This is a genomic window from Mucilaginibacter sp. P2_D11, assembly GCF_056404435.1.
The window spans coordinates 56,299-113,237 of record NZ_JBFUEA010000005.1 but is presented as its reverse complement, the minus strand read 5'-3'; the positions used below and the strand labels follow the sequence as shown (position 1 = coordinate 113,237).

At 45.8% G+C, this 56,939-nt stretch carries 55 protein-coding genes and 3 tRNA genes (1 of these 58 running past the window's edge); 25 read left to right on the top strand and 33 right to left on the bottom strand.

Going from position 1 to position 56,939, the window contains the following annotated elements; translation table 11 throughout:
- Window positions 1-1,102 carry the 3' portion of an RIP metalloprotease RseP gene (gene rseP / locus AC1DXC_RS09085; protein ID WP_477458832.1) on the top strand. The gene continues 233 nt to the left of window position 1, outside the view, so 1,102 of the gene's 1,335 nt are visible here — the last part of the coding sequence; the start codon falls outside the window, past its left edge; the stop codon is at window positions 1,100-1,102.
- 244 nt (window positions 1,103-1,346) lie between these two features.
- On the opposite strand, the gene AC1DXC_RS09080 is transcribed toward rseP, so the two are convergent.
- From AC1DXC_RS09080 to AC1DXC_RS09055, 6 genes are all read right to left on the bottom strand, one after another.
- Complete coding sequence (locus tag AC1DXC_RS09080) at window positions 1,347-1,886, bottom strand: DUF4199 domain-containing protein (protein ID WP_477458831.1); 540 nt, start codon at window positions 1,884-1,886, stop codon at window positions 1,347-1,349.
- 117 nt (window positions 1,887-2,003) lie between these two features.
- Entirely contained in the window at window positions 2,004-2,468 is a 465-nt protein-coding gene (locus AC1DXC_RS09075; protein ID WP_477458830.1) for a helix-turn-helix transcriptional regulator, read from the bottom strand.
- Between the two features lie 340 nt (window positions 2,469-2,808).
- Entirely contained in the window at window positions 2,809-3,366 is a 558-nt protein-coding gene (locus AC1DXC_RS09070; RefSeq protein WP_477458829.1) for a hypothetical protein, read from the bottom strand.
- 1 nt (window position 3,367) lies between these two features.
- Window positions 3,368-3,709, bottom strand: coding sequence for an STAS domain-containing protein (locus tag AC1DXC_RS09065; protein ID WP_477458828.1), 342 nt, complete (start codon window positions 3,707-3,709; stop codon window positions 3,368-3,370).
- A complete protein-coding gene (locus AC1DXC_RS09060; protein WP_477458827.1) occupies window positions 3,706-4,842 on the bottom strand; it encodes a SpoIIE family protein phosphatase in 1,137 nt (378 codons plus the stop codon). The genes AC1DXC_RS09065 and AC1DXC_RS09060 overlap by 4 nt, the downstream gene beginning before the upstream one ends.
- A 9-nt stretch (window positions 4,843-4,851) precedes the next feature.
- On the bottom strand, window positions 4,852-5,334 hold the full coding sequence (locus tag AC1DXC_RS09055; protein WP_477458826.1) for a hypothetical protein: 483 nt from the start codon (window positions 5,332-5,334) through the stop codon (window positions 4,852-4,854).
- A gap of 89 nt (window positions 5,335-5,423) precedes the next feature.
- Between AC1DXC_RS09055 and AC1DXC_RS09050 the strand changes: the two genes are divergently transcribed.
- Entirely contained in the window at window positions 5,424-6,347 is a 924-nt protein-coding gene (locus AC1DXC_RS09050) for a glycosyltransferase family 2 protein (RefSeq protein WP_477458825.1), read from the top strand.
- Window positions 6,344-7,519, top strand: coding sequence for a glycosyltransferase family 2 protein (locus AC1DXC_RS09045; RefSeq protein WP_477458824.1), 1,176 nt, complete (start codon window positions 6,344-6,346; stop codon window positions 7,517-7,519). The genes AC1DXC_RS09050 and AC1DXC_RS09045 overlap by 4 nt, the downstream gene beginning before the upstream one ends.
- Before the next feature lie 73 nt (window positions 7,520-7,592).
- On the opposite strand, the gene AC1DXC_RS09040 is transcribed toward AC1DXC_RS09045, so the two are convergent.
- The 5 genes from AC1DXC_RS09040 to AC1DXC_RS09020 all read right to left on the bottom strand — a co-directional run bounded on the left by AC1DXC_RS09040 (window position 7,593) and on the right by AC1DXC_RS09020 (window position 13,278).
- The gene (locus AC1DXC_RS09040; RefSeq protein ID WP_477458823.1) at window positions 7,593-8,636 is read right to left on the bottom strand and encodes an adenylate/guanylate cyclase domain-containing protein; all 1,044 of its coding nucleotides are present in this window, start codon (window positions 8,634-8,636) and stop codon (window positions 7,593-7,595) included.
- The gene (locus AC1DXC_RS09035; protein WP_477458822.1) at window positions 8,636-9,019 is read right to left on the bottom strand and encodes a response regulator; all 384 of its coding nucleotides are present in this window, start codon (window positions 9,017-9,019) and stop codon (window positions 8,636-8,638) included. Before AC1DXC_RS09035 ends, AC1DXC_RS09040 begins: the two co-directional genes overlap by 1 nt.
- 22 nt (window positions 9,020-9,041) lie before the next feature.
- Entirely contained in the window at window positions 9,042-11,234 is a 2,193-nt protein-coding gene (locus AC1DXC_RS09030; RefSeq protein ID WP_477458821.1) for a sensor histidine kinase, read from the bottom strand.
- Between the two features lie 14 nt (window positions 11,235-11,248).
- Complete coding sequence (locus AC1DXC_RS09025) at window positions 11,249-12,553, bottom strand: sensor histidine kinase (RefSeq protein WP_477458820.1); 1,305 nt, start codon at window positions 12,551-12,553, stop codon at window positions 11,249-11,251.
- 158 nt (window positions 12,554-12,711) lie between these two features.
- Window positions 12,712-13,278 (bottom strand): Crp/Fnr family transcriptional regulator, encoded by a 567-nt coding sequence (locus AC1DXC_RS09020; RefSeq protein WP_477458819.1) that lies wholly within the window; start codon window positions 13,276-13,278, stop codon window positions 12,712-12,714.
- A 143-nt stretch (window positions 13,279-13,421) separates the two neighbouring features.
- On the opposite strand from AC1DXC_RS09020, the gene AC1DXC_RS09015 reads away from it, so the two are divergent.
- Window positions 13,422-13,619: a hypothetical protein gene (locus AC1DXC_RS09015; protein WP_477458818.1), complete on the top strand. Its 198-nt coding sequence runs from the start codon at window positions 13,422-13,424 to the stop codon at window positions 13,617-13,619.
- 41 nt (window positions 13,620-13,660) lie between these two features.
- On the opposite strand, the gene AC1DXC_RS09010 is transcribed toward AC1DXC_RS09015, so the two are convergent.
- A complete protein-coding gene (locus AC1DXC_RS09010) occupies window positions 13,661-14,893 on the bottom strand; it encodes an RNA polymerase sigma factor (protein ID WP_477458817.1) in 1,233 nt (410 codons plus the stop codon).
- 139 nt (window positions 14,894-15,032) lie between these two features.
- Entirely contained in the window at window positions 15,033-15,383 is a 351-nt protein-coding gene (locus tag AC1DXC_RS09005) for a YciI family protein (protein WP_477458816.1), read from the bottom strand.
- 540 nt (window positions 15,384-15,923) lie between these two features.
- Here AC1DXC_RS09005 and AC1DXC_RS09000 point away from each other — a divergent pair.
- The 5 genes from AC1DXC_RS09000 (at window position 15,924) to AC1DXC_RS08980 (ending at window position 20,978) form a co-directional block, all read left to right on the top strand.
- The gene (locus tag AC1DXC_RS09000; RefSeq protein ID WP_477458815.1) at window positions 15,924-17,069 is read left to right on the top strand and encodes an acyltransferase family protein; all 1,146 of its coding nucleotides are present in this window, start codon (window positions 15,924-15,926) and stop codon (window positions 17,067-17,069) included.
- A gap of 63 nt (window positions 17,070-17,132) precedes the next feature.
- Window positions 17,133-18,305, top strand: a complete 1,173-nt coding sequence (locus tag AC1DXC_RS08995) for a tetratricopeptide repeat protein (protein WP_477458814.1) — start codon at window positions 17,133-17,135, stop codon at window positions 18,303-18,305.
- A 119-nt stretch (window positions 18,306-18,424) separates the two neighbouring features.
- Window positions 18,425-19,000, top strand: a complete 576-nt coding sequence (locus AC1DXC_RS08990) for a hypothetical protein (RefSeq protein ID WP_477458813.1) — start codon at window positions 18,425-18,427, stop codon at window positions 18,998-19,000.
- 136 nt (window positions 19,001-19,136) lie between these two features.
- Window positions 19,137-19,973, top strand: coding sequence for a DUF7003 family protein (locus AC1DXC_RS08985; RefSeq protein ID WP_477458812.1), 837 nt, complete (start codon window positions 19,137-19,139; stop codon window positions 19,971-19,973).
- 363 nt (window positions 19,974-20,336) lie between these two features.
- Window positions 20,337-20,978, top strand: coding sequence for a class I SAM-dependent methyltransferase (locus AC1DXC_RS08980; RefSeq protein ID WP_477458811.1), 642 nt, complete (start codon window positions 20,337-20,339; stop codon window positions 20,976-20,978).
- Window positions 20,979-21,065: 87 nt separating this feature from the next.
- Here the strand turns inward: AC1DXC_RS08980 and AC1DXC_RS08975 are convergent, their stop codons facing one another.
- Window positions 21,066-21,647 carry a Crp/Fnr family transcriptional regulator gene (locus AC1DXC_RS08975; protein ID WP_477458810.1) on the bottom strand — a complete coding sequence of 194 codons (582 nt, stop codon included), beginning with the start codon at window positions 21,645-21,647 and terminating at the stop codon, window positions 21,066-21,068.
- Window positions 21,648-21,814: 167 nt separating this feature from the next.
- Here AC1DXC_RS08975 and AC1DXC_RS08970 point away from each other — a divergent pair, with 167 nt between their 5' ends.
- Window positions 21,815-22,972: a M28 family metallopeptidase gene (locus AC1DXC_RS08970; RefSeq protein WP_477458809.1), complete on the top strand. Its 1,158-nt coding sequence runs from the start codon at window positions 21,815-21,817 to the stop codon at window positions 22,970-22,972.
- Window positions 22,973-22,998: 26 nt separating this feature from the next.
- Window positions 22,999-23,694, top strand: a complete 696-nt coding sequence (locus AC1DXC_RS08965) for a lysostaphin resistance A-like protein (protein WP_477458808.1) — start codon at window positions 22,999-23,001, stop codon at window positions 23,692-23,694.
- 358 nt (window positions 23,695-24,052) lie between these two features.
- On the opposite strand, the gene AC1DXC_RS08960 is transcribed toward AC1DXC_RS08965, so the two are convergent.
- The 12 genes from AC1DXC_RS08960 to AC1DXC_RS08905 form a co-directional block, all read right to left on the bottom strand.
- Window positions 24,053-25,804 carry a HAMP domain-containing sensor histidine kinase gene (locus AC1DXC_RS08960; protein WP_477458807.1) on the bottom strand — a complete coding sequence of 584 codons (1,752 nt, stop codon included), beginning with the start codon at window positions 25,802-25,804 and terminating at the stop codon, window positions 24,053-24,055.
- A complete protein-coding gene (locus tag AC1DXC_RS08955) occupies window positions 25,801-26,928 on the bottom strand; it encodes a sensor protein KdpD (RefSeq protein WP_477458806.1) in 1,128 nt (375 codons plus the stop codon). The genes AC1DXC_RS08960 and AC1DXC_RS08955 overlap by 4 nt, the downstream gene beginning before the upstream one ends.
- A gap of 141 nt (window positions 26,929-27,069) precedes the next feature.
- Complete coding sequence (locus tag AC1DXC_RS08950) at window positions 27,070-27,642, bottom strand: K(+)-transporting ATPase subunit C (RefSeq protein ID WP_477458805.1); 573 nt, start codon at window positions 27,640-27,642, stop codon at window positions 27,070-27,072.
- A gap of 18 nt (window positions 27,643-27,660) precedes the next feature.
- Entirely contained in the window at window positions 27,661-29,694 is a 2,034-nt protein-coding gene (gene kdpB / locus AC1DXC_RS08945; RefSeq protein ID WP_477458804.1) for a potassium-transporting ATPase subunit KdpB, read from the bottom strand.
- Between the two features lie 8 nt (window positions 29,695-29,702).
- A complete protein-coding gene (kdpA, locus tag AC1DXC_RS08940; protein WP_477458803.1) occupies window positions 29,703-31,421 on the bottom strand; it encodes a potassium-transporting ATPase subunit KdpA in 1,719 nt (572 codons plus the stop codon).
- Window positions 31,422-31,433: 12 nt separating this feature from the next.
- Window positions 31,434-31,511 (bottom strand): potassium-transporting ATPase subunit F, encoded by a 78-nt coding sequence (locus tag AC1DXC_RS08935; protein WP_078346467.1) that lies wholly within the window; start codon window positions 31,509-31,511, stop codon window positions 31,434-31,436.
- 258 nt (window positions 31,512-31,769) lie between these two features.
- Entirely contained in the window at window positions 31,770-33,743 is a 1,974-nt protein-coding gene (locus AC1DXC_RS08930) for a KUP/HAK/KT family potassium transporter (RefSeq protein WP_477458802.1), read from the bottom strand.
- A gap of 451 nt (window positions 33,744-34,194) precedes the next feature.
- The gene (locus AC1DXC_RS08925) at window positions 34,195-35,532 is read right to left on the bottom strand and encodes a sigma-54-dependent transcriptional regulator (RefSeq protein WP_477458801.1); all 1,338 of its coding nucleotides are present in this window, start codon (window positions 35,530-35,532) and stop codon (window positions 34,195-34,197) included.
- A 155-nt stretch (window positions 35,533-35,687) separates the two neighbouring features.
- A complete protein-coding gene (locus AC1DXC_RS08920; RefSeq protein WP_477458800.1) occupies window positions 35,688-36,800 on the bottom strand; it encodes an SGNH/GDSL hydrolase family protein in 1,113 nt (370 codons plus the stop codon).
- 130 nt (window positions 36,801-36,930) lie between these two features.
- The gene (locus AC1DXC_RS08915; protein WP_477458799.1) at window positions 36,931-37,581 is read right to left on the bottom strand and encodes a response regulator; all 651 of its coding nucleotides are present in this window, start codon (window positions 37,579-37,581) and stop codon (window positions 36,931-36,933) included.
- Window positions 37,582-37,587: 6 nt separating this feature from the next.
- Window positions 37,588-38,367, bottom strand: coding sequence for a sensor histidine kinase (locus AC1DXC_RS08910; protein WP_477458798.1), 780 nt, complete (start codon window positions 38,365-38,367; stop codon window positions 37,588-37,590).
- 697 nt (window positions 38,368-39,064) lie between these two features.
- Window positions 39,065-39,421, bottom strand: a complete 357-nt coding sequence (locus AC1DXC_RS08905; RefSeq protein ID WP_477458797.1) for a hypothetical protein — start codon at window positions 39,419-39,421, stop codon at window positions 39,065-39,067.
- 230 nt (window positions 39,422-39,651) lie between these two features.
- Between AC1DXC_RS08905 and AC1DXC_RS08900 the strand changes: the two genes are divergently transcribed.
- From AC1DXC_RS08900 to AC1DXC_RS08890, 3 genes are all read left to right on the top strand, one after another.
- A complete protein-coding gene (locus tag AC1DXC_RS08900) occupies window positions 39,652-40,074 on the top strand; it encodes a hypothetical protein (RefSeq protein WP_477458796.1) in 423 nt (140 codons plus the stop codon).
- Window positions 40,075-40,164: 90 nt separating this feature from the next.
- The gene (locus tag AC1DXC_RS08895) at window positions 40,165-41,244 is read left to right on the top strand and encodes a M4 family metallopeptidase (protein WP_477458795.1); all 1,080 of its coding nucleotides are present in this window, start codon (window positions 40,165-40,167) and stop codon (window positions 41,242-41,244) included.
- Between the two features lie 6 nt (window positions 41,245-41,250).
- Window positions 41,251-41,535, top strand: a complete 285-nt coding sequence (locus tag AC1DXC_RS08890; RefSeq protein ID WP_477458794.1) for a hypothetical protein — start codon at window positions 41,251-41,253, stop codon at window positions 41,533-41,535.
- A gap of 77 nt (window positions 41,536-41,612) precedes the next feature.
- Here the strand turns inward: AC1DXC_RS08890 and AC1DXC_RS08885 are convergent, their stop codons facing one another.
- Complete coding sequence (locus tag AC1DXC_RS08885; RefSeq protein WP_477458793.1) at window positions 41,613-42,641, bottom strand: helix-turn-helix transcriptional regulator; 1,029 nt, start codon at window positions 42,639-42,641, stop codon at window positions 41,613-41,615.
- A gap of 218 nt (window positions 42,642-42,859) precedes the next feature.
- On the opposite strand from AC1DXC_RS08885, the gene AC1DXC_RS08880 reads away from it, so the two are divergent.
- From AC1DXC_RS08880 to AC1DXC_RS08850, 7 genes are all read left to right on the top strand, one after another.
- On the top strand, window positions 42,860-44,362 hold the full coding sequence (locus AC1DXC_RS08880; RefSeq protein ID WP_477458792.1) for an RtcB family protein: 1,503 nt from the start codon (window positions 42,860-42,862) through the stop codon (window positions 44,360-44,362).
- 461 nt (window positions 44,363-44,823) lie between these two features.
- Complete coding sequence (locus AC1DXC_RS08875) at window positions 44,824-45,912, top strand: hypothetical protein (protein ID WP_477458791.1); 1,089 nt, start codon at window positions 44,824-44,826, stop codon at window positions 45,910-45,912.
- A gap of 101 nt (window positions 45,913-46,013) precedes the next feature.
- Window positions 46,014-46,694, top strand: a complete 681-nt coding sequence (locus tag AC1DXC_RS08870; RefSeq protein ID WP_477458790.1) for a HEPN domain-containing protein — start codon at window positions 46,014-46,016, stop codon at window positions 46,692-46,694.
- 334 nt (window positions 46,695-47,028) lie between these two features.
- Entirely contained in the window at window positions 47,029-48,015 is a 987-nt protein-coding gene (locus AC1DXC_RS08865) for a hypothetical protein (RefSeq protein WP_477458789.1), read from the top strand.
- 565 nt (window positions 48,016-48,580) lie between these two features.
- Window positions 48,581-49,873 carry an AAA family ATPase gene (locus AC1DXC_RS08860; RefSeq protein ID WP_477458788.1) on the top strand — a complete coding sequence of 431 codons (1,293 nt, stop codon included), beginning with the start codon at window positions 48,581-48,583 and terminating at the stop codon, window positions 49,871-49,873.
- Window positions 49,860-50,537, top strand: a complete 678-nt coding sequence (locus AC1DXC_RS08855) for an RloB family protein (RefSeq protein ID WP_477458787.1) — start codon at window positions 49,860-49,862, stop codon at window positions 50,535-50,537. Before AC1DXC_RS08860 ends, AC1DXC_RS08855 begins: the two co-directional genes overlap by 14 nt.
- 305 nt (window positions 50,538-50,842) lie before the next feature.
- Window positions 50,843-51,667 (top strand): hypothetical protein, encoded by an 825-nt coding sequence (locus AC1DXC_RS08850; protein WP_477458786.1) that lies wholly within the window; start codon window positions 50,843-50,845, stop codon window positions 51,665-51,667.
- Between the two features lie 100 nt (window positions 51,668-51,767).
- Here AC1DXC_RS08850 and AC1DXC_RS08845 read toward each other — a convergent pair whose 3' ends face one another.
- Complete coding sequence (locus tag AC1DXC_RS08845; RefSeq protein ID WP_477458785.1) at window positions 51,768-51,950, bottom strand: hypothetical protein; 183 nt, start codon at window positions 51,948-51,950, stop codon at window positions 51,768-51,770.
- A gap of 126 nt (window positions 51,951-52,076) precedes the next feature.
- Complete coding sequence (locus tag AC1DXC_RS08840) at window positions 52,077-53,087, bottom strand: hypothetical protein (RefSeq protein ID WP_477458784.1); 1,011 nt, start codon at window positions 53,085-53,087, stop codon at window positions 52,077-52,079.
- Between the two features lie 220 nt (window positions 53,088-53,307).
- Between AC1DXC_RS08840 and AC1DXC_RS08835 the strand changes: the two genes are divergently transcribed.
- The 4 genes from AC1DXC_RS08835 (at window position 53,308) to AC1DXC_RS08820 (ending at window position 55,559) form a co-directional block, all read left to right on the top strand.
- On the top strand, window positions 53,308-53,631 hold the full coding sequence (locus tag AC1DXC_RS08835) for an ArsR/SmtB family transcription factor (RefSeq protein WP_477458783.1): 324 nt from the start codon (window positions 53,308-53,310) through the stop codon (window positions 53,629-53,631).
- A 41-nt stretch (window positions 53,632-53,672) separates the two neighbouring features.
- The gene (locus tag AC1DXC_RS08830) at window positions 53,673-54,170 is read left to right on the top strand and encodes an SRPBCC family protein (protein WP_477458782.1); all 498 of its coding nucleotides are present in this window, start codon (window positions 53,673-53,675) and stop codon (window positions 54,168-54,170) included.
- 82 nt (window positions 54,171-54,252) lie between these two features.
- Window positions 54,253-54,681 carry a VOC family protein gene (locus tag AC1DXC_RS08825; RefSeq protein ID WP_477458781.1) on the top strand — a complete coding sequence of 143 codons (429 nt, stop codon included), beginning with the start codon at window positions 54,253-54,255 and terminating at the stop codon, window positions 54,679-54,681.
- Between the two features lie 224 nt (window positions 54,682-54,905).
- Entirely contained in the window at window positions 54,906-55,559 is a 654-nt protein-coding gene (locus tag AC1DXC_RS08820; protein WP_477458780.1) for a dioxygenase family protein, read from the top strand.
- A 181-nt stretch (window positions 55,560-55,740) separates the two neighbouring features.
- On the opposite strand, the gene AC1DXC_RS08815 is transcribed toward AC1DXC_RS08820, so the two are convergent.
- The 4 genes from AC1DXC_RS08815 to AC1DXC_RS08800 all read right to left on the bottom strand — a co-directional run bounded on the left by AC1DXC_RS08815 (window position 55,741) and on the right by AC1DXC_RS08800 (window position 56,678).
- Window positions 55,741-55,812: transfer RNA gene (locus tag AC1DXC_RS08815), tRNA-Cys, on the bottom strand.
- 8 nt (window positions 55,813-55,820) lie between these two features.
- Window positions 55,821-55,893, bottom strand: a tRNA-Ile gene (locus tag AC1DXC_RS08810).
- An 11-nt stretch (window positions 55,894-55,904) separates the two neighbouring features.
- Window positions 55,905-55,979: transfer RNA gene (locus tag AC1DXC_RS08805), tRNA-Pro, on the bottom strand.
- 195 nt (window positions 55,980-56,174) lie between these two features.
- The gene (locus AC1DXC_RS08800) at window positions 56,175-56,678 is read right to left on the bottom strand and encodes a hypothetical protein (protein ID WP_477458779.1); all 504 of its coding nucleotides are present in this window, start codon (window positions 56,676-56,678) and stop codon (window positions 56,175-56,177) included.
- Window positions 56,679-56,939: the final 261 nt, after the last annotated feature.

The following is a 56,939-nucleotide window of genomic DNA, read 5'->3' as shown; positions in this document are numbered from 1 at the left end:
TGAATCGATGGATACCGACCAGTTGGCCGGCCCGCCGCAGCCCCACGAGTTTCGTTCTAAACCGGCCTGGCAGCGCCTCATCGTAATGCTTGGCGGTATTATCGTAAACATTATCGTAGGCATATTTATATTTTGGATGCTGGTATTTAAATACGGCGAAACTTATACGCCTAACGCCAATGCCAAATACGGTATAGTGCCGGGCGTTATCGGCAAGAAAATAGGTTTGCGGGCGGGTGATAAAATCCCCACTATAAACGGCAAAACAGTAGAGCGCTTCGACGACTTGAGCAACTCTAAAGTGCTGCTGGATAACACAGTATTGAACGTAGAGCGTGGTACCGAGCATTTGGATATCAAGGTGCCGTCGACTATCCTGAACGACCTTTCTGACGATGGCATCGAGGATTTTATAAGCCGTGCGCCGCGCAGCAAGTTCAGCGTCGATTCGGTTTTCGGCGATTCTAAAAAAGCCGGACTGCAAAAGGGCGATAGCATACTAGCCGTAAACAGCAAGCCCGTGCAATTCTTCGATGAGTTCCAGGCTCTTTTGCAAGCAAACAAAAACAAGCAGGTACAGCTTTCGGTAAAAAGGAAAGATACTACCGTAGCCATAACTGCCAAAGTTGACAGTACCGGGCGCATTGGTTTTTACCGCCCCAAAAAGGAAGTGTTAGGTAACCTGGTTACCGCTAAATACAGTTTTTTTGCTTCGTTGCCTATTGGGGCCGCCAAAGCATGGGATATGTTCGCGAGCAATGCCAAGGGCATCAAAAAAATATTCTCGGGACAGGTGAAGGCCACCAAGGCAGTATCCAGCCCGATACGCATAGCGCAGATGTTTGGTGGTACCATCGATTGGATACGCTTCTGGACGCTCGTTGGCTTCCTCTCGATGGTGCTGGCGCTCACCAACCTGCTGCCGATACCGGGGCTGGATGGCGGGCACACGGTCTTCCTCCTCATAGAGATGGTAAAAGGTAAACCGCTAAGCGATAAATTTTTAGAACGTGCGCAGATCGTGGGTTTCGTATTGCTGATATCCCTGATGGTCTTCGCTTTCGGTAATGATATCTTCAGGATATTTACGAAGCATAAATAGGCTTTGTGTTTTTAACCACAAAGCGTACAAAGGTTTAAATACAAAGGCCACAAAGAAAAAACTTTGTGGCCTTGTGCTTACAAATACGCAGATACTTCGTGTGCTTTGTGGTTAAATAGAAAACCCTACCCCGGCATTTTATATAGCTTTATCAAATTACAGCCTGGTTTTCGGTGTAGAATTGCAGGGCCTTCTCCTGGTCGTCTACTAAAATACTGGTTACCGTAATCTTCATAAAGTATAATTATGCTGATGCTAAAGTATCTGTGTTGGTTTTCTTTTTCAGGATCAATGCGGTAATGGCCGAAACGATAAGCCCTACGGGAAAAATTTCCATATACGTGTATCCCGCAAATATGAAAGGGTTGTTGTACGATATTGCGTCGGCACGGTATTCTTTAGTTTTCCGGGCAATTTCAACAGCTGTGGCGCCACTGCTTTGCAAGGCATTAATTTTGCCCGCAGTATATCTTTCCATAAAATCGGGCATGTAAAAATGGTATTCGACCGCCCAGGCAATTAAGTACATGGTAGAACAGATGAGGCTGATGAGCAGGCCTATCTTGAAGGCTTTGCCAAAGCTAATAACGCCGCCGTCGTACTTATCCCGCTGATTCTTTACTGCTACGAATATCAGCGAGAAAGCCAGCAGCATGGCCGAATAGCCCACCACCATACTGCCGCCCGAGTGCCCCGGCTGGTAACAATAAGCCATACTGCCTGTCATAAAAACGGATATCAGCAAGCCGCTTATCAATCCAAATACCCATACGTTCTTTTTCATGTGTTCTATGTTTTAAAGTTTATGGCTCAAAGGTGTGGGTTCGGCTTATCTTTCCCCTCATACTTTAGGGTGATTTTGGCCATATCAGCCCTATTCATGCTAAAGTACTACAGCCGGTCAGGGTATAAGGCTAAGCCGTTTGGCCTTTTCTATGGCCTGCGTGCGCCTCTCCACTTCCAGTTTTTCGAACACTTTGGATGAATGCGTTTTGATGGTATTTAAAGATACGAACAGCTTCTCGGCAATTTGCTGGTTGCTCAGTCCGCCGGCCATCAGTTCAAGCACTTCCAGTTCGCGGCGGCTCATGCCGGTTTCGTTAAAAGCGCGTTCATCGAAAACGAATGTAGTAGTGTTTACGATGACCTGCTTTTCTACTGTGATGATTTTGGGTTTGCTCAGTTTGAGGGCCAGCCAAATGCCCAGGCCGGTAAAAATAAAGGCTACGATGCCCGCGTAGATCTCGAAAGCATGATCCAATATGATGAACTGCCACTCCAGCCATTTCATCAACAGCAATAAAGCCGCAAGCGATACGCCGTACAGGATAACGGAACGGTGTTTGGCCCAGAAGCTTATTGCCATACGATTTTGCATTGGTAGTTTAAAAGTATAAAAATGCCGGGGAATTACGGGATGGATACTGCGGAAAATTATAATGCCTCAGGCATCGATAGCCGGTTTGTTTTGCGTCACCTTTTGGAACCGCGACTTGATGCGCAAGAAGTACCGATCTAACTCATAGTACGAAAGGGATGCCAATCGGTGTTTTGGAAACCCTGCAGGCCTTTATGGAGTTGTATGTGCGATAGTACCACCCTCAGGGCGGCAATAGCCCTCAGCCCATCCAGATTTGGGACGTAAACGTAAGTTTTTTTTAATGTTTGGGGTGCCGTATCGCCCATTAAACAGGGGTTGTAGTATTTTAGGTTTGCAAGCCAACCTCTAACGTGGCCGTAAAATTATTGGTACAGGTTGCTATATCAAATTCGTATTCGAACGCCAGGCATGCCCGGGTGATGATCATCAGCCCAAAATGTTCGGGCAGGTTGTATAACGCATTGGCGGCCGGTTTTGTGATTTCTTGTATAAAAAACCTTACGCGGCAACCATTGGCTAATTGCGCTTTCAGGGTGTAGGTATCGTCGCCATAAATAGTAAGGCTGTGCCCGCCCTGGTGATTGCCCGGCAAAGGCCATTTGTATAACAAACCGTCGCATTGCAGGGCCAAGGTTTCACCAATATCGGTTTTTTTGATGATAATTTTGTCTTCTGTTGCAATTACCTCCAGCATACTTTCGGTCGTGCCGCCGTGTTTGATGGCATTGGTGAGCAATTCTATCAGTACCATGCGGGCCTTTTGCTCGGTCGGTTCATCTATGTTCACCTCGCTCTTAATGAAGCCCAGTATCTCCATCACCAAGGGGTAAAGCTGCTCCGCTGTGTTGCCGAAAACGAATTTGCGAGCTTCCAGGGTGTTCATGTTAATTGGCGCGGTTTTGTAAGGCTTCTGCTGCCGTGCCATATATCCTGAACGCCTTATCCAGCCGTATCAACTGGAAAAGCCCCAGTACATCCTTATTGAGACCGCATACTACGATATCGGCCTTGTTGGCCATGGCATGCTTAAGTGCCGATACCAGCGCGCCCAAAAATGAGCTATCTACATACACCACCTGTTCCAAATCTACCGCTACATATTTGGCACCGCCATCTATCAGCGCAAGCAGCTCTGCCTTAAAAGCGTCGGCTATAGTTAAGTTGGCTTCTTTTACCTGTACGCCTGCCGTTGCGGCATCTGCATACCATTGGGTCTTCAATATCATCCTGCTGTTTTTTGTAAATATATTAAGCTGCAATCGTCCACCTGGTTGTTTACCTTTTCGGCCAGGAATGTGCTTTTCTTGAACTCGCCAAATGGCCTGCCTAAATAAGGCAATAGCGCCTCCTCGAAGGCTACATAATCCGTTTTTTTACCATCGGGCGTTTCGGTATCAATCAGGCCGTCCGTGAAGATAAATAGCTGGTCGCCGGGATTTAGTTCAAGTAATATCTCGTCGAAATCTCCATCGGGCATCAAGCCAAGCAGCATACCAGCCGAGCGTACCTGCGATAGCTCTTTTTCCGCGCTCTTATAATAAAGCAGGGGCAGATCGCCCGCGCCCGAGTATTTAAGCGTCCCTGCCTCGCTATCCAGCAGCACGAGGGATAAGCTCGAAAGTACATCACTCACTACGGGATCGTGATATACCACAACATTTATTTTTTGCAGGATGCTTTTGGTAGAGAAATTTCCTTCGGTAATGCAAATACGCACCGCCGCGCGGATATAGCTCAGGAAACCGAAGGAGAAGTACCAGGCACCCCACTTCTTCCCCATCACGTCGCCCAGTACTATAAAGGTGTATTGCTCGTCTATCTTAATGAAATCTATAAAATCCCCCCCCGGATAATTTTGGAAAGGTTTATGCCAAAAATCCGCCTCGAATCCCTTCATCCCGGGTAATGCCTTTGGCACCGAATGCAGGTTGAGTGCCATAGCCGCCTTGCTCAGCTCTTTAAGCGCACGTTCGTGCTGCTCGCGCACGGTATTCAGGAAATTGTTGATTTTACTTACGACTACTGCTACGGGCGTATCTTTCAGTATATAATCAACGGCATCCAGGTTTATGCCCTGCAGCATCACCTGGTTATCCACCTCGCTGCTCAGGAACATAAAAGGGATATCGCTGTAAGCGGCATCACCAAGCAACTGCTGGCGGAATTGGAAGCCATTCACTTCGGGCATGTGGTAGTCAGACAGGATAATATCCGGCCGTTGTTGTTGCAGCATTTGGGTGGCCTGCTGTGCCGAAGTTGCCTTCATGCATTCGAAACCCTCTTTGCTCAGTGCGCGGCCCATCATCTCCAGCACCAGCGGGTTATCATCAACCAATAATATTTTTTTGGATGCAGGCATTTGGGTGGCTTATGCGCCCGGCTTTTTAATAACCGAGCTAAGGAACAAATATACGCCCGTAAATATGATAAGCAGCGATATGATATCCATTAGGGTAACCCCATCGTTGGGATTGAAATAAAATACCGTGAACATTTCGAAGTACGGCGGCGCGGGCATAATAATCATGGCCATGCCGAGCGTTATCATGATGATTCCGATGATAATCACCACCATTTTTTTGACACGTTCGCGGGTGATGTACTTCCTGGTAACCTCGCTATCCAGTTGATGCTGCGAAAGCAGGTACTCGAAACTGTTGAGCAGTTCCAACCTGTCCTGGCTGGTATCAATGTCTTTAAAAGCCTCTATCTTTTGAGGCAGCGATGCCGCATCGAAAGCGTTGATAACTTTCTGCTGTATGGCTTTCATGCGGTCAACATCCATCCCTCCTTTGCTCAGCAAAAGTACCAGTTCTTCTGCCTTGGTCTCCAGCAGGTCTGCGTCATTCATCAATTGATTATCCACCAAAGTATTTTTTACTTATAAAATGCCCAACTTTTGCTAATATTATAGCGTAAAACACACAACAAAACAATTGCATGAAAAGGGTTTCCGTAGTTACCATCAATTTCAACCAGGATAAGATAACAGAAGAACTGTTGGATTCTATCGCCGAAACCAATACCTACGAAAACCTGGAGGTAATCGTGGTAGATAACGGCAGCACCGTGAACCCTATACCAAAATGGGCACCAAAATATCCTACTGTGAAGTTTATACGTTCAGAAGTGAATTTGGGTTTCTCGGGCGGTAATAATAATGGCATAAAACCCGCCACCGGCGATTATTATTTTTTGGTGAACAACGATACCGAATTTTCGCCCGGACTGGTGCAGAAGTTGGTCGACGTACTGGATACGCACCCCGGGGTGGGCATCATATCGCCAAAGTTGGTTTACGATTTCGACCGGAGCCTGATCCAGTACATGGGCTTTACCCTGGTTGATTATTATACCTGCCGCAACCGTGCCATTGGCAAAGGCGAAAAAGACACCGGCCAATACGATAACTTTTTGGGCCAGACAGGCTACTGCCACGGCGGCGCCATGATGGTGAAGCGCGAAACCTGCGAAAAAGCCGGACTGATGGCCGATAACTTCTTTATCTACTACGAAGAGGTAGATTGGGGTGAGCGCATCAACAAATCGGGCTACCAGGCCTGGGTACACGGCGGCGCGGTTATCTATCACAAAGAATCGATGACGGTGGGCAAGAACAGCCCGTTTAAGGAATATTTCATGAACCGCAACCGCATCCTTTTCATCCGCCACAATGCGCCTGCCTTTAAGGCCTTTGTATTTTATATCTACTTTGTGCTGATGGTGGTACCGCGCAATATCATCACTTACATCAAAGAGAAGCGTTATAATTTCATCGGCATACTTTTCCGCGCGGTTTGGTGGAACATCACCCACAAAAAAACCAGTACCGAATTAGGCTACACCATAAATAAAGTTTCATGAAAATCGCATTCTGGCTCAGCCTGTTTATTGCCTTTTACACCTTTGTGGGTTACGGCATATTGCTGCTTATCATCATCAAGATAAAACGGGCCGTAAAAGGCCGCAAAGTGCCAACTGATATCGCCGACGAACTGCTGCCCTATTGCACCCTGGTGGTCGCAGCTTATAACGAGGAGCATTTTATAAGCGAAAAGATTGCCAACAGCCTTGCCCTGAACTATCCCGCAGGCAAGCTGAAGCTGGTTTTCGTTACGGATGGCTCATCTGACCGTACCGCCGAAATCATAGGCCAATACCCGCAGATACAACTTTTGCACCGCCCGGGGCGTGCAGGCAAGATTGCCGCCGTGCACCGCGCCATGGAATACGTAGATACCGAATCTGTAGTTTTTACTGATGCCAACACCTTTTTGAATTCCGAAGCCATCAGGAAGATATGCAGGCATTACGCCGACCCTACCGTGGGGAGCGTTGCAGGTGAAAAACGCGTACAGATTGATGCTAACGCCGATGCCAGCGCCGCCGGCGAAGGTTTTTACTGGAAGTACGAATCGGCCCTGAAGAAGTGGGATTCGGAACTGTACTCGGTAGTAGGTGCTGCCGGGGAATTATTCAGCGTGAGGCGTAGCCTGTACCAGGATGTGCCGCCCGATACTGTGCTGGATGATTTTATGATTTCGATGCTGATAGCAGCTAAAGGCTACCGCATTATTTACGAACCGGAGGCCTACGCATTGGAAACCGCATCTGAAAACGTTGCCGAAGAACTTAAACGCAAGATACGTATAGCCGCAGGCGGCATGCAATCTATCCTGAGGCTGAGGCCCCTCCTGTTCTCGTTTAAATACCCTCTGCTATCCTTTCAATACGTGAGCCATCGCGTGCTACGTTGGACGGTTACGCCTTTCTTTTTGATATTAGCCCTTGTCACCAACTTTGCGCTTGCTTTTGCGGGGCAAGGCATCATTTACCAGCTTCTATTTGCGGGGCAGGTGTTCTTTTACCTGCTGGCCTTTCTAGGCTTTATTATGGAGAAAAGGCATATCCGCGTAAAGGCCCTGTTCGTCCCGTATTACTTCTGCGTAATGAACTATGCCGTGCTGGCGGGCATTATCCGTTACTTCACCAAAAAGCAAAGCTCCGTTTGGGAAAAAGCGCAGCGGAAGATGTAGGAACTGGTGAGTGGTGCACTAAACCCAAATTCAGTAACTATTCAGTAATCCATTATTCGGTCTTCATCTACGCCTATTCCAATACTTCGTATATGGTAACGGGTTTGGCTTTGTTCTTGAGGTTTACTTCGCCTATTTTTTCGCAGCTGAACGATTCCTTGGCTTTATGGAAAGTTTCTTCGGAGATGATAATCTGCCCTGCTTTTGCCGCCGACTGCAGGCGTTGCGCCAAATTTACGGCATCACCTATAACGGTATAATCCAGGCGCTTTAAAGAAGCCGAGCCGATATTGCCCGATATCACCTCGCCCGCATTGATGCCAATGGCAATCTGTGGCCGGTATTCTTTGTCGCCGGCGTGTACGGAATCCATACCAGCTATATGGGCGCGGGCAGCGAGGGCGGCATCAATAGCCCTATCCAAATGGTAGTTGCCACGGAAAACGGCCATTACGGCATCGCCCATAAATTTATCCACGTGCCCGCCCTGCGCCACAATCTCTTTTACGATATGATCGAACAGGTTATTGATGAGCGTTACCACTGTATTGGCCGGTACGTTCTCGGTAATGGCGGTAAAGCCGCACACATCAACGAACATAATGGTGGCATCGATGGTTTCGTTCTTTAGCAGGCTGCTTTCAAATTCCTTGTGCGTCATAAAGTTCAGCACGTTCTCATCCACGTACATCTTCAGGATGTTGTTCTCTTTGATAGCTTTGATGGTTTCCTGTAATTGTTTCACATGGAGAATGGTTTTCTCCATCGTCAGGTCCAGGTCCTCAAAATCAACGGGTTTAGTTATAAAATCAAAGGCGCCACGGTTCATGGCCACACGTATATTTTGCATATCGCCATATGCCGATACCACCACCGCCTTTACCATAGGGTTTGCCTCGGGCAATCGGCTTAACAGGGTAAGCCCATCCATTATGGGCATGTTGATATCGCTGAGGATAATATCCAGGTCGGGATGCTCCTTTATTCTTTCCAGGGCCTCTTCGCCGTTTTGCGCGAATACGAATTCGTAGATATTCTCCCTTATCTTTTTCCTGAACTTTTGTTTTACCAGTAGTTCCAGGTCAGCCTCGTCATCTACCACTAATATCTTGGCCATTATTGCTCGGTATAGGTTTTTAGTTTTTCTTTCAATAGGTTAAAATCCAATGGCTTGGTTAAAAAGTCGTTAGCGCCTTTTTCCATAGCCTGGCGGTGGTTCTCTTCGTCGCCGTAGGCGGTTATCATCATTACCACGGGCGGCGGCGGACTGTGAAAATCCTCGCGGATATGGCCAAGCAGCTCGATACCGCTCATACCGGGCATATTGATATCGCTGAGGATAAGCACCACCTCAGACTGCTTCTGATGCAGGTAATTTAACGCCTCTTCGCCCGACTGGGCAAAACTGAACTCTATCTCACTATTACGTATTTCTTTACGGAAACGCTGCAGAAAAAGCGGCTGCACGTCCGCTTCATCGTCTACTACCAATATCTTCATAAGCTTTGTAAATATAGCTGTTTTAAGTTGTAGCCGGGATGTAAATTGTAAATTCTGTGTATTCCCCCTCTTTACTTTCTATCTCAATTTTGCCACCATGTGCTTTCACAATAATATCATAGCTGAGCGATAAACCAAGCCCGGTACCTTCGCCTGTTGGCTTGGTGGTGAAGAAAGGCTGCAATATCTTATCCTTGATATTTTCCGGGATGCCGGTGCCGTTATCACGGACAACAACTACAGCCCCCCGACCTCCGTTGGCTAACGGAGGAGCGAATGTTCTGATAGATATGGCCGGTTTATAGTCGGATAGTGCAGTTTTCTGCTTTTGCTGAACCGCGTAGAACGCGTTTGTGAACAGGTTGAGTAATACCCTGCCGATATCCTGCGGTACAACATTTACCGGCGGCAGGTTTTGATCAAAATCGGTTATCAATTCGGCGTTGAATGTTTTATCCCGTGCCCTTAGCCCGTGGTAGGCCAGGCGCAGGTACTCCTCTGCCAGTTTATTAATATCGGCAAGTTCTTTTGCGCCACCTGTAGCACGGCTATGCTGCAGCATGCCTTTTACGATGCCATCGGCGCGTTTGCCGTGGTGCAATATTTTTACCAGGTTTTGTTTTACATCGCCGGCAATGGCAATGGCTTCGTTTTTATCGCCGTTGGTAAGTTCTACTTCCAATTCATCCAGCAGCTCCACGCTTACTTCAGAGAAGTTATTGACGAAGTTGAGCGGGTTTTGTATCTCGTGCGCTATGCCGGCGGTAAGCTCGCCCAGCGACGCCATTTTTTCGGACTGCACCAACTGGGTCTGCGTCTGCTTCAGGTTGGTAAGAGATTGGTGCAGCTCGGCGGTGCGTTCGATGACCTGCTGCTCCAGCTCTACTTTCTGCGAGGCAATCAGATCCAGGCGTTCGGCCTCGTGTTCACGGGCCAGTACCTCGCGTTCCAGGGCCTCCTGCAAGATTTGCTTTTGCAAGATTTGAAAACGCTGGATCATCTTCCACAGAAACAATATTACCAACCAGTAAAAGCAAAGCAGGGTGATATCACCGCCATAAGTATGCACAAATATCACAAAGCGGTTGTTTGCACCCGCGCCTGTACCGTAAATAATATCAGCAATGAGGTAAACAATGCCAATAAACAAAAATGGCAGCGCGGTAACCAATTTAAATACCTTTTCCTCTTTGCTTTTGAATAAGCTAAATGAGAGTATAACAAACGCGTTTACAATAAATAAAGCTACTATGCTAGCCAAAACTCCCGATAATGCGATATTCGTTATAATTGAAGGAAATAGCATATTAATAGCCGATACAAATATGCAATAGCTAAGGTAATTGCTCACCTTATACCAACGCGGGTAGAGCATTGTAGCCTTGTAAAATACCGAAAGGAATTTCCATAGAAAAAGCCCACAAAACGACGCGAGAACGAAATTGAACCGCGACAGCACCGGAATTTCCTTAAAAAAGACATCGTACAACGGGTAATTACCCGCCAGCAGCGAGTAAAAAAAGCCAAAAAGAGCAAAGTACAAATGTACCTTTTCGCGGCTTACGCTGTAAAAAAACAGGTTTACAAGTGATGCGAGTATGAGAATACCGCACAGGAATGAGATGATGCTTACATCTTTTAAGCGGTCCTCGTAAAAATCCAAAGCGTCGCGTTGTTCGTTTTTCAATAATTTAAAAACAACGTCTACGCTAATTCGCCTGTCTAATTTAAAATCGATGTACTGCCGCTCAAAAAAAGTTATTTGCTCACCCGGCTGCATGGTGTAAACCACCTGCCTGAACCGTTTTAAACCCGAACGCTGCGACCATGGCACATCATACCCGGTAGTTTTTTGGGTTACAATACCCATGCTATCGATACCAAAAACGTCTAACCGCGACATCGAACCAATTAAGGCCACATTCACAGGCTTGCCAAGCGTATTTTTAAAACTGAATTTACACCAATAAACTTTCGTGTTAAAATCTTTTATGCGGAAGCCATCGGTTTTATTGGGCTTAAACTGCATCGCACTAACCTGTTTAAAGCTTAGTTTTCCTGATGGGTCTGGCAGCATTTGATAGTTCTGGTCCTCCAACCCGGTAAAACTTGCGCTATCGGTTTTTACCAGATAAACCTGGGGCAACACTGTTTGGGCCCGCAACGCCGGAGACAAGAAAACAAAAAGCAAGCATACCAGGTAAAATTTCCTCATGGGCCGGTGCAGGTTTAAAGCGGTAATTTGATGATAAAGGTGGTGTACTCCCCCTCAACCGATTCGATATCTATTTGCCCGCCATGCGCTTTCACGATGATATCGTAACTTAAAGACAGGCCAAGCCCGGTACCTTGGCCGGTTGGTTTTGTGGTGAAGAAGGGTTGCAATATTTTGTCCTTAATTTCCTCGGGGATGCCGGTACCATTATCCTTCACCCTTATTTCTATTTCCTTGCCTTTTGTAGCCGTGCTTACTTCAACGGTAGGCTTAAAGCCTGCTGCGCCGGCTTTTTGTTTTTGCTGCACCGCGTAAAAAGCATTGTTGAACATATTGAGCAACACCCTGCCCACATCCTGCGGAACGATGTTCACTATCGGCAAGGCCGCATCGAAATGCGTGACGAGCTCGGCATTGAAGCTTTTGTCTTTAGCGCGCAATCCGTGATAGGCCAGGCGCAGGTATTCATCGGCCAGGTTGTTGAGGTTGGTGGGCTCCTGCACGTCGCTGCTGGCGCGGCTGTGCTGCAGCATGCCTTTTACTATGCCATCGGCGCGTTTGCCGTGGTGGCGTATCTTCTCCAGGTTTTGTTTAATGTCGTTAGCAATGGCCATTGCTTCTTCAGTATCGCCTTTGGCTAGCTCCTCTCCCATCTCATCTATCAGTTCCATACTCACCTCGCTAAAGTTGTTCACGAAGTTGAGCGGGTTCTGTATCTCGTGCGCAATGCCGGCAGTAAGTTCGCCCAGCGACGCCAGTTTTTCTGATTGTATCAGTTGCTGCTGGGTGGTTTGCAGTAGCTTTACGGCTTCCTGCAGTTCATCTTTTTGCCTGGTTAGCTCGGCGGTACGCTCGGCGACCAGTTTATCTAAAATTACGTTCTGCTGGTTAACAGCCCGGAATTCCTCCTCCTGTTTCTTTGAACTTGCCCAGCGCGCGAATATCCAGGAGAATGCAAGCAGCAGTATGATATTGAAAGCCGATTCGTGTTTATCTACAAACGTTGGCGAAATGAATTCTATGATACCTTCTAAAAAAGCAACGATAACCAGCGGATAATGCGCTTCTATGTAAAAGCGCATCATTTTGAAATCATCTTCCCGGGTTAAATATATAAGCAAACTAACAAGCAGAGCATCACCCAAAAGTAAATCATAAGGCGATTCCATCTTGTCGACCACAACGCCAAACAATATCCAAATAAACACACTGGCCAAATTGATTATGGTGATCCACTTGGCTTTTAGCGGTGTGAATTTGATTACTTTACGTACCCGCGTTATCAATAAAAACGCTGCGAAAAAGAGGAAGAAATGCATGCTTTGCAGAATAGATTAAGTGATGGCTTAAAGATAATATTTTAAGCAAAAGATTGCGCAACATGGCGCATAAAATGCCGGATTGGATTGCAATGACCTATTTGATAATCCTGGCCTATTCGTTCGGTTACATCGGCAGCCTGGGCGTGTGTAGCAGCTTAGCGTATGCCCTTACGGATACGGCTTAAGGAAGTTGGCGTAACGCCGATGAACGATGCCAGATATTTCTGTGGTATTTTTTGCAGGTAAGGCGGCTTGGCCATCAGGTCGAGGTAGCGTTTTTCAGCACTATCGCGCTGTAGCGCCGTAAAGCGGTCGATAAGGTTAAGCACGGCATCCTCCCAAAACTTGCGCATCATTTCCTGCATGGTGGGAAACCGGGCGTAAAGCGTTTCCAGCTCGGCCTTGGGCAGGTACCAGATGGTGCTATCCTCTATGGCCTGCAAAAAGTAGTTGGAGGGCTTATCGCTAATGAAGCTATAGATATCGATGGCCGAAGAATCGGGGAAAGCAAACCATACAGAAATTTCTACATCATCATCCATATAATACAAACGCAGACAGCCCTCCTGCACAAAAACCAGATGCTGACATACTTCGCCTTCGCGAAGCAGGAAATCGTTTTTGGCAACCTTGCGCTCCTTAAACCGGCTTACGATATCGCTCAGCTCCGCCTCTGGAAAGGTGGCATAGCTGCTGATATACTGTTTTAATTCGTCGGTCATGTTGGCGGTAAATTGATGGCTGCTAATTTCAATAAAAAAATCATTCCGGCGTGGAATTATTACATTTATTGGCATGAGGTAATTTTGCAAGGCCCACTTACTGCAACAATTCAACATTTATATAATTTTAACTAAATTTGAGTGTGGAAAAGAAAAAGCAAACACTTGACGAAGCCGAAATTGAACTGCTGAAAGAGGGTTTAAAACGCAGCCATAAAGAACGCTTTGAAATGGCCACCCGCCTATATAAAATACAGCAAACCATGAATAAGGCTGTGGTTACGCATAAACCGTTTAACTTTCACCTGCCCTGCACAGATACCGGTTATAAAAACGATTAGAACTTGCACAGGTACTTCACGGTAGCGTACTTAAAGGCAATCTACAATTTTATCCCTGCAATCTTCTTCTCCATCACTTCCCTATCCCCTTTCGATTTCGCCAACGTCAGCGCGGTTTTTAAATGCTCCACCGCCTTGCCATTCTCTACATCCGTGTACAACTCGCCAAGCAGCGAGTGGTACAAGTGGTTGCCGGTAAGGCCCAGTTTCTCGGCTTCCGCTATAGCTTCCTGTTTGCCGTTGGCCTTGGCTAGCGCATAGGTACGGTTCAGCGCGGCCATGGGCGAATATTGGAGAATCAAAAGCTGGTTATAAAGCTGCAATATGGTTTCCCATTTTTCGGCACTATCGGCTTTAATGGTGTGCCAGTAGGCTATGCCGGCTTCCAGGTGGTATTTGCTTATGGTGTCCCCCTCCCAGCTTAGCTGCATAAAATATTCGCCTTGCTTTACCAGTTCGGCATCCCAAAGGTTCTCGTCCTGATCGTGATAGAGCACGGTTTCGCCGTTTTGACCCAGCCGTGCCTCAAAGCGCGAGGCGTGGAAGCTCATGAGTGCCAGCAGGGCGTACACGGCAGGCTTGTTGGTTGCCCGGTCGCCGGTGAGCAGGTGAGTAAGCCGCATAGCCTCCAACGATACGTCCTTCCGTAGGGTAACATCGCGGGCCTGCGAGTAATAGCCCTCATTAAAAAGCAGGTAAAGGGTTGCCAGCACGGTATCCAGCCGCTGATTAATCTCGGTTTCGCCGGGCAGCTCTATCTTTACGTTAAGTTCGCGAAGCTTCTCCTTGGCCCTGTGAAGCCGTTTGTTGATGGTTTCTTTGTTGCTTAAGAAGGCAGCAGCAATCTCATCTATGCCGAAACCGCAGAGTATGCGCAGCGAGAGGCCTATCTGCGCTTCGGGCGGTATAGCGGGGTGGCAAATAGCAAACATCATCTGCAACTGGCTATCCTTGATGTTCTGGTCGGAGAGGTCGATATCGGGCTCCTGCAATTCCGATGTGGCGCGCTGCACTTGCTGCACTATTTTATTGTGGTAAAGCGTATCGCGCTTAAGGTAATCTTTGGCTTTGTTTTTGGCCACGGTGTACAGCCAGGCTACCGGGTTTTCGGGCAGGCCGCGCAGGCCCCATAGTTCTGAGGCGTGCAGGAAGGTGTCGCTGGCAACATCTTCCGCAATTTCTATCTTATCGATGCCGAAAAGCTTACATAGCACCGCCGTTATCTTGCGGTACTCGGTACGGAACAGGTGCGGTATGAGTTCTTGTTGCTGCATAAATAATGTTAGAATCAGAATTTACAGAATTTTAGAATTCACAGGATGCAAATGATAGCGGCCCGACAATTTGATTTTCGACAAAGCGCCTGTTAATGTTCTGTTCATTCTGAAATCCTGTAAATTCTGATTCAGACAGTTACGAAACGGCCATAACGCCAATTTCGCGTACCTCTACGCTGCCGCCAACCAAAAATATGGGGCAACCCTTGGCAATTTCCGTAGCCTCTTCAATGGTTTCGGTTTTGATGATGGAGTAACCGGCAATAGCTTCCTTTATTTCCATATAGGGCCCATCGGTAACTACGTCGCCGGGTTTTACCACGCGCGCTTCGGTATTGAGGCGATTGCCGCGGTCAACCAGTTTGTTTTGGGCGGCAATGCTGCCTACCCAGTCCATCCATTTTTTGGTCATTGCCTGCATTTCTTCAGGAGATGAGGTTGGTACGGGCGAAAAGTTGCTCCGGTAAACAAGAAGGAAATCTTTCATGATGCTTTTAGTTTAATTGTTAAAAACCGAATGACGATTGGCAATGCCGGTATTGGACAAACCTTTGTAAAATATCTTATTTTTCTGCGCAGCGTTTTTGCTGCTTAAACATACAGTTTTTTCCGTCAGTAAAGCCACAAAGTGTTCCACTTTGAATGCGGAACACTATTTTTCAAATAGCTATTGATTATCAAATAGTTGCGTATTTTTAGTGGGACACTTTGGAACATCCCCATTGTTTAAGTAAACTATGCAATAAATTCAACATTAGATACTTAAATAAAAACAGCAAAAACGAGCAAAACACTTTTTTGGCCGAAAGTGAAACACTTTTTGACCGAAAGTGGAAAACTTTGGAAACACCAATTCGCGAGGGGTTAATGTCTGATCCTGCATTGAGTTTACCCTTTTAGCGATTAATCCTGATGTGGGTTTACACCGAATGCAAGCATGCTCTTCTCCAACCCGGCGACCCAAAACCATAAAGCCTTCCTGCTTACATTTTATATTGCTATTATTGTGTTACCTTATAAAAACACCATGGCCCAACAACCGGCAGCAGCGGCGACAACCTCAAAGCCACCGCAAAAGTTACAACATATAGATCAGTTAAGGGGCGTTGCTATTATATTGGTAGTTATTACGCATGTTGCTGTAAATGCTACGCATATCAATGGTTTTGTACAACAGATTCTGTTACTGGGCAGGATTGGCGTGCAACTGTTTTTCTTTTTATCGGCCTATACGCTATGCCTCTCCATGAGCGCGCGGCACGATGGAAACCACGTTTCCAATTTCTATATCCGCAGGTTCCTCAGGATAGCCCCGCTGTATTATGTGGGCATCTTGTTGTATTTTTTACTGGATGTAAACGCGTTGCTTAAACCCCATTATTACCAGCCTCCCGGTGCAGATTATACCGCCTTCAATATCCTCTGCAATATTTTCTTCATCCATGGTTTTGTAGATAAGGCTAACAATACCATCGTGCCCGGCGGCTGGTCCATCGGTACCGAGATGGTATTTTATGTGGTTTTCCCCGCAATATTCGCTTTATTTACCCGCGTAAAAAAGCCTGTTTACTTTATCCTGCCTTTGCTGGCGCTGGTTTTAGCCCACGTTTACGTGGCTGTTTGCTACCTCATCTACCATCAGGAAGTTTTTACCAATCACTTTTTTTATGCCTCTATCTTTAACGAGATGCCTGTGTTTATCATCGGCATCAGTTTCTTCTTCCTCGATAGGCTGAAGGATATCAAGTTCTCTAACATGGTTAGTGCCGTTTGTTTCCTGGGCTTGTTCCTGTTGGCGATGTATCTGCTGTTCACGCTCAAGAATAATATCACCCTGCCTATTTTCATCGCCGGCATTTCGTTCATTTTCCTGTTCTCGCTTTTTAAGCAGGCCCAATTCAAAATCCCGTTGCTTACGCGCATAGGGCAATTGTCTTATTCTATCTACATCTTCCATTTCGTATTCGCCTACACGGTTTCCACCAAAATAAGCAGCGTGCTGGGCCTGCGGGTAAACGTAAACCTTATATTCCTCATCAATCTGGTTCAAGCTATCTTCTTATCGATGCTGGTAGCCATCATCTCCGAAAAACTGGTAGAGAAACCCGGCATCAACCTGGGCAAGGCCTTGATAAAGAGGATTAACGGGCCGAGAACAGAAAAAAATACATAATACCACTCAGGTATCCTATTGAAAAGCACCGCCTAAACCCTATTTTGTGTGCACGAAAGTTTTATGGCAAACAACACCTCCGAAGACCTTTGGCCCATCATAGCCGAATCGAGAAAATTATCTATTGCCTGGAAACATGGGTTCATCAGCTGCACACACATCTTTGTGGCGATGCTGCAACGTAACTGTTTGGCATCCCCCTTTCTGGAGCATTGCGATACCGAATGGTGGACAGAAAAGGTAAAAGCAGCATTTCCCGCAACAGCGAAACAAACTGCTAATGATAAAGTGGCGCTTACTGTAGATGCCGAACGGGCCTGCAAGCATAGCGTCAAAATTGCTGCGTTAGATAACCGCCCGGCTGCCGACACCGTCCATCTGCTGCTGGCATTTTTAAGCTTCGAAAACGACATTAGTAAAACCTTCAGCAAAGCAGGTATTACCATCAGCGATATTACGTCGGCCTATTTCAGCAAGCCCATGGCCAAACTGCCACCTGCTTTAAAGCAAATACGCAACAAGCCTTACAATAAATCGGAACTGTTCTTTTTCCTTTTAACAGGCAAAAAGAGGGAGTTGCTACGCCTCCGGCACAATGCCCATAATTTGTATGCATACCGACAGTATAAAGATTGCAGCGAAGTATGTGCTGTTGCGCTGACCATATTTCCGGGTAACCTGGAATTGAGTGCCCTGCAAATTTATTGTCATATAATGCTGTTAAATTTTGAAGAGTCGGTAACGGGGTTGAAAAAACTGATTGCCGAAAAACCAGACTCCCTCAATAACCGGTTGCTACTATCGTATGTGTACACCATGACCGGGGCTTACGACGAATCGGCCGGAATACTTGATAGTTTATTGCTTGAGGAGCCACAAAACACATTTTTTTTAAATAACCAGGGATTCAATCTGCTGAAGCACGGGCAATTTGAAAAAGCCGCACCGTACTTTGAACGAGCTATAGAAATAGACCCAACGTTTGCATACTCTCTAAATAACCTGGGTTTTGTAAAGTATAAGCTTGGCAATACTGAGGAAGGGCTCGGGCTCATCAACCAATCGCTTGAGCTAGACAAAAGCAATAGTTACGCATACCGCAACAAGGGCCTAATTTATATGGAAAAAGGCAATAAGCCCGATGCCATCAGCAATTTTGAACTGGCTTTAAAATATGGCTTTACCGAAAAATTTGGCCATGAGGTAGAGCAGCTATTGAAAGGACTGATGCGATAGGTTCAGTCGCCACGGCCTACGCTCCACCAAGCTGTTAAACTTTGTTAAATACCCACCCCGCAAATATCCAGAAGAAAATATTTTCGTTTCAGCTAAAATCAAAACGAAAATATCACATTATGAAAACAGCACAAAAATTTGCAGTGGCGGTATTTACCGCGGTATTATTATTCATGGGCGCAAACAGCTTTGCGCAAAGCACGCCGGCCGGCAAGTTCAATTTCAGCATCGGGTTGGATGGTTTGGCCCCTACGGGCAAATTTCAAAAGTATGCTTCAGATTTTGGGTTAGGTATTACGCCGCAGCTGCAATATGGTCTCACCGACAGATTAGGCATAACTTTTACATCGGGGTATTACCGCTTTTTTGCAAAAACGTATTATAATCCCGCAGGAACGATAGACCCTTATAAAACTACCCATCAGGATATGATACCCGTAAAACTGGGACTAAAAGCCTTCATCACAAAAAAATTTTACGTAGGTGCCGAGGTTGGTGCCGGCTTTAGGCTCAATGATGGTATAAGCAACTATATTAACGGGGAGGTAAGACGCGATACCAAACTCATTTTGGCACCAAGCGTTGGTTACGCCACAAAAAATTGGGATTTTAGTATTAGATACGAGAACTTCTCGGGTGGTAGTGCCCACTATGGCACCTTGGGTGCACGGGTGGCTTACGGGTTTGGATTGTAATTATCAAATTGACTTATCTTGAGTGCCTTCCGTCGACTGATGAAGGGCACTTTTTTCCATCGCTCAAAAAACATTCTCAAACCCAAAAACACTTCCAGAATTTAATTATTTTTAGCCTACCCATCTAAAACCAAGCATGATGCTAACCACACAAGAAATCCTTTCCACCCTCGATAATTGCGACGACGAGGGCATGTACAATTTCACCAATCTGGAGCACCCGTATATTTTTACGATTGACAGCAGGCTGAACGTATTCCGCAGCGATGATGGCCGCTGGGCCATGGTTTCAGAAGTGTTGGGCTATAACCCGCGTGGCAGCATCATTGCCCTGGAGATACGCTATTTTGGCAATTGCCTGACTGAACGTATAAGCGAAGATGGCAATAACTACAATTACTATATGGCCTACCCTATCGACTGGGATAACTTCAATGAAACGGTAGAAATAGATTCTTTAAACCCCGATGCAGCATATTGGCTGGTACGCGGGCAGCAGGTACCGTTATCGCATAACCTGCAGGATTACGCCGATGCCGGCATAGAACTAAAAGAATACGAGCCCGGCGAAATAAGTGCCGAAGAAGCCGGCAGGTTGTTGATATTAAAACATGCCGACTTGTTTCGGGCTACTGATGAGGAATTATATGCGTATCTCCCAAAAGATTTAGAGAAAATATTGGTGATAAATGAATGGTATCACCAAACGTTCAGTCAGTCGAAATCGCCCTTTGAAAGCCCAGAAATGTTGGCTCGCTTCGATCAAAGCATCCCCGATGTAAAGGCGATGATCGAACGGGAACTCGCCCAATCTGCCATGATGAACGCAGAGGAATGGGAAAAACGCCCAAGCAGCTACGAAACCTGGCAGCAGATAGCCGAGGTAATCGTAACCGGTGACGCATCTAAATATCAACCTACCCTAGAGCCGAATTCGCACTGGAGCAACTGGCCCGAAGCGGGAGCTTTGTAGCGGCCCAACAATGTCTGAAGTAGGTTATTTATAGCGCCCAAACCTGCGATAAGGATTGAAGCGAATGCTGGCCCACGCCTAATGCCATGGCGCGTATGAGCGGAAAGCCTGGTGCCATAAAAACCTGAACCGCTGATTCGTTTGATTAAATGATTGCGCTGATGCTAGTCCTTTTATCTGAACCCTGATTTTCTCGATTAAGAGATGCACTATAAATAGCCCGCGAAAAATCAGGGGTTCAGGCCATTGCGGCTTGCACGAAACTAACAAAACACCGCACTCACCATTTCCAATTTTATCACCAAAACCCAAATCCTGTTGCAAAAAATGTATTATATTGCAACCAAAAACGCAATTTACCCTATGGCAGATTATCAGGAACACAGTTTCTCCAGCGAACGCGCGGGCCCCTTTTGGCAATACGTGCAAGACTCTATGATCTCGCTGCTGAACAAAGATAAAAACCGCTGCATACTGGATCTGGGCTGCGGCAACGGCTACCTGGTAAACTTTCTGATTTCGCAAGGGTACAATGCCTACGGCATAGATGCCTCGCAAACCGGCATTACCATTGCCAATAAAGTAAACCCCGGCCGCTTTTTTATACAGGACCTTGATGATAACCAACTCCCTGCCGAAATACGCGACCTGCCTTTCGATACCATCGTATCTACCGAGGTGATAGAGCATATTTACAACCCCTTCATTTTTATGGCGCTTTGCAAAGATGTGCTTGCCAAAAACGGCGGCGGCGAACTGATACTCACCACTCCATACCATGGCTACCTCAAAAATCTGGTGCTAAGCATCTTTGATAAATGGGATAAGCATACCAACGCGGTTGCGGTGGGCGGTCACATCAAATTCTGGTCGCGCGCTTCATTAAGCAAGCTGCTTACGCAAACGGGTTTTGAAGTAACACATTTTGTGGGCTGCGGCCGCATGCCTTACATGTGGAAGAGTATGCTGATGAAGGGGAAACTGAACCTTGATTCGCTTGATTAAAGGATTGCTTGATGCCTGAATTGTAAAGATTAATAGAAACTACATTTCTAACTTTTCAAACCTTTCTAACTTCTCCAACCCTTCCAACTATTTTATCACCACCGTATTCAGCATCTTGCTTAAAAACTCAGGCGTAACGCCTATGTACGATGCTACCTGCTTTTGCGGCAACGACCGGATGAGCGATGGGTACAGGGTGCAGAAGTTGCCATAGCGCTCCATTGCGCTCAGTATCATATTATCAATCTGCCGATGCTGGTAGGTGGCCATGGCATTCTCAGATAGCATACGGCCGAAACGTTCAAAAATGGGGTGTTTCAATTGCAGGGCATCCATATCCGGCTTGTGAATGAAGAACAGCTCGGTTTCTTCTATCGCATCTATATTCAACCGGGCAGGTTCGCCGGTGAGCAGGCTACGCATATCCACTATCCACCAGCCGGGGGGCGCAAATTGCAGCACATGTTCGCCGCCATTCTTATCTACCGCGTAGCTACGCAGGCAGCCGCTGGTAACGAAGTATATCTTGCTGTCCACGTCGCCCTGCTCCAGCAGGTATTGCTTGCGTTTAACTTTTTTGTAATGTAACAGGGAGGTAAAGTAAGTGGCCTCCTCCGGGTTGAGGGTAACATAGCGGGCAATATTGGCGAGGATGGGCGTATAATCCATAGATAATACAATTATAATTGATTGATTGGACTTGAGACGAATTTTTGTCTGAACCTTGATTCGCAAGATTAACGGAGGGCCTTGATTTCCCTTCTCGTGATACTATGAACCATCCTCTAAACTCTGTTCCCTTTTTTGTATGTTAGCAATTGCATAAACCGAACCTGATGAAACTTAAACTAAGCCTTATACTACTGCTTGCATGCCAGCTGGGCCGTGCGCAGGATATCAAATTTGCCCGTAAGATGGTCGACACCCTCACCTCGCCCTACTTTTGGGGGCGTGGTTATACCAACAACGGCATGGGCAAAGCGGCAGATTTTATTGCCGGCGAACTGAAAAGCTACGGGTTAAAACCCATGGCCAGCAAAACGTACCTGCAGGAATTCAGCTACCCGGTAAACACTTTCCCAGGCAAGATGGAAGTAGCTATTAATGGCGTGGCTTTGGTGCCGGGCAGGGATTTCATCGTTAGCCCGGATAGCCGTGGTGTTACCGGCGAAGGTAAGCTGGTGCAGCAGGATAGCACCCACTTCGTTGATGCGGCGAACCGCATTATGGTAACACTGGAGAGCAAGCTCACCTGGTCGGCAGAGCAAACGGTGCTGGATTATACGGTAATACAATTAGACAAGAAACTACAAAGCACCCTGCCGAAAACCATCAAAATTGATATCGAGAATACGTTCAACCCATCATTCAAGGCGGCGAATATCTGCGCTATGGTAAAGGGCACTTCCATGCCCGATTCGGTCATCGTTTTCACCGCCCATTACGACCACCTGGGTGGCATGGGCAGCAAAACCTATTTTCCCGGCGCCAATGATAATGCCAGCGGCGTAACCCAGGTGCTTAGCCTGGCCCGGTATTATGGCAAGCACCCGCAGCCCTATACCATGGCTTTCATTTTTTTTGCGGGCGAAGAAGCGGGACTGCTAGGCTCCAAACATTTTACCGAAAACCCCTTGATAGACCTGAAGAACATCCGCTTTCTGGTGAACCTGGATCTGGAAGGCACCGGCATAGAAGGGATAACGGTGGTGAACGCATCAGTGTTCCCCAAGGAGTTTGCCTTGCTTAAACACGTAAACGAAAAAGGGAATTACCTGGTGAAAGTAAACTCACGCGGCAAAGCCGCCAATAGCGACCATTACTTTTTTAGCGAGAAAGGCGTGCCCGCATTTTTTATGTACACCCTCGGCGGCATAAAAGCCTACCACGATATTTACGACATCAGCGCCACCCTGCCGCTGAACGAATACGAAGACCTGTTCAACCTTTTGCTGAAATTCAACGAGGGGTTGATGGGGAAGACTGCGCAATAAAACAATTCACAATATACAAGCCCGCCATGCTCTTAACCTCCGTAAAAAGCAACACGCAACGCTCCCTGGTTACCCGTGGGCTGATTTTAACGATGCTGCTTTTCTTTGCCATAGCGCAGATCAACCATATCATCATCTCGTTAACGGGGATGAAGGAATGGTCGGCAGGGATGTTTGGTATATCAAGGTGCCTGTACTGGCTCTGGCTGGGCTGTATCTACCTGTACGTAACGCGCGTAGAAAAACAGCCTTTGCTGCTGTGGCCGGAGAAAAGCTACGGCCCTGTTTTTTACCTTGCATCCGTACCCGGCATCATCTTTACGCTGGGCATCGGTAACGTCGCCATTACTTATGCGCTGTATTTTGCGGGCCTGTACAAAACAAACGAGGCCGTTTTAGGGCTCGGGCAATTCAGCCTGTTGCTGAAAATATTCATATCCCTCACGGCGGGGATCGTAGAAGAGCTGGTGATGCGGGGCTACCTGATGCCCCGGCTGCAATTATTCTTCAAAAAATGGTATTGGCCCGTTGTCGTATCGTCGGTTTTGTTCGGCATTGCGCATGCCCGCTGGGGCACGCTGGCCAATGTGCTGGTGCCCATGTTTATCGGTTTTATATTTGCCCTCCATTATCAAAAATACCGCAACATCAGGGTACTCATATTTTGCCACTTTGCATGGGATATGGTCAGCTTGATGATGCTGCCGCATGGTGTCAAATAGGTCTCGCGGTACCATACAAGGCAACCACAAGCATTGGTTGATTGTCCTACTGCGCAGGGTCCTCTATCGAGAGACCCTGCGAAAACATAAAGCGTTCCCATGGAACGCACTTTTATATCTTACTTTTTTCTACCCATAAGGTATCCCGAAGGGATACACATTTACCTTCTTCGTCCCTTCGGGACGGCTTATGGGTAGGAAACATGCAAACCATCGATTTTACGTTCCATCGGAACGTTTTATGGTATTAAGTATGCAGTAGCGACTTTTTTTAAGCGTAGTATTTTAATGGGTTAACTTTAGAAGCCCCTGCGGCAGCATCCATGGCCTATCGACCATTGACTATAGACTATCCCCCTCACACCGGCAAACTAAAGTAAAACCTGCTCCCCTCGCCTAACTCGCTTTCTACGCCGATGGTGCCGCCTTGTGCATTGATGAAATCTTTGGAGATGGCCAAGCCCAGGCCCGAGCCGGATTTGTTCTGCCCATCTGTAGGTACCTGGAAGTAACGATCGAACAGGCGTTTTTGGTAGGCTTCGTCTATACCTCTGCCGAAATCTTTTACCGAGAACTCTACCTTGCCGTGCTTCGCAGCCACCTGTATCACGATTTTAGATTTTTCCGCACTGTAGCGTAAAGCGTTAGACAGAAAATTCACCAGTACCCAGGCTGTTTTTTCGATATCTACATGCACATCGGGCAGGGTATGGTCGTGCACTATCTCCAGCTCTACCTTCTTTTGCTCTGCCTGGAATTTGATGGATGTGATGGCGTACTCCACAATCTTCATTGGGCTAACGGGTACAAAGTTCAACTGGATATTGCCCGTTTCTACCTGCGATAGCTCAAGCAATTCGCTGGTTATCTTCAGCAAGCGGTCGCTATCGTCTTTTATGTGGGCAATCAGTTGGTGCTGTTCGTTGTTCATGGCGCCAACGCGCTCGTCGTTCAGCAGCTTCAGGCTCATTTTAATGGACGCGATAGGCGTTTTAAGCTCGTGCGAAATGGTGGCTATGAAATTGGTTTTGGCTTCGTCGCGTTCTTTGAATTCGGTAATATTTTTGAGGATATACACCGTGCCAGCCGGGCGGTTGGCTATCTGCAATACATCCGGTCCGTGGTTGATATTGGGCACCGATATACTGCTGCTCTGCAACTGGAAGTAGGCTTCTCTCCCATCCAGCACAATCTTGAAAGGCTTTGCGGGGGCATCATCACCTATGATGGACCTGAACAAGTCGTTGCCTTTGGTGAGTGCTTCTGTATTTTTGCCGATTACCTTATCATCGTTTATGTTGAGCGCTTTGCGCGCTGCATCATTCATAAAGAGTATTTCCTGCTTTTCGTTCACCCCTATGATGGCATCCTGCATCTGTTCTATGATGGCTTCTATCCGGCGTTTCTCGGATATTACGGTGGCCAGGTTACTATTTTCCCACTCGTTCAATTGTGCAGCCATGGAGTTAAAGGCATTGGCGACTTCGGCAAATTCGTCATCTTTCTCGAAGTGGATACGTGTGGCATAATTCTTCTGCCCAATCTCGCGGATACCTGCCAGCAGTGCCCGCAAGGGATTGGCAATAAAGCCAGGGAAATTGACGCTGAAACTGAACAGCACCATGAAGGAGAAACTGGCCACCAAACCCAGGATAAGCGTGGCGTCATCCACCGTTTTTCGTGCCTGGGCATCTTTGCGAACGATCGCCTGCATATTCAGTTCCTCTATTTTGCCAAGGCCTGCAAATATCTTATGGTAGGCCGCCCCTATCACATTGATATCGCTGCTTAGGTGCGACAATTTATATGCCGTGAACCCCGCGCGCAGGGTCACGGTGGCTGCCTTTTCGTTCGGCTCGGTGATGTTGTGCTCCTGTAAGGACAGATACTTCTCGAACTTCCGTTCGCCGGCCGTATCGGCATTAATGCCTCCGTTATCGAGCAACAGCCGCATCTGCCGCACAAAGTTCAGCGACTCGTAATTGTTCTTGAGTATGGCCTTCGAGTTCTCCGAAATATCGCGGATGTAGAACAAAGCGGTAGCGCCGAAAAACAGCACCACTACAAACAAAAAGCCGAAGCCCAGGCGGAGTTTAGTTTTTACTTTCATGATAATATGACCAAATCGGTCTCTGTTGCTGCAATTTTGTTGAGTAATTCGTTAAATATAGTCGTTCTTAATATCACCTGCCACAAATTTAAATGAGGCTTACCTATGCAGATGGTGGTAACCTCTTTCTCTTCTGCTACTTGCATAATGGTTTTGGTAACGTTGTCGCTTTTTATTTTGATGAGTTCGGCACCAAGTTCGGTGGCCAGTTTAAAATTATTGATAAGATGACGCTGTTTATCCAGTTTGATCTTATCCAGGCTTTCGTTGCTGCTTTGTACATATAGCACTATCCAGGGCGAGCGGTAATACGATGCCAACCGCGCTGTTTTGCGAATCACAATTTTAGCCGTTTCGGCATTGGACGAAATGCAGGCCAGGAACTTTTCGGGTCGCAGTTTAATCTGCTTAGGCACCTCTACATTTATCTTTCGTTCCAGGTGGTGGGCAACTTCCTTTAAAGCGATCTCGCGCAATTGCAATATCTTTTCGTTACGGAAAAAGTTTTGCAATGCAGTTGCCACCTTGGTTTTATCGTATATCTTGCCTTCCTTTAGGCGGCTAATAAGTTCATCGGCGGTAAGATCGATATTCACGATCTCATCTGCTAGTTCCAGCACCTTATCGGGCACGCGCTCGGTAATGGCAATGCCGGTGATGGATTCTATTTCCTCGTTCAGGCTTTCGAGGTGCTGTATGTTGACTGCAGTAATCACGCTGATTCCCGCCTCCAAAACATCCTTTACGTCCTGCCAGCGCTTGCTGTTTTTGCTGCCCTCGATGTTGCTGTGGGCAAGTTCATCTACTATGACCACTTCGGGGTGGCGGTTGAGGATGCCCTGCAGGTCCATTTCTTCGAGCTCTTTGCCTTTGTAAAATGTTTTTCGTCGGGCGATATAAGGCACACCAGCCAGCAGGGCGTGCGTTTCGGGCCTGTTGTGGGTTTCGATGTAGCCAATCTGGATATCGATGCCGTTTTTGAGCAGGGCATGCGCCTCCTGCAGCATACGGTAAGTTTTGCCCACGCCGGCACTCATGCCGATGTAGATCTTCAGCTTGCCGCGCCTGCTATCCTTCAACAGTTCGATGAAGTTTTTTACGGAGTCGTCTTTCTGGTCTGACATGTTACTATTTTTTTAACCGCAAAGAGCGCAAAGATCTGCATGGTAGTTAGCGCAAAGGGAAAAGCTTGTCAAACTTCTTAAAAACCTTTGCGCGCTTTGCGTTTTTTCTTTGTGCTCTTTGCGGTAAAACTTTTCAGTTAGTTATTTTGATGATTTTGCCAATTCATCTAAAGCTACGTTCAATTTCAATACATTCACTTTTGCCGGGCCGAACAAGCCTAACAATGGTCCTTCGGTATGGGCGGCAACCAGGTCGGTAACTTGTTGTACGGTTAAGCCACGCACATCAGCAACCCGTTTGATTTGGATCTTGGCAGCCAAAGGCGAAATATCCGGGTCGAGGCCACTGCCTGATGCAGTTACCATTTCGGCAGGGATATCGCTGCGTTTTAAATACGGGTGGTATTTTAGCAGGGTATCTATGCGGCTTGCCACATCTTTCAGATAATCGGGGTTGCTTGGGCCTTTGTTGCTACCCGCAGAACCTGCTGCATTATAACCCACTGCCGATGGCCTGCCCCAGAAATATTTTTGCTGGGTAAAGCTTTGGCCCTCGTTGGCATAGCCAACTACTTTGCCGTTCACAACAATGGTTTCGCCATCACCTTTGCCTTTGGACAGTTTACCGGCAAAGGAAATAAACACGGGATATACTACGCACAGCAGCACAATGAGTACCAGCGTTAAGCGTATGGATGTCATTAAATTTTTCATTGTCTTATTAATTATTAATTAGAAGAATAGGGAAATAAGTAAGTCGATTAATTTGATACCGATAAATGGCGCAATAACACCACCCAAACCGTATATCAATAGGTTACGGCGAAGCAATGCGCTGGCACCGATTGGTTTATACTCTACACCCTTCAAAGCCAATGGTATCAGCATCGGGATGATGATGGCGTTGAAGATCACAGCCGAAAGTATCGCACTTTCCGGACTATGCAGATGCATGATATTGATGGCTTGCAAGGCAGGGATAGAAGCGATAAACAAAGCCGGAACGATGGCGAAGTATTTAGCCACATCGTTTGCGATAGAGAAGGTAGTTAGCGTACCGCGGGTGATGAGCAACTGCTTGCCTATCTCCACGATCTCGATCAGCTTGGTTGGGTCGTTATCTAAATCCACCATGTTACCGGCCTCTTTGGCGGCCTGTGTACCGCTGTTCATGGCCACGCCTACGTCGGCCTGGGCCAGTGCCGGGGCATCGTTGGTACCGTCGCCCATCATGGCTACCAGGCGGCCGCTGGCCTGCTCGGCTTTGATGTAGTTCATTTTATCTTCGGGCTTGGCCTCGGCAATAAAATCATCCACGCCGGCTTTTTCGGCAATAAATTTGGCGGTTAGCGGGTTATCGCCGGTTACCATTACAGTTTTGATACCCATTTTACGCAGGCGCTCAAAACGTTCGGCAATGCCGGGCTTGATAATGTCCTGCAATTCTATAGTACCTAAAACCTTTTCGTTTTGCGATACCACCAGCGGCGTACCACCGTTTGATGCGATTGCTTTTACACGTTCTTCCACATCGGCAGGTACTTTGTTTCCGGCCTTTAAGGTTAGGTTACGTATGGAATCGAAAGCACCTTTACGGATACGCAGGCCTTCCTTGGTATCGATACCGCTCGAACGGGTTTCGGCAGTAAACTTGATGAACTCTGCACCTGCGGGGGCAGTTGTAGCAATGTTCATTTTACTTTGCCCGGCCAGTTCTACAATAGACTTACCTTCGGGGGTTTCATCAGCTAATGATGATAATACCGCAGCCTTTACCAGATCATCCGGCAATACATCAACAGCGGGCCAAAAATGAGTGGCCTTACGGTTACCGATGGTGATGGTACCGGTTTTATCCAGCAGCAATACGTCGATATCGCCGGCAGTTTCTACCGCTTTACCCGATTTGGTGATCACGTTGGCACGCAGCGCCCTGTCCATCCCCGCAATACCGATGGCCGATAAAAGGCCACCGATAGTTGTGGGTATCAAACAAACGAAAAGAGAAATTAGAGCAGCTATAGTGATAGGGGTATTTGCATAATCGGCAAAGGGTTTCAGCGTAACGCATACGATGATGAATATCAGCGTAAAGCTGGCCAGCAGGATAGTCAAGGCTATCTCGTTTGGCGTTTTCTGGCGCGATGCACCTTCTACCAGTGCAATCATCTTATCCAAGAAGCTTTCGCCCGGCTCGGTCGTTACGATTACTTTAATGTTATCAGATAACACCTTGGTACCGCCTGTAACGGATGATTTATCCCCGCCTGCCTCCCGGATAACCGGGGCAGATTCGCCGGTGATGGCCGACTCATCTATCGTAGCTAAACCTTCGATGATCTCTCCATCAGTCGGGATAGTATCGCCGGTTTCGCAAACGAACACATCGCCTTTACGTAGTTCGTTTGATGATTTAGTTATTACGCTGCCATCCTTCAGCAAAACTTTAGCAGGTGTTTCTTCGCGGGTTTTGCGGAGGCTGTCGGCTTGTGCTTTACCACGGGCTTCGGCAATGGCCTCGGCAAAGTTGGCAAACAACAGCGTAAGAAACAGCACAATGAAGATGATAAGGTTATAAGCAAATGAACCCTGGCCGGCGTGCAGGAAGCTGTAAACGCACATATAGGCCATAATTACGGTACCTACCTCTACGGTAAACATTACCGGGTTGCGCAGCATTACCTTGGGGTTCAGCTTTATAAACGACTCTTTCAGTGCAGTTTGCACCAGAGCCGGTTCGAACAATTTATTTGATTTGGTTGTCATGATTCAGATTATTTAACCATTGAAAAGTACTCTGCAATTGGGCCAAGGGCCAGTGCAGGGAAATATGATAATGCGTTAAGTACCAATATTACAGCGAAGGTCATCAGGCCGAAGGTTATGGTATCGGTTTTTAATGTACCTGCCGATTCGGGGATGAATTTCTTTTTGGCGAGCAAGCCTGCAATGGCTACCGGACCAATGATTGGCAGGAACCTGCCCAGTATCATCAATACGCCAGTGCTTACGTTCCAGAAGATGTTGTTATCGCCTAAGCCTTCAAAGCCGGAGCCGTTGTTGGCGTTGGATGACGTCATCTCGTAAAGCATTTCGCTAAAACCGTGGTAGCTTGGGTTATTCAACCAGGCCGATGGTTTAACCGCCCAATCGGCATTGCCGTGGTTGGTGAAAACAAAGGCTGCAATCGCTGTACCGGCCATTATCAGGAACGGACTAAGCAGGGTAATCAGCGCAGCTATCTTCACCTCCCGCGCTTCCACCTTGTGGCCGAGGAATTCCGGGGTTCGCCCCACCATCAAACCGGAGATAAACACCGCGATAATGAGGTATATAAAGTAGTTGAGCACACCCACGCCGCAACCACCGAAGAAACCGTTGATCATCATGCCCAGCAGCTGCCATAAGCCGGTAAGCGGCATGGTGCTATCGTGCATACCGTTAACAGAACCTGTAGATACGATGGTGGTAAAAGTACTCCAGTAAGCGGTAGCGATTGGTCCGAACCGAACCTCTTTGCCTTCCATGGCGCCGGTTGGTTGCGAGATGCCCATTTTGGCAATGGCAGAGTTGCCACCCGTTTCGCTGCTAATACTCGGGATGAGGAGCATTAAGGCACCTATCATCATTACCCCGAAGATTACCCAGCCCAATTTTTTACGGCCGAGAAAGAACCCGAAGCAAAGCACCATCGCTATAGGGATGATCATCTGCGATACAATTTCGGTGATGTTGGTTAAATAGCTAGGATTTTCCAGCGGGTGTGCCGAGTTAGCACCAAACCAGCCGCCACCATTTGTACCTAAGTGTTTAATGGCAATCATTTGTGCGGCAGGCCCGCGGGATACGTGAACAGTATCGCCTTGTAAAGAGATAAACTGGTCTTTGCCGGCATAGCTGCTTGGCGTACCGTTAAAGGTTAATATCAAGGCTACTACTACCGATAATGGCAACAGCAAACGGGTGATGGCTTTTACAAAATAGTTCCAGAAGTTGCCCAGGTTAGTAGTTGTCTTATCGCGGAAGGCTTTAAAGAAAGCAACCGCGCAGGCAATACCAGTGGCCGCGCTCACAAAGTGCAAAAACATAAATATAAAGTGCTGTACCAGATAGCTGGCACCGCTTTCGCCGCTGTAGTGCTGTAAGTTACAGTTTACCACAAAGCTGATGATGGTATTGAAGGACAAGTCGGCCGTCATGCCGGGATTCCCATCGGGATTAAGGGGCAGTTTATCCTGGTACATCAAAACAAAAAAGCCGTACACCAGCCAAAGCATGTTGATGCACATCATGGCTTTCAGGAACTGTTTCCAGTCCATAGGCTCATTAGGATTGATGCCCGATAGTTTATAGATGCCGTTTTCGATGGGTTTCATAAAATCGGTCCATACTTTTTCGCCGGCAAACATTTTTGCCAGGTACTTGCCCAATGGGATGCCGATAACCAGCATCAGCACAAAGGAGACCGCGATTCCTAAAAATTCTGTGTTCATTGCGTTAGGGGATTAAAAGTTTTCGGGTTTAAGCAGTACGTATACCATGTATAAGAAAACTGCGATGGAGATGATGAATAATGCTATCATGGCTTGTTAGATTTTTTCGAACCAGTCGATTGATTTAAAAATTACCCAGCTTAACAAAAGCAGGGAGAGGAAAAGGATTATGGTTATCATCGTATTATTATTTTCATCACCTATGCCAATACCAATACCACATTTTTATATTTTTTTATAATTATTTGATAATTAACAACTTATGATAATTTACCTCGTAAATAAAAACGCTGTATAACAAAAAACCCTTCCATTTTGGAAGGGTTGCTTATCATAAGAGAAAAAAAATTATGCCTGGCCTGAAGGCGCTATCTTCTTGAGGTTAAAGTACGACACCGGGCTCACCACCAATGGTATCTTTTCTACCCTGGTTTCGCTGGTATCCAGCCCGAAAGCCTTGGCATCAGATTGCGCCAAACGTTTGATAGCAAAGTAGCTATTCAGAATAAATCCTTCTTTAGCGCTGAACTCATTTTCGTACGAGAGGAATTTCTCCATCAGCACAAACTGGAAATCGGCCGCCAGGTGGTATTGTTTTAGGGATGGGTAGCGGCTGGTGATATCCAAGTGTTTATTGGCCACCATCTCCTGCACCACCTTGCGGAACAGTACATTGATGCGCGGTTGTATCCTGAAACCGAGGCGGAACTCCACCCGAATAACCTTGTCATCTTTTAACTCCTCCACGCTGTATTCCATCGTAAAAGGCTCGTCGGTACGTTCGATGTGTAGGAACCAGTAAACATCGGCTCTCTTTGGCTTACGGCTAAGGATAGAGTAGATAATCTTTTGCTCTATCTGCTTGCTGTTATTGGCCTTGGTGAGGTAGATGAGGTGCGTAGAGAATTTAGATATAGTGGTATCCTCGCTCAAGGCAGTAAGTACGGGGAGTTGTTCCGCCAGGTCTACAAAACTCAGGAACCTGTTGTTGATCTTCCTGGCCCTGAACCAGATGTACATAGTGAATATCAGCCCTACTTCAAAGCCAACGAAGAATAGCCGCTTCACGATTTTAATGGCGTTGGCCACGAAGAATGAGAATTCAACGGTGAGGAACATGCACAGGATTATAGTAACCAGCCACACCGGCCAGTGCTTTACATAGCGCATAAAGTAATACATGAGTATGGTGGTCATCAGCATGGCTATAGTGATGGAAAAGCCGTAAGCAGCCGTCATGGCCTCAGATGTTTTAAAGTAAAGGCTTACCAGTATACAGCCAATACAAAGCAACCAGTTAATACTGGGGATATAAATTTGGCCCCGGATATTGGATGGGTATTTCACGGTGATGCGTGGCCAGAAATTCATACTGATGGCTTCGCTGATCAACGTAAATGAGCCGCTGATGAGCGCCTGACTGGCAATTATGGTGGCCAGGGTAGCAATAACCACCGCCGGGATGATAAAGCCATGTGGCACGATTGCAAAAAACGGGTTTACACTATCTACAATATGGGGGTTGGCCTGCCTAAGTACCCAGGCGCCCTGACCAAGGTAGTTAAGCAGCAAGGTAGTTTTTACAAAAATCCAGCTCACCTGGATATTTTTACGGCCGCAGTGGCCCAAATCGGAGTACAAGGCCTCGGCACCTGTAGTACATAGGAACACCGCACCCAATAGCCAAAAACCATTGGGGTGTTCTACCAGCAAATCGAACGCATAAACAGGATTGAAAGCTTTAAATATAATAGGGTATTGCGCAATCTGCACAAACCCCAGCCCGCCCAGCATCAGAAACCAAACCAGCATTATAGGCCCGAAAGCCGCACCCACTACATTGGTACCAAACTGCTGAAAGAAGAACAGTAATATAATAATGATGATTACAATAATGAGTATAATGGTGCTGCCCGGGATAATAACATGTGATAATGCCGGCACCAACCCCAACCCTTCGATAGCCGAGGTTACCGATATAGGCGGCGTAATGATGCCATCGGCCAGTAAAGTACCCGCACCTATGATAGCCGGGATAGCCAGCCATTTGCCGTAGCGCCTCACCAGCGCAAAAAGGGAGAATATACCGCCTTCGCCTCTATTATCAGCCTGTAAGGTGATAAAGATGTATTTAAAAGTAGTTTGCAGGGTGAGCGTCCAAAAAACGCAGGAGATAGCGCCAAGCACCATAAATTCATCAGCGCGACCGCCTTCTTTCAATATGGTTTGCAAAGCGTATAAAGGCGAAGTACCTATATCGCCAAAAATGATACCGAGGGTAACCAGAACGCCGCCGGCAGTAAGTTTACGTGCATGGCTCATATGGCGAAAATCTTAAGGGTTAATATAAGGTTAGTATTAACCGATGGCGAGTAATGGCAATAGTTTGGGGTTAAAGGGTATTTATTCATGCCCAGCGGCTAACAACCAGCATACCAAAATGAAAAAAATGCCTATACGCGCTAAAAAGGCACTTTTACAATAACCTATCGTATTAAACCCTACCAAAATGGAAGGGTGTGTTTTCATTTCGGGGTAGAGGTTTATCGTTTTGGGGTGGGGTTTGTTGTTTTGGGGTGGCTGGTTTGTGTGGCTGTCGATTTTACCGCGGAGTGCTCAGAGAAGGCGCAGAGGATCCACAGAGCTTGTCCGCCTCAAGATTGAGTTAACACGAATTAAAATTATTGAAACGAATTTCACGAATGCCACACAGGTGACCAGGACGAAGCTAAAAATTAGTGTAATTCGATTGAATTCGCGAAATTCGTGTTCATCATTTCTCCAATTCATACTCATCAATCTTACGGTATAAAGTAGTTAAGCCGATGCCAAGCAAGCGGGCTGTTTCGGTTTTATTGCCTTTGGTATAATGGAGTATTTTGTTGATGTGATGTTTTTCGATAGATGAGAGCGCAAATGATGAGGGGGCGTTCTCTGCATGATCGTAAAAATCGAGCGGCAACAGGTCGGCAGTGAGCGTCGGGCCGTCGCAGATGATTACTGCACGTTCGATGATGTTCTTCAGTTCGCGAATATTCCCTTTCCAGTTATGTTTCTCCAGTCCGGCTAAAAACTCGGGGCTCATATCGTTTATCTTCTGCCCTACTTTTCGTGTGTATTCTTTTAGATAATGCTTTGCCAACAAGCCTATATCGTCGCGGCGCTCGTTAAGCGATGGCAGCAATATCTGGAAAACTGAAAGTCGGTAAAACAAATCCTCTCTAAAATTGCCTTTGGCTATCTCGCCTTCCAGTTTGCGGTTGGTGGCAGCAATAATGCGCACGTTTACTTTGGTGGTTTTGGTATCACCCACTTTAATGAATTCGCCCTGTTCAATTACTCTCAGGATCTTGGCCTGCAGGTTGATATCCATCTCGCCTATTTCATCCAAAAACATCGTTCCGCCGTCGGCTTCTTCAAACAGGCCTTTCTTTTCTTTTAATGCGCCGGTAAAGGCACCCGCCTTGTGGCCGAACAGCTCACTCTCCAGTAGTTCCTTGCTAAATGAGCTACAGTTTACGGCCACAAAATTCTCAGTTTTACGTTTGCTGTTATAATGGATAGCATGGGCGAAAACCTCTTTACCTGTACCTGTTTCGCCGAGCAATAATACAGTAGTATCAGTAACAGAAACTTTTTTGGCGAGCTCGATTGCGGCGTTAATGGCTTTAGAATGCCCTACGATACCTTCGAAAGTAAACTGTTTTACGATTTTGTTTTGCAGGTTATGCACCTGTAGTTGCAGGTGTGCTTTATCCATAGCGCGGGCAAGCATGGGGAGAATTTTGTCGTTATCGTCGCCTTTGGTAATGTAATCGAACGCGCCGTTTTTGATGGAAAGCACACCATCGGCAATGGTGCCAAATGCTGTTAGGTTTATCACCTCAACATAGGGCTGCTTTTCTTTTATCTGTTTTACCAGTTCCACGCCGTTTACATCGGGCAGTTTTACATCGCTTATTACTACCTGTATCTCTTCCTGAGCTAAAATCTTCAGTCCCTCCTTCCCTGTAAACGCCTGGAAAACCTTATAGCCCTCCAGTTCGATGATGCGGGTTAAAAGGCCGTTTAGCTTTTTTTCGTCATCAATAATCAATATGTTTTGTTGCATGGTACAATGTGTAAAACAGCGTGCGCCCCAAACTTATGCCAAGTTTTTTTATTTACAGGCCTGACGCATAAAATTAGCTTAAATTACGGGGAACGCAATAAGCATCACCTGTCATAATAACATGCTTTTTTTCAAAATGGGGTAGCTTACTGCTGCTATTTTTCGAGCAGTCCTTTAAAAAACGGCGTAAGCTGTTCGGCTAAAATGGCATGATCTTCTACGCTGGGATGCGTGCTGCAGCCGCGTGGATCCATCGGCTCGAAGAAAAACGTAGCCACCGGTTTATCGCCGGGGTATAAGGCATCTACGTTTTTGGCGATGGCGGTTAAGCAATCTTGCAGGATTACGCGCTTCTCCCCTTTTATCATCGGGCTGCTCAGCAAAGCTATGCGGGCTTTTGGGTATTTGGATTTCACTAATTGTATGAACTTCACGAAACTGCTTCGGAACACCGCCGTATCCAGTGGCTTCCTCGGAGTTTTGCCATCGCCGTTGCTGAAATCGTTGGTGCCGAGGGCTATGCTCACTACTTTGGGGCTGTAGGTTTTAAAATTCCATTTCTTGCTCCCGTTCACCTGGAAATCTACCTTCTCGTACACCTGCGGCATCGATGGGCCATCCATATTCCAGGTGCGGTAAATGCCTATCCCACTTACACTACTCAGCATAAAATTGGTATTGAGAGCCCTCGCCACCCTCGGGCCGTAGGCCATATACGCGTTATGCTGATCGTGATACTGGCCCGTACCGCAGGGCACGTCAGATGCATCTGCCGCGGCGCCACAGGTAATGCTGTTGCCAATAAATTCAATCATGGGCAATTCGGGTGCCGTCAATGGTTTTATATCCTTTGCAGCAATCCTGTCTACTATAATGGGGCCGGTATGTGCTTCGGTGGCTTTATATATCCAAATGGTATGCTTGCCCTCTCCTGCTGCGGTAATTACGGTGGGCTCGCCTACGCTGCCTTCTACGCGCACCCTTTTTTGGTACACGCCATCCAGTTCGTATTGAATATAACTGTGGGTGTTAGGGTCGTTAAGGCCTACGTATAGCTCGCATTTGCTGCCGCTGAACGTAAAGCCGAAATGCACGGCCGAACTGATCAGTTCTAACTGGCCGCTACTGTTGAACAGATACCGGCCCACAGGTTTTAGTTGCTTTGCCTTCAACACGCCAGGTTCGCCGACTATGGGGTGTGCGTACCCTGGAAGATTTAAAAACAGGGAAATGAACGCCAGGATATAAAAGCATTTGCGGATGGCCATAAGCGGGTATTATTGGTTTATAATACAATAATACAAAAGTTAGGATTGGCCCGCACGGTTTGCGCGTTATTTGGTATTAATTGCAAAAAAAGTATAATGAACGATTCAGCAGGCCTATAATGTTCCTGAATCAGTAACTGGTTACGATTTGGTTTTTGATGGCATACATGGCCAACCCAACGCGGCTTTTTAGATTCAATTTCTCGCATAAATTGTCGCGGTAGCCCTCTACGGTGCGTGCGCTCAGGAACATCTTATCGGCAATCTCTTTGTAAGTAAGCTCGGTGCAGATGTATTTTAGCAATTCAAGCTCCCGTTCCGATAAGTTGGCGAAGGTGCCGGAATTTCCCCTGGTCTCGGTAAGTAAGCCTACCGAGCGCATCACCTTGCGGGTTACAAGCTCGTTATAAAAATAACCGCGGCTCATCACTTCCTCAAAAGCCATCCTTAGTTCGGCCGGTTCGGCATCTTTAAGTACATAGCCGCAAGCGCCACTTTTTATCATTTTGATGATGGCGGCCTCGGCATCCATAGTGCTCAAGGCGAGCACTTTAACGGCAGGGTGGTTATTGCGCAGCCAGGCCGTAGTTGCGTAGCCATCCATCACCGGCATATTGATATCCATCAGCACGATATCGGGCAGGCTGGCAGGCGTTAGCTGCCTGATTAAATCCTGGCCGTGCGAGGCATCGTGCGTAACCTTATAACCGGGAAAAAGTTCTATCAGCACCTTTAGGCTCCTGCGGAAAAGCACATGATCATCTACTATAGCTATGTTCATCTGTTATTAATTGTATGGCATGGTAATGCCAATGGTTGTACCCTCATCTATCCCGCTCCTTATTTCGGCCTGGCCACCAATTACTATGGCGCGGCTCATGATATTCTGCAAGCCGAGGCCTTTTCCGGCCCCCGCCAAAATGCAGGGATCAAAGCCTTTTCCATTATCGCTGATTTGGATTGTTAGTTCCTCATCGTAAAAATGAATAGCAATCTTAATCTGCGTAGCGCCGGAGTGCTTGATGATATTCTGGCAACTCTCCTGCACCATGCGGAAGAGGATGAGTTTCTTTTCGTTTTGTACGGGCTTCTCGCCGCCTTGTGTAAGCAATGTACCAGCAACAATGCCGGTGGTGTCTATCCTCCGCAGTTCCTGGGCAGCCATCTCTACCAGCGAGAGCGATTGTATATGCCCGGTGCTAAGGCTTTTTGCAATGTCGCGTAAATCATTCATGGCCTTGCCCGCGTTTGCTTTGGCCTCGGTAAGCAGCGTTTTATCTAATATCTCTTTCTGCTCTATAATGTTCAGCTGCACTTTTAGCAAGCTAAGGGTTTGCCCTACGCTATCGTGTATCTCCATGCTGATGGCGTTGAAGCTCTCCTCCTGCATCTCCAGCCGTGAGCGCAGCAATTGTTCGTTGAAGTTGGCTTTCATCAGTTCCCGCTCGGTAATGTATTTGTTGCTTTTGTTGCGCTGCAATAAAAGCACGTACAGCATAAAGCAAGTAAGCGCAACAATAAGCACCGTTACAAAACAAATGGCCAGCATCAAATCGCTATCCCGCATTCTTTCTTACGTAAAAACCAATAGTGAACAACGAATATTCGATAACGCTTAACACGGTTGCTAACAAAAGGTAGATGTGGCCGCCTTTGTCCGTTCCACTCTTGAGGATATAGCTAAATAAGCACATGTACAAAAACATACCGCCGATGGATATCATAATACCTGTCGATATCCAAAACATTGGCGTTTTTGAGAAACTGATAAACTCATCGGCCTGAAGTAACTCTGCCAGGTACAAAAGGCAGTAACATAACACCACGAATTCGCTCACACTGCGCGAGATATAGCTATAAAGAAAAAAATGGTTCACAAAAAATATCTGATATAAACAAAACACCATAAAAATTACTGAGCTGTATATCACCACCTTTTTAAACAAGGCCCTGGTTATAACCTGATAATACATATACGCATAAAAAGCATATTCAACAATAATATAGCAATTGAAAATAAAGTGATTGCTGCCCCCGTGGCTTACCCAGGAATACAAATATCCTGCAATTTGGATAACGAACGTAAACAGCAAAAACCAAGTAAAAAGCCAGAGCCGCGCGGGCCCGGGCTTTTTATTAAATATTATTGAAACGAAAAGCGCAATTAAAAGCGATACTGACCCTATGATAACATTTAGCATTCACAATAATACATTGTTTAGCTGTATGTTGCATATCAAATATTTCAATAATACTAGAAAATATTATGGGCAGGCGGGCGGGCAAAGCGGTATAACATCGCCGGGCGCACCTTCAAAGCTAGTTAATAAAATGGTAGAGTGATTGGTTAACACATCTTTGGAATCGAAGGTGGTTGGGGTGGCATTACCTCGCGTGGCAACTAACATTACCGTGTTTTGGCCCGGGCAGGGCTGTTCATCATCTTTATAGCGGCCGAAGTATATCCGTACGCCATTGCCGTTGTTCTGGCTTACCAGCGTCACTAACTCCACCAGGCTCACCCACCCGGAGATGGTTTTGTTGGATGGGGCCAATGTTTCGTAATTGTCTTTGAGTTCGTTAAATCGCTCGAGACCGATGGGCAGTAAAGGGATTGACATTGTTTTAAGTGTTTAATTGTGAATAAAGGGTTAATTATCTAAATATAAATTATTTTATTGTCTGCTGTGCAAGTTGCGCCTATTAAATATTATTTATAAGCGTATTAGCCCCCGTTTCACCACCGTATAAATACGCCATCCAAAATGCGTAAGTCCACGCTTCGTCTCAGCCGGCTCCTACGGTAATTTTGGGTATAGCACGCAACATTAAACCCTTAATACAAATCATTATGTCATTACAAATTATTACCAGATCGATGGTGAAAAACGGTTTTGTTCCACCGAAGGCGCTTCCCACCCAACCCGACCCGTACCAAGACCGGCTTTTAAAGCTTATACCTGCCGAAGTGGTATCGGTGTATCTCGCCGTATCGGTGCTCTTACCCGGCCCCACCACTTCAATGCAGGACGATGCGCACGCGGGGTTGCGAATAGGTGCTTTTGTCATATTGCTGGTGGCAAACTTTTTTATAAAACGCAAAGGAGGCGTTACCGATTCGACGCAGCTTATCATCACCAGCCTGGCATTTATTATCTGGGTGATTTCGCTCGGCGGGCCGGTAAAGTTCCATATCGGGACGGAGGAATCGACCCTCGTCGGGGCCGTACTGACGCCTTTATTTACCCTGCTTGCCCCGGTGTTATATAATTAATAACCTACATTTTTCATTACCCTTAAACTTATCATCATGTGTACACACCATTACTGCCGTAACTCTTTACATTGCATTATACCGCCATATATGATGGCGAAGCTCATTTCGCAAACGGATGCAACACATTCGCTTCTGGCAACGAATATCGGCGGCTTAGCGCTCGACGATGAAATACGCGGCAGGCGCCAAACCTTCTCTAAACTAAATAACGAACATAAGCTGGTTTTAGCAGGTTTGCTTTTTGAAAAAAACACCTTAGGCAATGCGCCTGTTTCAACCGCCATTATCGCGGCACAAGGCAACACTGCAACTCTAAATCGCCTGGTGTACGATGCCGGGCACGCCGAGACATTGCCGGGCAACCTTGTAAGAAGCGAGGGCGACCCACCCGTGGGCGATGCGGACCTGGACAACGTTTATGACAACGCCGGTGCCGTGTGGGATTTTTACAACTCGCAATTTGGCCGTAATTCTATCGACAACCAGGGCATGGCGATAATACAAACGGCCCATTTCGGCAGTGGGTATCAAAATGCATTTTGGGACGGCAAACAGATGATTTACGGCGATGGCGATGGCAACATATTCGATTCGTTTGCCTTGGATATAGATATTGCCGGGCACGAGATGACGCACGGCGTGGTACAGTATGAATGCAACCTGGATTACATAAACCAAAGCGGTGCCTTAAACGAATCGCTGGCAGATATATTCGGCATAATGATTAAGCAAAAAGTGCTCAACCAGGATGTTATAGAATCCAACTGGCTCATTGGAGAAAATACCCTTCGCGGCGATAACTATGCGATACGATCTTTAAAAGCTCCCGGGACGGCTTATATAAACCACCCCGACCTTGGCGACGATCCGCAACCCGCGCACATGAGCAATTACTTTCAGGGCAGATTTGATAACGGAGGTGTGCACCTAAACTCGGGCATACCAAACCATGCTTTCTATTTAGCTGCATTTAACATTGGCGGTTACGCATGGGATAAAGCCGGCCAGATTTGGTACAACGCTATGTGTAACAAAACACTGGTGCCAACTAACGCCACTTTTGCTGATTTTAAGAACGCAACAATAGAAGAATCGTCCAAGCTTTACGGAAGCAACAGTACCACTACGCTGGCGGTGGTAAACGCTTGGAATAGCGTGGGTGTTTAATTAGATTTGTTTATGAAACTTAAGTTGATCCAAAGCGGAGGCTTTGTAGGGAGGGAGAAAACAGCAGAAGAGGATATCTCCTCTCATCCGCCCCTTGTAATGCAAGCACTAAAAGATTTCTTTGATGCTAAAGATGCTACCGGCATTGATAACAATGTTACAAGCAGCCGCGATGCATTTGCGTACAGCGTTGAATATGATAACAAAATTGTTCCGGCAAAGGAATTGACTGCGCAAAAACCCGAACTTAAGGGCATTATTGATAAATTAATGGGCGAATTAAAATATTAACCCCGCCTCCTCCATTCCAACCAGGCCGTCCCATTTACGTGGAACGGCCTGTTTGTTTATACAAGGCAATAAAGCCATCACCCCTCCTTCTCCGGCGCTTTATAATAATTAACGGCCTGGTGCAATTGTTCCCTTATCCGTTTGATCAAGGGCCGGGGGCCAAGCACACGCAACCTGGCGCCGAAGCCAAGCAACTCGCGCTCCAGCTCGAAATTCAATATTACGCGTATGCTGAAAATTTTGCCCACGCCATCATCGCGCAGCACCTTTTGGGTATGGTGTAGGGGTTTGGTAATTACGTAAGGCGCGTCCTTGTTATCCATCCAGAATACCACTTCGCAATCTTGCTGCCCCGGCGATTTGGTAACGCCGATGGCATCGTTATAGTAAGTGGCGAAATCGATGGTGGTATTTTCGCGGTAGGGCTCCTGGTGTTCGGTAATGTCCTGCAACCTATCCAGCGCTAAATTGAGCAACATGCCCCTCCCCTGGTGCGACACGCCAAGCACGAACCAGCGGTTGCGGTACTCCTTCAGCAAATAAGCACTGAAGCAAAAGCTGTTAGCCTGCCGGGCTCTGAATGACTGGTACGTAACGCAGATAGCCTTTTTGGCTACGATGGCCTTGCGGATTACCTCTATCCACTCCAGCCCTTTCAGGTTATCGTTCTTCTCAAAATCGATTACCGGCGCGCTGTGGGTTTTCTGTGAGTATATTTTATCCTCCAGCTTGCTCACCATCTCGTTCAGGTCGGTAAAGTGGTTGAAGCCTTTGAACTGCTTCAGCAGGTCCGACACTTCGCTCAGCACCTGCATATCCTGCTGGTTAATAGGGCTATTGGTGATGCTGTAGTCCTTATCGCTGTAGGTGTAGTACTTCCGGTCGATGACTACGATGGGTGCCTCGTAGCCTAGTTTGTTGCTGCGCATCATCTCCATATCGGCCTGCACGGTGCGGCGGCTTACGCCGGTATCTATGCCCTGATATTCATAGATGGCCTCGCCGCAGGCCTCTATGAGGTTCTCCAGCGTCCATTTACGGCGGCGGTTCTGCAGGCATTGGTCGATGGTGCGGTAGCGGATGAGGGCGTTGCGGTTGACGGGCACTTTAATTAATTATTGAATGAGTGAATTATTTGACCTTACTCTTCACACTATATTGTCTGAACTCGAATCGGGGGGAATTATTTGAATGAACAGAATGATACTCGTGTGCTCAGATTCTGCCAATTCAATAAATTCCTTAAAATTCGAGTTCAGACGAATTTATCAAAATATTTTCTACTGCGCAAATACATTGCGCAGTAGCTGTATTACTTTGTATCATGAAAAGGGAAACAACCGCCCCAAACCTGTTCCATGAAGGCGCAGCGGGGCTGAAAGAAAAAGTATCCAACAACGAATTAAAAGCACTAGGCATCAACGACGTTGATGTACTGGTCAACTTTAGCCGCGTGGCCAACGGCTTGTTGAAGCACGGCGTGATGGATAAAACCCAGATACTGGCCAATCTGGAGGCCCTGATAGACGACCCGATGCCCTACGCCCTTAAAAAAGACGGCAAGTTCAAAAACCTGGCCGAAGACGTTATCGCCCTGCGCAAGGAGGGCCGTTTCGTGAAGCAGCAGCGCAGCGTGTTCGAGTTGAAGAAGGAGTTGGCAGATTTCCCGGTATGGGGACTGGAAAATATAGAGATTGGTGCGCTTACGCAGATGAAAACCGCCATGCAACTGCCCATTACGGTTGCCGGCGCGCTGATGCCCGATGCGCACCAGGGCTACGGCCTGCCCATCGGCGGGGTGCTGGCCACTACGGCCAATACCATTATCCCTTTTGCCGTGGGCGTGGATATCGCCTGCCGGATGTGCCTCAGCATTTTCCACCTGCCTGCGGTGACGGTGGATACCGAAACCGACCTGCTGAAGGGTCTGTTGCTGGAGCACACCAACTTCGGCATTGGCGGTACCACCAAAGCCTACCACGACAGCTCGCTGTTCGATAGCAAAACATGGAACGAAACCAAGGTGATACGTAACCTGAAGGATAAGGCCTACGCGCAGCTGGGTACCAGCGGCACCGGCAACCATTTTGTGGAATGGGGCGAACTTACCCTCGCCGAAGGCGCGTTGGATGGTATCCCCGCGGACGAATACCTGGCGCTGCTCTCCCACTCCGGCTCGCGCGGGTTTGGCGGCAACGTGGCCGACTACTACAGCAAAATTGCCATGACCAAAACCAAGCTGCCGCCCGAAGCCAAGCACCTGGCCTGGCTGGATCTGGATAAGGACGAAGGACAGGAATACTGGATTGCCATGAACCTGGCCGGCGAATACGCCAGCGCCAACCACCACGAGATACACAACAAAATTGCGCGTGCCCTGGGTATTACGCCGCTTACCCGTATAGAGAACCACCACAATTTTGCCTGGCGCGAGCAGTTGGCCGATGGTACCGAAGTGATGGTACACCGTAAAGGCGCCACCCCGGCCGGCGAAGGCGTGCTGGGTATTATCCCCGGCAGCATGAGCACCCCCGGCTTTTTGGTGCGCGGTAAAGGCAATGCCGCCAGCATCAACTCGGCCAGCCACGGTGCGGGCCGTGCCATGAGCCGTAGCGCAGCGTTTAGGACGCTGGACGCAGCCGCCATTGCCGCAAACCTGGTTGATAAACGCATCACCCTGATGGGCAGCGATATGGACGAGGCCCCGATGGCTTACAAGGATATCCACACTGTAATGGCCGCACAGGAAGGTTTGGTAGAAGTGCTGGCTAAGTTTGAGCCGAGGATTGTGAGGATGGCAGATGCGAAGGAAAGGCCGGAGGATTAGGTTCAGTTGGCGGTGGGCAGTTGGCAGTTTGCTGAGGGTGGCTAAAATCCTCTCCCTGTGGACGGCGCGCGGGGTCATCCTAAGCTTGCCGAAGGAGCGCGCAAAGGCATGGAGGGGTTAACGCCGACGCTGCCAGGTGTCCCAATTTGAATGTGGAACACCTATTTTTAAATAAGTACTGACTATCAAATAGTTGCAGTTTTTTGTGGAACACTTTGGAACACCCCCATTGTTGAGATAACTTATATAAGTATTTAACTAATAACTACTTATATAAATTGGGAAATAAATTAAAAATCGGGGGTGGAACAGTTAATCCTGCTATGGATTTATACTTGGGTTTGGGAAAGCAGGGATTGTGGTGCGTTGGTTGGGCTCTGCCCCGCTATTCAATTCAAGCTATCGGGTTTAAGTAGGTGGATGCTTTAAAAATCAAATAAGAAATTAACGTAAATTGTCACATGTTAGAAATTATTAAAAATGACAAAGTTGCTTTACCTAAAAAGCATCACGAAGCAAATAATGTCCTGGCACACGTCTATGATTTATTAACAGAAGTCTTTGCTGACGAATATTATTCGACTCTTAAAAAGACTAATGTTAATTTTCACGGTCAAGAGGAATTAAAAAATGCTTTTGTCGATAAAAAAATTGACGTTTTAGATATTTTAAAAGCGCATAAGAAAAATGACGAGCTCGTAGAGGTACTAACAAAACATTTGACTCTCGGAATATTGAACGACATGATAAACTTCCTTTACGAAGCAATAAATATTGCAAAAAAAGGGAAGATGCCTGTTGCCTATGCTTTATTGAGAAAACCATTTACAGACGAATTATTAATTTTAGAACAATTACTTGTTGATAAAGAAGATTTTATTAACCGATTTTATCATGAGGGAGATATAAAAAAGTATGACCCAAGTGATAGTGGTTTAGACAAAAAAACAATCATTAGGTCTGCAGTTTCCTGTATAAATATTAACGTAATGTACGATGCCGATTTTATCTATAAACTGAGATATGATAAAGAGATGAATGCAGGAATTAATGGCATCACCAATCAAGCACTTCATGTTGTAACGGGCCATTCCAAATACCGTACTGCTAATCAAAATCTAAATTTTGTTTTTTCAAATGAAGATGATACGAATACCCAATGGGAGCATTTTTACACCGCCGTACCGATGTTGCTGATGTACACAACCTCTGTAGCAGATAAAATTCTTTTTCAATATATTGATGATTTTGAAAACAGACTATTTTATAAAAATTTGAAACGGGTACTGGCTTACTTAATGGTATATTCAAAGTCGTCACCCAAAAAAACCAAAATTTTCTATAGAGAATTGGGCAAATGTTTTACAAATGAATGTACGATTTGCAAAAACAAAAATGAACTTGTCCAAGCTGACTTTGGCTTATTCTTCTATCAGGGAATCTTTTTGTGCTCAAATTGCTTTAATCCAATAATGTTTGACAATGATGTTTTGGACAAGGTTAATGAACTTCTGTTTGGAAAAGAGGCGCGACCAAGTGGCGATGTTTAACGTAATTTAAACCGCCAAATTTATAAAGTAAGTCATGAGTACAATGCGCTCTTTCCCAACGCTGAATACTAGCGTAAAGTTGAGAAAAATCAAACTCCTATATGAAAACAATAAATAATTCATCATCAGAAACAGCATTTTCATTTATAGAACTTGCTTTTCGTGATTACATCGCCGCACGATTTTTAATAAATAATGGCCTTCTGTTACAAGGTTTAACACTTGCCAGTACCACCGTTGAAAAGTACATCAAAGTAGTACTAATACTTAATGGCAAAACAAAAAAAGAGATGAAAGTCCACTTAAATAATATAGACAAACTAAAAAAAGAACTTGCAGACTGTTATTATGATGTTACAAAACTGATAGACTCTCGGTTCTTAGATATTCTCGGTAAAGTGTACACTATTCGTTATTACGACGACATCATCACCCCGATAACGATAGGCTTATTTATAAATCAATTTTTAGGAGAACTTGATTACGTAGTAAATATGTTTGAAACACAAGTTATCACCGACGTCAAGAGAGCAAATGGTGAAATTGTTAGGACTGGATATAAGCGCGCTATAGACGAAAAAGACCCTGCGCTCTTCGAGGGTAATTACATTTTAAACGGTTTAAATAAAAAAGACCATATGGAAAAACCAGATACTGGCTATGCAATTAACATACGCCCTGAAAGTCTTGTATCGGGTGAGATTGAAGTTATTGGCCAGAATGTAACAAATAAATATAATGGGCAAATTGCATTTATTGACATCAAATTTAACAACCTATAGGCCGCGTCTGCACTTGCGGCCCTCAAGTTGGCGTGAGTATCCGGGCTTGGTTTAAGCGGTGGGCTACTAGTGCCAGGCGTGCAAATTAGGCGGTATTGTATATTAACCGAAGCTGATAAAGAAAGTGAGTACGCCCCACTTTTTCCCGCGCTGCATCATCGCGCCGATGCGGAGATGATATTGAAAAATTAATAAAAAGGAAAATGAAATGCAGCATAGAAATCTAAGGTTAGATTTTGACTTCTCTGAAATTAGAAAGCTTTTATGATCACATGTTTTCACTTTTTAACACTCAATTAAATGATTTCTTGGCATTACAACAATTATAAGTGAAATGAGCAAGCCCCTCAATATCAATCCAATTAGAATAGATGGATGTGTCCTTTCTGGTTCATTTGTTGATTTATCAGATTTAGATTTTTCCTCCGTGAATGTCAAATGTTACAGCGTAACATCCGAATCATTTAAATTATTATCCAACCAGTTTCCACCGGAAACCGGAGATGAATATTCACTATTTAATTGCATACGACGAATTATAGAAAAAAATTCAGACCTGAAATATGGCTATGTGTTACTACCATTAGATTTTTCGAAACCGGTCTCCTCTTTAATTTATTACAAATGTGCTGAATTGCTCAAAATTATGTTTTTAACTAATTTAGAGATTGAGTCGGTCGCTGAATTCAATTTTATTAATTTTAAGAAATTAGAATGGATTGTGACTGTATTTTATAAAGCAAAAAAGCCACATATAGATTACGATAGCTTTTTCACCTATCCTTTTAATGCAAACAAACATGGCGTTAATCAATTCATAGAGCTTTATTTTAAAAGGATAAAAAAAATGAAGTACGTCCAGGTAGCGATTGAAGCCTTTTTAGCTAGTTTTCAAAACATGCCTACGAACATGAGTTTCGTTAGTGTTTGTATATCTATGGAAACTTTAGTTGACAATAAAACTGAAATCACGTACAAAATCAAAAGAACACTGGCATTACTTTGTGCGGATAATGAAATTAATGGAAATATCATATTTGATAACGTTAGAGAAATCTACGCTTTAAGATCCAAGATAGTACACGGCGGAACCTATAAAAACAGTCTATTCGCGGAATATTTACAATATGTGAGAATTCTTGTCTCTGTTATGATAATCAAACTAATTTATTTGAATGAACCAACGGCCATTCACCTGCAAAAAAGATTAACATTTGCGGGGTTTGATAATATGAAAAACATATATCCAGATTCCAATTTGGCAACACTTAATCTATTTTCTCAACACAAAATTGTAAAACCGCTTAAAAATAAATGTTAGCCGTCCTCTGGCGCGAGTATCCGGGCTAGGTTTAAGCGGTGGGCTACTCGTGTCCGACGTGCAAATTAGGTGGTACTGTATATTAACCGAATCTGATAAAAAAGCCACGCCCCTCTCTTTCCCATAGCTGCATCCTCGCGCCAAGATGTGTTCTTTAAACAAGTCTGGCAATACGGTTATGCTTTAAGAAAAGTAATGAAAGGCACCGTAGTTTCAACGACTGGTGCGAAGTATTTATCTTTCCTATCATAAACCACTTGCTTATCAAACCCAAAAAGGCAAAAAAGCGGCTTTTCAAATTGATGATAATATCTTTAATCCTTTAAGTTAACGGCTATAGTGATAACACCCACCGTAGGCTGAACAATGCGTCGATGCTTGTAGGTAATTTTGCATGCCGGTCACAGTCAGGGGAAACTCAGCTACAGCGGTTGAATAAGTATTCTAAAACATACAGCCTTAAATCATTCGGGTTTGTTAACAGGGTTGGTATATTGTAATTTATGCGCATTTCGTGCATTTTTGCATTGATTTTTTGTAATGCATAACAAAAAATATCTTTTATTTGTACAAAACACGCAATATGCTAGTCTATTTTAAAGTAGGAAATTACAAATCGATCAAAGAACCGGTTGTAATTAATTTTAACGCTACGGCCGTTACTGAACACCAAAACAGCAATGTTTATCATGGAAAAAAAGGCGACTTTCTGAAAAGCGTTTTTCTATACGGTCCTAATGCAAGCGGAAAATCGAAAATACTGGACGCCTTTGTACTTTTCAGATCAATTATCCTCAAATCAGCGACCGACCAAGAAAGCCATGCACAGATAAGGGTAGAGCCATTTCTTTTAAATGATACGACGAAAGACAAGCCCAGTTTTTTCGAAGCGGAGTTTTTTATAAATGACAATCGTTACCGTTATGGATTTGAAGCTGATCGCGATTCAGTGAAAAAGGAATGGCTATTACTCGTAAAAAGCACCACCGTTCAACCTGTGTTTCTTAGAATTGAACAGGAAATTCAAATTCATGAGAATAGGTTTCCCGGAGGCACTGGCTTGGAAAAGCGGATGCGGAAAAATGCATTGTTCTTATCTGTCGCTGCGACCTGGAATGTCTCTGTAGCCGAAGATATTTCGAATTGGTTTTTCAATATAGCCACAATTCATGGATTACAGGATGAACGTTACCGGAATATTACCAGTGATTTGTTGAAAGATGAAAAAAGCGCCACGACCTTGAATGATTTTATTCAAAAAGCGGACTTTGGACTGAAATCGGTCCGCGCATGGGAGTTGACCGACGAAATGAAGGAGCAACTTCTCGAAAATAGGCCTCAGTCAGAACATGATCGGCTGAACGCCAGTATCGATAAAGATCCACGCCCTGTTTTCGGAATTCATGACGTTTATGATGATGATGGAAATATAACGGGCTATGAATCCTTCCGTTTGCGGGGGCGGGAGTCCGAAGGCACCCGTAAGTTCTACAATATGGCCGGCTTGCTGATTAGTGCGATTAAAGACGGAAATTTGGTTATTATAGATGAACTGGATGCACGTTTACACCCAATCCTTATCAAAGCCATCGTACAATTATTTAATACTGAAGGAACCAGATCGAAGGCTCAATTGTTAGCGGTGAGCCACGATACAGCGCTATTAGATAACGCGCTGTTAAGAAGGGACCAAATTTGCTTTGTAGAGAAAAACAGGCTTGGTGCCACACGCGTGTCTACGCTTGCGGAATTTAAAGTACGAAAAGAAGCTCCTTATGATAAAAATTATTTAGAAGGAAAATACGGCGCAATTCCTTTTATCGAAAACTTTGATTTATCAGACAATGGCGAAAAGTAGTAATAAATTTAACTTTAACGTCTTCCTGGCGGAATTAAAAGAACAAATAGTAGTACCTGTTGCAATTGATTCGAAAAATGAACGAAGATATTTTCTTATAGTTTCGGAGGGAACCAGGACAGAACCTATTTATTTTGAATATTGGGCGGACTTGCTGCCAAGAAATTTGCTCCGCACAATAGATGTTAAAGGTGTCGGAGATAACACAGTCAATGTCGTCAAAAAGGCTATAGAGCTTCGTGATAGGCGTAAGGCTAATACTAAACTGCCTGATTACGACGAAGTCTGGGCTGTTTACGACAAAGATGATTTTCCGGCAGAACATTACCATAGCGCTATTGCGTTGGCAACAAAGGAAGGCATCGAAAGCGGCCATTCAAACCAGTCGTTTGAGTTATGGTACGTACTTCACTTTCAATTTTTGCAAAATGCTCTGCACAGGAGCGACTACATTAAAATATTGACCAAGCAATTTGGTTTTAAGTACACCAAAAACAGTAAACGCGTCGTAGCCCATTTGATGAAAAACGGAAATCTGGACCAGGCAATAAAATGGGCAAAAGAACTTGAAGAAATGCATGATGAAGTTGCAGAATCCAGTTCATGTCCTTCTACAAGAATTTATGAGCTAATCAGCAGGCTAAAAGGATATGTGGAGGAATAAAAATCTAAGGTGTCACTACATTTCTCCCCTCTGGCGTGAGTATCCGAGCCGGGCTAAGCAAAGGCGTACGCCTGCCAAACTTGCAAAGTAGCGCATTACCACCGTCACCCTACCAAACGTCCACGACCGGCGAACGTCACCGAATCGGCACAGTCCAAACACCGCAGCATGGGCGCTACATATTTTTTTCGTCAGGCGCGTATGCCCGATCGGGCGGAGGGTTACCGTTCTATATGCCGCTTCGTTATACAAAATCCGCAAGGTTATTTATATTCACAAAATATTTACCAACCTTTTCACCGTTAATGAAAAAGCTGTTTACATTAATTACCCTATTTATACTGGTGCAAAACGCAATCGCACAAAAAAATGAGCTGAGACGGGTTGCCGATAGCATTTATGCAGAGGGCGAGACGCTTTATCGTTCGGAATGGGCGTCGGGCCATAGTACACCGATTTTCGCCTATAGCTTTGGCGCGAAGAAGCTACTATCCGGTGGATATTTTTCTTATGAGACTGAAAAAGGAATGGCCACTATCTTTTTTTCTAAAAATGAGGATCCGGTAGTAATAGCGACAGTGAAGTTCGATGATGGTTTAGACTCGTCTAAATACAGTATAGACACCATAACAAGAAAATTTACCGAAAATGAAAAAGAGTTCTATACCATCCGGTTAAAAGCAGCGCAGGCTGTTTCGAACGATACGCTTTTTCAGTATTATGAGCATACCAGTTTAAATCTTGTTCCTATTATAAAAAACGGGGCAAAAAGAGTCTATATAATCACTGCGCAAACAGCACCGGATGAAGTATTATTAGGGAATGATTACCTGATCAATTTCGACAAAGACGATAACATCATAAAAAAAACAAAGCTTCATAACAATCTTATCCCCCTGGCAACCGGCGGTACAGAGGCGATAAAAGCATCCTCGCACCAACATTTAGGTGCAACAAGTCCCTTTATTACAGCAACAGATATTTGTGCATTTAAACTATGGAAGGGAAAAACAACCTGGGTGATGGGCTTTGTTGTCTCGGCCGGGTATGTATCTGCGTGGCACTTTCGCGATGAATTTTTAGATATTCTAACCCAAGCCGAATTTCAAAAAATAATGAAAAACAAATAGCATAAAGCTACGCCTTCTAAATCTGCCGCCCCCTACGATAAGATATTTTACGCCGTGCTTTTGCAGCACCTCACAAACATCAACTATGCTGCCCACCAAACTATTCTTCATGAACGATAGTTTCTTTTGATTTAGCCTTTTCGGTTACCAGGTTGTTCCTCAAAAGGTTAAAAAACTCTTCCAATTCAGCCGGTTTTATTTCGCGGCCAACAGGTACCGGTTTGTCGGCTTTTTTGCTGGCTTTCAGATCATCAAAATTTGTATAACGGCTTAATTTTGTCATAGCATTTTCAACCTTACCAAAAAACACATCAGCGTTGTTGGTTGTTTATCAAATATATAAACTATCATTCGAAAGCCGATATAAAAAGCAACCGCCGGGCAGCTTATCGCTACCCGGCGGCTATGCTTATTTATTAAAGCAAATCGTTTTTAGCTTTTGCGTATAATCGGGGTGCAGGGGCTCGTTGGTTTGCGCCAGGCGCTGCGAACCTACGTTTGCGGGGCAGGCTATGCCGTTGGGGGCATCGTACACCAGGTCGGGCCTGGTGGCGATAAGCTCTTTGGGCACATAAATTTGTGTTTTGGTAATGGAGTAGCCGCTGGGGATAAAACGGATGTAGTACCCATCCGGGTGCAAGCTCCATATGCCCGAGGGTACCTCCGGGTCGGGCTGCGGGGCAAGTCCGGCAAGTACAGCGTATTTCTCCATGTCTTCGTACGATGAGGAACCGGATGCCGCAAGCCTGCGGATATTATTCTCCGCCTCAAACACCGCCTGTACAGCCGGAGGCAACTCCCCTTTGGCTTTATCCATAAGGCTTGCCGGTAATACGCCCAGCGCGCCGCCCTCCAGCATCAGCAGTTGCTGCGGCGTTAAAAGTGTGCTTGCGGTAAGCTTAATATCGTTGCCCATATCAACAAAGCGGGTGCGGGCAATAATGGCCCAAAGCAATACCTGTATGCTGCGCTGGGCAACCTCGGGGTGCTTTTCGGCATTTTTCAGGATCAATATCACCACATCCTTTTTGGGCCCCAAAACAGGCGCCAGCATATAACCATCGCCGCTGCTTGGGCCGCGGGTACCGGCATGCAGGCAATAGCTTTTGTTGGTCATTTCGTAAAAACCTTCGCAAAGTTTAAAGCCGCCGGTTGGGGCCTTGGGTAACAGGTACAAAGGTTGAGGTTGTTGCCCCTCGGTGAACGAAGGCGGCTTGGAGCCTTTCTTATCAACGTCTTTAAAACTGGTGGTGATGGCTTGTGGCTGTTTCAGTATTTTGTTCAATCCGCCGCCGGAGACTACCTCGGTGCCTTTATCCAGCAGTTTTTTGCCGAGGCCACCAAATTGCGCACGGGCGTTAACGGAGAACACCAGGCATAATGTTAAAACTAAGTAGTAGCTAATAAGTTGTTTTTTCATGTAGGATGGTTTTTGCCGCAAATTAACCAAAATGATATTAATTTAATAATAATATTAACCATTGGTTTATTTATCATTACAAATGAAATATAAGCGCATACATCTGCCGCTGCCTCGTTCCTCATCTCCCCCACCCAAAACTATTTTCAAATAAATTTGCGCAACTCAAAAGTTGCATATATATTTGCAACCAGAGAGTTGCACATTTAAATATTAAAAGATGAAACAAGATATATTCCAGGCCATTGCCGACCCGACACGCCGGGCTATTTTAACCTTAATTGCGCTTAAGGCATTAACGCCAAATGCCATGGCCGAAAACTTCGACATGAGCCGGCAGGCGGTATCGAAACATATTAAGGTACTGCACGAATGCGAATTGATAAGGCCAGAGCAAAGCGGCAGGGAAATTTACTATCACTTTAACGCGAAAAAAATGCAGGAATTCGACATTTGGGTGGCTCAGTTCAGGAAAAATTGGGAAACACAGTTCAATCAGCTCGACGGACTACTATCAACACTAAAAAACCAAACCACGAAGTAGCATTGATACCAATACAATTATTAACTAATCATCAATAAATAATGAACAACGATTTGCTATTTGATTTCACCGTTGACAAGGCAGCCAAAACGGTATCGATAACCAGGGAATTTGATGCAGCACAGGATTTGGTATGGGATGCCTTCACCAAACAGGAACTGCTTGATCAATGGAGCGCCCCCGCGCCTATGCGCGCCGTAACCAAATACATGAACTTTGAAGTTGGAGGGAAGAGGTTTTATGCGATGATAAGTCCGGATGGGCAAGAGCGTTGGTCGTTGCAGACGTACACTTCCATAACGCCAAAAACCAACTATAAAATGTATAATTCCTTTGCCGACGAGCACGAAAACCCTCAATTGCCGGGATCGGAATGGGATTACAATTTCAGCGAACAAAACGGAACGACTACCGTGCGTATCAACATTTACAATGAATCGTTCGAGCGGATGGAAAGCCTGCTGGAAGGCTTCACCATAGGGTTTAAGCTAACATTGGTGAATCTGGAGAATCTGCTGGCAACCTTATCGCAGAAATAAATCATAAGCTTGTTGGTGACAACACAAACAAGGGCGTAAAGCAAGAAATAAGTAGAAAAACAAACAATTTAAACATAAAATTATGAGAGCAATTAATCCCTGGATCAACTTTAACGGCAATGCCGAAGAAGCGTTCACCTTTTACAAATCGGTTTTTGGCGGCGAGTTCACCAAGATCATCCGTTTCAAAGATCTGGCAAGCACCGAATTCCAGGTGCCGGAAAATGAGGCTGAAAAAGTAATGTACATCGCACTCCCTCTTGGCAAAAATAATGTGCTATTGGCCAACGATGTACCCGAATTTATGGGGCGGGTAAACGAAGCCGAGAACAGATCGAAAATAGCCGTAAGCACGGAAAGCCGCGAAGAGGCCGACAAAATATTCAACGGCCTATCGGCTGGCGGAGATGTTGAAGGCCCTATAGGCGAGGGCCCATGGGGTACTTACGCCGGCATGTTCAGGGATAAATACGGTATCGAATGGATCGTAGAATTCGACCCGAGTTTGTAAGGGGTAAATTCAACCTGAGGAAAACGTTTTTTGCCGCTGTTGGTGTCGTCATCAACAGCGTTTTTTATGCAATAAAAACGTGCGTCTGCTAACAAAAATCGATTTGTTAGTAACAACGCGCCCAAGGGCTTAAACCCGCAAAAATGCCCGGTAAATTATTCCGTCATTTCCTTCAAAAACTTCCTTAACTTACACCTACCAATTTTAGTGTTGATTACGAATCCATGAAAAGAGCAAACTTCCTATCCGCTTTAGGGCTAACGTTTTTAGGCGCAGTGTTCTCCTCATCAAAAAAGGTGACCATTTTAACCGACTGCGGAGATCCAATAACCCCACCCGTACCCGAAGGCCCTTACTATAAAGACGAAAAGCTGAACCGCATAAGCATTGCCGAACATAAAGAAGGGTTGCCCATTACCTATCTTTTTAAGGTAGAAGATAGCGACTGTAAACCCATTGCCGGTGCAATAGTGGATATTTGGCAGTGCGACAACAACGGCCACTACTCTGATTATGAGCAGGAAAAAACACTTGGCGAAACCTGGCTACGGGGCTACCAGGTAACCGATAAACAGGGCAATGTTCGGTTTGATGCCATATTCCCGGGCTGGTATAATGGTCGCCTTACCCACCTGCACGCCAAAGTGCGTGTAGAAGGTAAAGCTCCGCTCACTACCAATTTTTTCTTCCCTAAGGAGGTGGAGGATAAAGTTTTCCAAAGCCCGCTTTACCCCAAAGGGCCAAACCCGGTTACCATGGCACAGGATTTTGAGCTAAGGGGCGATAAAGACACCCACCGCCGCGATACGCTGGTGATGCAGGTTTCGCACGATGATAAAGGCAAAATGGTGGCCAGATACACTATTGCGATTGCATAGCTACTGCAGGTAATAGGCAAGACATCATTCAATATTTAAATACAGAATTTTCTTTACAATCCCACACACCTCCCCCTACCCGCGTCTGCGGCTAAACTTCTTTTAAAATCCCCGTTTCTGCGGGTCCGGCTTTCGTAAAGCTGGTGGGGATTCCCTTCCCTATCGTCCATAAACACATCTGAGGCCGGCACAAGATTCGAACTTGCGTGCAATCCTTTTGCAGAGGATGCCCTTACCGCCCGGGCAACCGGCCAACTTTAGTGGAAATAAAAGGAATTGAACCTTTAACCGTCACCGTATAAGGGTGTTGCTCTAACCATTGAGCTATATTTCCGTCATTAATAGTAGGGTAACCCGGACTCGAACCGGGAACCTCTCCGTTCCAAACGGAGTAATCTGAACCAATTGATATACTACCCTAAAAATGCTCGTAAAACAAAAAATCCCCTTAGGCAGACCTAAGAGGATTTGAGTATTCTGTTATATTTATTCAATACACACTCATTCATCTCCGATAGATCGGGCGCGGCAACTGGCAGGGTATTGTTATTGTTTTCATGCTGCAATGATACGCATTGTTTTTAATAAATCAAGAAATTCTTTAAAAATATTTTTTTATTCCTCAACGGTCCCTTGGAAAATCTTAAGCAGCCTGGCCTTAACTTCGTCGGCTTCGGGTTTAAACCCAAACATAGGGAGCACGTATCCAACTAGTAACATCCCGAGAGGTACGAGCACAGCCGCAACGGACTGACCTCTTGTTAAAATTGCCACAAAGCCGGCAACAGCTGCTAATGCAGTTCCGACTATCCATATGCACAGCAATACAACTACGGCGGCATGCATTTGCATTTTAATATGGATGCGGCTTCCGTTCATCCCAGGTTCGGTAACGCCTGTAATTTGTGGTGTAAAATGATTTCTTCCCCGGATGACCTGCTGCAGTTTAAAATTTCCATTCAATATATACCCGGAGAAATAATAACCAGACGATTGGAAGAACAGCGCCTTAAAACTAAATCCTCTGGGTGGCTCTATCTCCTTTTGCAAGCGCTCTTCTACTTCGGCGGGGCTTAACGCGGTAGTGACGTAAAAGTCATCGTAGGGGAGGTATCTCATGTGTGGTTTGGCCAATTGAACTATCGAACTTTACTTCCTATTTTTGGATTAAGCGCTGGTGAATTTGTTACAAGCCCTACTCTGTAAATATTACCCAAACCTTGATTTGTCTTACTTACTCCTAAAGCCTTCTTTACGTGCTCGTTCTCCCCGCATTTTCCGCGTGAAGGATAGCAGTGATTACCGGCATAGCGCTTAAGGCCTGCAGACGTATGAACGGAGAACCCGGCAGGGCCGCAGGCATCGCCAAAAACATATCGC

What these genes read in the sequence shown, in the direction of transcription:
- AC1DXC_RS09080 (WP_477458831.1), bottom strand. Translation starts at nt 1,886, where the DNA reads ATGAAAAAGAACGTATGGGTATTTGGATTGATAAGCGGCTTGCTGATA.
- AC1DXC_RS09075 (WP_477458830.1), bottom strand. Translation starts at nt 2,468, where the DNA reads ATGGCAATAAGCTTCTGGGCCAAACACCGTTCCGTTATCCTGTACGGC.
- AC1DXC_RS09070 (WP_477458829.1), bottom strand. Translation starts at nt 3,366, where the DNA reads ATGAACACCCTGGAAGCTCGCAAATTCGTTTTCGGCAACACAGCGGAG.
- AC1DXC_RS09065 (WP_477458828.1), bottom strand. Translation starts at nt 3,709, where the DNA reads ATGATATTGAAGACCCAATGGTATGCAGATGCCGCAACGGCAGGCGTA.
- AC1DXC_RS09060 (WP_477458827.1), bottom strand. Translation starts at nt 4,842, where the DNA reads ATGCCTGCATCCAAAAAAATATTATTGGTTGATGATAACCCGCTGGTG.
- AC1DXC_RS09055 (WP_477458826.1), bottom strand. Translation starts at nt 5,334, where the DNA reads ATGAATGACGCAGACCTGCTGGAGACCAAGGCAGAAGAACTGGTACTT.
- AC1DXC_RS09050 (WP_477458825.1), top strand. Translation starts at nt 5,424, where the DNA reads ATGAAAAGGGTTTCCGTAGTTACCATCAATTTCAACCAGGATAAGATA.
- AC1DXC_RS09045 (WP_477458824.1), top strand. Translation starts at nt 6,344, where the DNA reads ATGAAAATCGCATTCTGGCTCAGCCTGTTTATTGCCTTTTACACCTTT.
- AC1DXC_RS09040 (WP_477458823.1), bottom strand. Translation starts at nt 8,636, where the DNA reads ATGGCCAAGATATTAGTGGTAGATGACGAGGCTGACCTGGAACTACTG.
- AC1DXC_RS09035 (WP_477458822.1), bottom strand. Translation starts at nt 9,019, where the DNA reads ATGAAGATATTGGTAGTAGACGATGAAGCGGACGTGCAGCCGCTTTTT.
- AC1DXC_RS09030 (WP_477458821.1), bottom strand. Translation starts at nt 11,234, where the DNA reads ATGAGGAAATTTTACCTGGTATGCTTGCTTTTTGTTTTCTTGTCTCCG.
- AC1DXC_RS09025 (WP_477458820.1), bottom strand. Translation starts at nt 12,553, where the DNA reads ATGCATTTCTTCCTCTTTTTCGCAGCGTTTTTATTGATAACGCGGGTA.
- AC1DXC_RS09020 (WP_477458819.1), bottom strand. Translation starts at nt 13,278, where the DNA reads ATGACCGACGAATTAAAACAGTATATCAGCAGCTATGCCACCTTTCCA.
- AC1DXC_RS09010 (WP_477458817.1), bottom strand. Translation starts at nt 14,893, where the DNA reads ATGCAGCAACAAGAACTCATACCGCACCTGTTCCGTACCGAGTACCGC.
- AC1DXC_RS09005 (WP_477458816.1), bottom strand. Translation starts at nt 15,383, where the DNA reads ATGAAAGATTTCCTTCTTGTTTACCGGAGCAACTTTTCGCCCGTACCA.
- AC1DXC_RS09000 (WP_477458815.1), top strand. Translation starts at nt 15,924, where the DNA reads ATGGCCCAACAACCGGCAGCAGCGGCGACAACCTCAAAGCCACCGCAA.
- AC1DXC_RS08995 (WP_477458814.1), top strand. Translation starts at nt 17,133, where the DNA reads ATGGCAAACAACACCTCCGAAGACCTTTGGCCCATCATAGCCGAATCG.
- AC1DXC_RS08990 (WP_477458813.1), top strand. Translation starts at nt 18,425, where the DNA reads ATGAAAACAGCACAAAAATTTGCAGTGGCGGTATTTACCGCGGTATTA.
- AC1DXC_RS08985 (WP_477458812.1), top strand. Translation starts at nt 19,137, where the DNA reads ATGATGCTAACCACACAAGAAATCCTTTCCACCCTCGATAATTGCGAC.
- AC1DXC_RS08980 (WP_477458811.1), top strand. Translation starts at nt 20,337, where the DNA reads ATGGCAGATTATCAGGAACACAGTTTCTCCAGCGAACGCGCGGGCCCC.
- AC1DXC_RS08975 (WP_477458810.1), bottom strand. Translation starts at nt 21,647, where the DNA reads ATGGATTATACGCCCATCCTCGCCAATATTGCCCGCTATGTTACCCTC.
- AC1DXC_RS08970 (WP_477458809.1), top strand. Translation starts at nt 21,815, where the DNA reads ATGAAACTTAAACTAAGCCTTATACTACTGCTTGCATGCCAGCTGGGC.
- AC1DXC_RS08965 (WP_477458808.1), top strand. Translation starts at nt 22,999, where the DNA reads ATGCTCTTAACCTCCGTAAAAAGCAACACGCAACGCTCCCTGGTTACC.
- AC1DXC_RS08960 (WP_477458807.1), bottom strand. Translation starts at nt 25,804, where the DNA reads ATGAAAGTAAAAACTAAACTCCGCCTGGGCTTCGGCTTTTTGTTTGTA.
- AC1DXC_RS08955 (WP_477458806.1), bottom strand. Translation starts at nt 26,928, where the DNA reads ATGTCAGACCAGAAAGACGACTCCGTAAAAAACTTCATCGAACTGTTG.
- AC1DXC_RS08950 (WP_477458805.1), bottom strand. Translation starts at nt 27,642, where the DNA reads ATGAAAAATTTAATGACATCCATACGCTTAACGCTGGTACTCATTGTG.
- kdpB (WP_477458804.1), bottom strand. Translation starts at nt 29,694, where the DNA reads ATGACAACCAAATCAAATAAATTGTTCGAACCGGCTCTGGTGCAAACT.
- kdpA (WP_477458803.1), bottom strand. Translation starts at nt 31,421, where the DNA reads ATGAACACAGAATTTTTAGGAATCGCGGTCTCCTTTGTGCTGATGCTG.
- AC1DXC_RS08935 (WP_078346467.1), bottom strand. Translation starts at nt 31,511, where the DNA reads ATGATAGCATTATTCATCATCTCCATCGCAGTTTTCTTATACATGGTA.
- AC1DXC_RS08930 (WP_477458802.1), bottom strand. Translation starts at nt 33,743, where the DNA reads ATGAGCCATGCACGTAAACTTACTGCCGGCGGCGTTCTGGTTACCCTC.
- AC1DXC_RS08925 (WP_477458801.1), bottom strand. Translation starts at nt 35,532, where the DNA reads ATGCAACAAAACATATTGATTATTGATGACGAAAAAAAGCTAAACGGC.
- AC1DXC_RS08920 (WP_477458800.1), bottom strand. Translation starts at nt 36,800, where the DNA reads ATGGCCATCCGCAAATGCTTTTATATCCTGGCGTTCATTTCCCTGTTT.
- AC1DXC_RS08915 (WP_477458799.1), bottom strand. Translation starts at nt 37,581, where the DNA reads ATGAACATAGCTATAGTAGATGATCATGTGCTTTTCCGCAGGAGCCTA.
- AC1DXC_RS08910 (WP_477458798.1), bottom strand. Translation starts at nt 38,367, where the DNA reads ATGCGGGATAGCGATTTGATGCTGGCCATTTGTTTTGTAACGGTGCTT.
- AC1DXC_RS08905 (WP_477458797.1), bottom strand. Translation starts at nt 39,421, where the DNA reads ATGTCAATCCCTTTACTGCCCATCGGTCTCGAGCGATTTAACGAACTC.
- AC1DXC_RS08900 (WP_477458796.1), top strand. Translation starts at nt 39,652, where the DNA reads ATGTCATTACAAATTATTACCAGATCGATGGTGAAAAACGGTTTTGTT.
- AC1DXC_RS08895 (WP_477458795.1), top strand. Translation starts at nt 40,165, where the DNA reads ATGATGGCGAAGCTCATTTCGCAAACGGATGCAACACATTCGCTTCTG.
- AC1DXC_RS08880 (WP_477458792.1), top strand. Translation starts at nt 42,860, where the DNA reads ATGAAAAGGGAAACAACCGCCCCAAACCTGTTCCATGAAGGCGCAGCG.
- AC1DXC_RS08875 (WP_477458791.1), top strand. Translation starts at nt 44,824, where the DNA reads ATGTTAGAAATTATTAAAAATGACAAAGTTGCTTTACCTAAAAAGCAT.
- AC1DXC_RS08870 (WP_477458790.1), top strand. Translation starts at nt 46,014, where the DNA reads ATGAAAACAATAAATAATTCATCATCAGAAACAGCATTTTCATTTATA.
- AC1DXC_RS08865 (WP_477458789.1), top strand. Translation starts at nt 47,029, where the DNA reads ATGAGCAAGCCCCTCAATATCAATCCAATTAGAATAGATGGATGTGTC.
- AC1DXC_RS08855 (WP_477458787.1), top strand. Translation starts at nt 49,860, where the DNA reads ATGGCGAAAAGTAGTAATAAATTTAACTTTAACGTCTTCCTGGCGGAA.
- AC1DXC_RS08850 (WP_477458786.1), top strand. Translation starts at nt 50,843, where the DNA reads ATGAAAAAGCTGTTTACATTAATTACCCTATTTATACTGGTGCAAAAC.
- AC1DXC_RS08845 (WP_477458785.1), bottom strand. Translation starts at nt 51,950, where the DNA reads ATGACAAAATTAAGCCGTTATACAAATTTTGATGATCTGAAAGCCAGC.
- AC1DXC_RS08840 (WP_477458784.1), bottom strand. Translation starts at nt 53,087, where the DNA reads ATGAAAAAACAACTTATTAGCTACTACTTAGTTTTAACATTATGCCTG.
- AC1DXC_RS08835 (WP_477458783.1), top strand. Translation starts at nt 53,308, where the DNA reads ATGAAACAAGATATATTCCAGGCCATTGCCGACCCGACACGCCGGGCT.
- AC1DXC_RS08830 (WP_477458782.1), top strand. Translation starts at nt 53,673, where the DNA reads ATGAACAACGATTTGCTATTTGATTTCACCGTTGACAAGGCAGCCAAA.
- AC1DXC_RS08825 (WP_477458781.1), top strand. Translation starts at nt 54,253, where the DNA reads ATGAGAGCAATTAATCCCTGGATCAACTTTAACGGCAATGCCGAAGAA.
- AC1DXC_RS08820 (WP_477458780.1), top strand. Translation starts at nt 54,906, where the DNA reads ATGAAAAGAGCAAACTTCCTATCCGCTTTAGGGCTAACGTTTTTAGGC.
- AC1DXC_RS08800 (WP_477458779.1), bottom strand. Translation starts at nt 56,678, where the DNA reads ATGAGATACCTCCCCTACGATGACTTTTACGTCACTACCGCGTTAAGC.